A 57,671-nucleotide genomic window follows, 5' to 3' on the forward strand; every position below is an offset into this window, starting at 1 on the left:
AGCCAGAGCCACGGCAGCACGCACATGGTTGTCCATGTTTGCCTGGCCTGCTCTTTGAATTTCTATATAAAAATGATTGGGAAAAATACTGGCCCAGCGTCTGGCGTTTTGTTCTGCCAATTCAAGATTGCCATTATCGATAGCAACGCCGACATCGCCAAAATGCGCGCCAGAGATAGCGATCAGGCCACCGCCCTTGCCTGCTTCAAAAATACTCTGCAACCACTCATAGCGGATTTCTGCCCGGCCCTTGTGCTGGTTCGTCAGCCATGCTTGTGCCAGCAATTCGCATAACTGCAAATAACCCAGCTTGTTCTTGACCAGCAAGAGCAACCTCGATGGTTTGTCGCGGTCAACATCATTGCTGATCCAGACATCGCAACCAGCAATAGGCTTCATGCCCTTGCCACGTGCTGATTTGTAAAATTTCACCATGGCGAACAAGTTCGCCAGATCAGTAATGGCCATTGCTGGCTGTTTGTCTTTTACTGCTGCCTTAATGACATCATCAATACGCACCAGGCCGTCGACAATCGAATATTCGGAGTGGATGCGCAGGTGTACAAAGGCAGGCTCGTAGGGCTTGCTGACGACAACTTCGGTGGTCGCTTCAGGGGAGGTAATTAATTCTGTAGTCATACCGCTATTCTACCTGTTGCCCAAGCTGATCAGAAGCTTTGCCTTGCTGAAGTTTTCAAATATGCAATTTATATTAATTTAACTTTAATTTAATGAGCATTCGTACAAGCTAATTCATCATGCCGTCAATAAATAAGGTTTTAATTTGTCTATTATGCAAATTCCAAATAAGACCCCATGTCCAAAAATCTGATCCCTAAAAACAACAAATTCAGGGACGTAAAGAGGTCTTGTGACTCTCGTCTTTGCATTTAAGCTACATTCGCCAGCCTGTGCTGTGTTACTCTAAATCAATGCATTTTCTGGCTCTGGGGCACAACTTGTTAGCAGAAAAAAAACTCCGCATCCATAGCAACTATTCTGGCAAGCGCTTTTACAGGCGTGCTGGCTGTGCTGCCCTGCTTTTTTCCCTTCTGCATCAAGTAGCGATGGCAGGTGGCGGTGAAGAATCAATTTTTCTGGATGATGTGCCAGTAGTGCTGTCCGCGTCCCGCCTGTCGCAACCCATTAATGAAGCACCGGTTGCTGTCACCATCATAGACAGGCAAATGATCAAAGATTCTGGTGCCTGGGATTTGTCAGAAGTATTTCGCCTGGTGCCTGGCATGTATGTCGCTTACCATGCCGACCCTTATTTTTCAGCAGACAGCACGGTGGCATATCACGGCATGGTGACCACCACCACATCAGACCGCATGCAGGTATTGATCGATGGCAGGTCCGTCTATGCCAGCTTGTTTGGTGGCGTCAACTGGAGCGACCTGCCCATCGTTCTGGATGATATAGAGCGCATAGAAGTCATACGCGGGCCAGACTCTGCCAGCTACGGTGCCAACTCCTATTCTGGCGTCATCAATATCATCACCCGCCACCCGGCTGAGACCCAGGGCAAGACCATGTCCGTGGCATTTGGCAAGGGTCGCAAGGAAGGCATCTTCCGCTATGGCGGCCAGAGTGGCGCACTAAGTTACCGCCTGACTGCCAGCATCAGGGAAGACCAGGGCGAAGATGACCGTATCAAGAAGCCAACCTCGGTCTTCACCTTTTGGAACCTGAACAAATACGACAACAAGACTATCCACAACCTGAACCTGCGCGCTGACTACCAGCTCAATTCTGCCGATACGATGGAATTCCAGTTTGGCTATAACGGCGGGCCGCGTGAGGTCGGTGAATACGGTAATGTTTCTGCCATCAGCAGGCGAGCAGAAAATCATTTTGAAATGCTGCACTGGCGCCGCGCGCTGGAGGCTGGCGGCGAATTGTCGGTGCAAGCTTTCCATACGGTAGAAAGAGTGTATGCCAGGCTGAAAGATTCAGACGGCGTCAGCGACGGCGACGCTATATTGCGGCGCTACGATCTGGAAGTGCAGCACACCTTTTCACCTTTCACCAATGCGCGCCTGGTCTGGGGTGGCAGCATACGCTATGACCAGACTTATGCGCCCTATTATCTTGGAGTAGGTGACAACCAGTATTTGTATGGTGATTTTCCGTATCACCTGCGCCGTTTCTTTGGCAATCTTGAATGGCGAGCACGCCCTGACCTGGTCTTCAATGTCGGCGGCATGATAGAAAACAATACCTATACAGGCACCGATACCACACCCAGGTTTGCCGTCAACTGGCATGTGCAACCTGGCCATACCTTGCGCCTCAGCCATTCACGCGCCACGCGTTCGCCCTCTGTTTACGAGAAAACATATGACAGCTATTGGCGCAGTCCAGAGTTTTATCCGGGCCTGCCAGAGATGCAGACCGAGCGTGTGAAGTCTACAGAGCTGGGATATATAGGCAAATATGGCAAATTTGATGTTGATTTTCGCCTGTTTTATGATGACTACAGCCAGTTGATCGACGTCAGGAATAAGCGCTCTGCTGCTGGCGGCAATTTGAATGCAGGCACCGCCATCATGCGCGGTTATGAATTGCAATTAAAAGCCCAACTGACTGACAAGACACGTCTCATCTATGGACTGTCAGGTGGTGGAGTAAAAAGCGATAATGTAAATGGTGTCATCTATAGCGATTCTCTGCCTAAATACAGCCATAGCCTGATGCTCAGCCACAGAGTCAATGATCAATGGAGCGGTAGCCTGGTCGCCTATCAGGTGGCGCAAACCAAGTTCAATTCCACTGATTATAATCCGCGTGAAAACCGTGGCTATTTTATCGATGCTAACCGGCGTTTGGATGGCAAGCTCAGCTACCAGTTCAAACTGGATGGCAAAGCTGCTGAATTGTCTGTGATTGCTCAAAATCTTGCTGATGCCAGATATTTTGAATACCGTCATGATAATGAATTGCCGGGACGGGCCGTGAGGCTGAACTTCAAGCTGGATATGTGACCCATGCGATGGCAGTTCGTCAGATATTTGCGATATGCAGGCAGTTGGATCGCTTTAAGTCTCGGCCTTAGCCTGGCGCTGCCACAATCCTGTCTCGCAGTCGACAATATCACCATCTTGCTCAGTGAAGATGGCCCGGCCTATACAGAATTTTCCAGCCAGTTAAGCACTGTGCTAAGCCAGGGCAACAGCAAGAACACAGTCAAGGTTCTGATACTGTCGGCCTATAAAAGTGAAGACTTATCCCGCAACGCCAATAATCAAATACTGATTGCGGTTGGCACACCTGCCATGACAGCCATGGCGCAAAAGCCACCTGCCATGGCAGTGTTGAATGTGCTGGTACCGCGTCATACTTTCCTGAAGATCGCCAAACAATATGGACGCAACCAGGACCCGCATCATTTTTCTGCGATTTATTTTGATCAGCCATGGAACCGGCAATTGGGACTGGTTCGTGCGACCTTGCCAGGTCGTAATCGCCTCGGCCTGTTACTAAGCAAAGACAGCGCGGAAATACTCACAGGCATACAGCTTGCAGCCAAAGAACTCGACATACAAATCAATGTAGAAACCGCCACGGATGACTCAGAACTATTGCCTGCCTTGCGCCGCTTGCTGGCCAATAGCGACAGCTTGCTGGCCCTGCCTGATGCTGCCATCTACAACCGCAATAATATACCCAGCATCTTGCTGACCAGTTATCGTCAGAAAGTGCCGCTATTCGGTTTTTCAGCCGCCTATGTCAAGGCTGGCGCACTGGCTGCCGTCTATAGTTCACCGGGCCAGATTGCCCAGCATGTGGCTGAAGTCATACAGGGTTTGAGCAGTAATGCTTACCTGCCGCTGCCCCAGTACCCACGTTATTTCAGTGTGAATACCAATACCCAGGTCAGCCGTTCGCTAAGCCTGGAAATGGAAGATGAAGCCAGTCTGACACGCAAATTAAAATCATTGATGGAGCGTGCCCAATGAAGAACTGGCCACTCGCCCAGCGCATACTATTCTTAGCTCTAGCGCCGGTCTGGATTATTTCAGCCTTGCTGGTGCTGTTGGTCGTCATCGTCGGCATTACTGAAATTGACGGTGCAATAAAGGCACGCGGCACTGTCATTACCCGCCAACTGGCACCCGCCAGTGAATACGGCGCATTTTCCGGCAACCGCGAAGTCTTGCAAGCCCTGACCCAGTCCGTCATGAAAGAAGATGACGCCAAAGCCGTGGTCATCACCGATCCTGACAACCGGGTACTGGCCGTGAGTGGCAAACCCAGCAAACTGGGGCCTGAACATACACGCGCTGCGGATACAGGCAAGGTCTTGCATGGTGATCATGAGTCACTGATATTTGCAGCGCCGATTTACCAGGGTAAGGCAGAAGCCGACTCTTTCGATTTGTTTGACCGTGCGCCCAGTGACAAAACCACCAAACCCAAACTGCTGGGACGTGTCTATCTGGAACTGAGTACGCATACCAGTCGCCAATCCAAAAATGTCTTCGTAGCGCTGAGCATATTGATAGGCCTGGTAGGCACAGTCTGCGCATCAATACTGGCGCTGCGCATGAGCCGCGATTTGACGCGCCCGTTGTCGCGCTTGCTGGATGGCGTACATCGCATGGAAAAAGGCGCACTGGATACCCGTATCACGGCAGATTCTGGTGGCGAGTTGCAGGAACTTGAAGCAGGCTTTAATCAGATGGCAGAAAAACTGGAAAGCAGCCATAAATCCATGATGGAAGTGAATGCCAACCTGGAAAACCTGGTCATCGCCCGCACCCGTGAACTTGAATTGCGCAACCATGACCTCGAGCTATTGTCGAGTACCGACAGGCTCACAGGCCTGATCAACCGCCTGAAGCTGGAACAGATACTGGAAGAAGAACACCAGCGCAGCCAGCGCTATGGCACCATTTTCTCACTGGCCATCGTCGACATAGACTTGTTCAAGCAAGTCAACGACACCCACGGCCATCAGACTGGTGATCTGGTTCTGATCAATATCGCCCGCATCCTGCAAGACCATGTACGCAGCATGGACGCCGTGGGCCGCTGGGGTGGAGAAGAGTTTTTGGTCATCTTCCGCGAAACCACTATCCATGCAGCCATTGCCACAGCGGAAAAACTGCGTTGCGCCATTGCCAACCATGAATTTGAGATCGTCGGCAAAAAGACCGCCAGCTTTGGTGTCACCGCATACTATCATCCTGATAACATCAATGAAATGATGAAGCGGGCAGATAATGCCCTCTACCATGCCAAGAAGTGTGGGCGGAACCGCGTAGAATCCAGCGAAATGTAATTTTAGGACTTACGCAAAACCGCCCCAGCTGCGTTGCAGCTCCCGCATTTAGCAAATTCCGTACTAAAGTACTGTCTTCGTCGCTGACGGTGTAGCCGGGGTTTCAGGCAACATGTTGCCTGCCGGCGAAGCGATTCCCCCTTGCAAGGGGGAATTTCTAAAGCGATAGCCTTGCTGGGACAATTTTGCGTAAGCCCTAAATTTTGCTATCGTATTAACTACTTTCCAGAAATCTACCCTCTGATACTCTCTATCGCACTTGCACTTCGGCTAATGTACGAGCAAACTTCGCGCCATCCATGCTGCGCTACGGTAAAATGCTTGTCATCTCCCTATTTATAATGTGCCTTACAAGGTCTACAACAGTCATTAGCTATGAGCAAAGATATAAAAAATAACGATAATGCAACACCTGCACCCGTTTCCAACTTCCTGCGCGCCATCATCGACAATGACCAGGCTGCTGGCAAATACACCCGTGATGGCCTGCCCAATGTCATCACCCGCTTTCCGCCAGAACCGAATGGCTACCTGCACATAGGTCATGCCAAGTCGATATGCCTGAACTTTGGCCTGGCACGCGATTACGCTGGCCGTTGTCACTTGCGCTTTGATGACACCAATCCTGAGAAAGAAGACCAGGAATATGTCGATACCATTATGGACAGCGTCAAATGGCTGGGCTTTGACTGGAATAACAAAGGTGAAGAACATCTGCACTACGCCAGTGACTATTTTGACCGCCTGTATGAAATCGCCGAATACCTGATCGGTGCTGGCCTGGCCTATGTCGATAGCCAAAGCGCTGCTGACATGGCGGCTAACCGTGGTGATTTTTCCAAACCAGGTGTGAACTCCCCTTTCCGTGAACGCGCACCAGCAGAGTCGCTGGACTTGCTACGCCGCATGAAGGCAGGTGAATTCAAGGATGGCGAACACATCCTGCGCGCCAAGATAGACATGGCCTCACCTAACATGAATTTGCGTGACCCGGCCATCTACCGCATCCGCCATGCTCATCATCACCGCACTGGTGACAAATGGTGCATCTACCCTATGTATGACTACACGCATCCACTTTCTGATGCGATAGAAAACATTACCCATTCGATTTGCACACTGGAATTCCAGGATCACCGCCCTTTCTATGACTGGATCATAGAACGCGCCGCCGAAGGTGGCTTCTTCAAAAAACCAGTGCCGCAACAATATGAATTCGCCCGCCTTAACCTGACCTATGTTGTCACCAGCAAACGCAAATTGCGCCAACTGGTAGAGCAAAACATCGTCACCGGCTGGGACGACCCGCGCATGCCTACCATTGTTGGCATACGCCGCCGTGGCTATACGCCAGAATCATTGCAACTGTTCTGCGAACGCATAGGCGTAACACGTTCTGATGGCTGGATAGACTACAGCACGCTGGAAGGTTGCCTGCGCGAAGACCTCGATCCAAAAGCACCACGCGCCACCGCCGTACTGCGCCCGCTGAAACTCATCATCGACAACTTCCCCGAAGGCGAAAACATCGCCTGCACGGCACCTATCCATCCGCACCACCCTGAACTGGGCAACCGTGAATTCACGATAGGCAAAGAGCTGTGGATAGAACAGGAAGACTTCATGGAAGAGCCCGTCAAAGGCTACTTCCGCCTCTTCCCAGGCAACAAGGTACGCCTGCGTTATGGCTATGTGGTTGAATGCACAGGCTGCGACAAGGATGAAAACGGCAATGTCATCGCCGTCCATTGCAACTACTTTGCCGACAGCAAATCCGGCACAGAAGGCAGCGCCAACTACAAAGTCAAAGGCAATCTGCACTGGGTCAATGCAGCAGATGCACTGGAAGCCGAAGTCCGCCTGTACGACCGTTTATTCACGGATGCAAATCCTGATGCTGGCGGCAAAGACTTCATGGCCTTGCTGAACCCGAATGCCCTGGAAGTAGTGCGTGCCTATGTAGAGCCTGGTCTTGCAACGATCACCCCAGATACACGCTTGCAGTTTGAGCGCCACGGATATTTTGTGGCGGATCGTGTGGATTCAGTGCTTGGCAAGCCGGTGTTTAACAGGGTGACGACGCTGAAGGATTCCTGGGCCAAATAAGATGTAAAAGAAATTGGATTATCAGGTCGCCTCTGTATGAAATACGCTGGTGGCCTGCAAGTCTTCATGGTTTCATTTTATTCAAACCTGAGTATAAGGTAATGATAAAACTCACTTTCCATGCATCAATAAGATAATGGGATTTTGCGATAATCGACCAGATACGAAATCTACCGTCAAGATCAGAAAATGTTTGGAAAAATTCTAAACTTGTTCCGCAGCAAAGAGGTACCAGGACCTGCAACGCGAGCAACACCAGCAAAGCAAGAGCCACAGGTGGCAGAGCAAGTAAGTAAGGCGAATAGCCTGAAAAACCAGGCTGACAATTTACTGACATCTGGCACAATTGCTCAGGCGGAACAATGCTATAGGGAAGCTATCAGCATTCATCCCACATTTGCAGATGCCTACATCAATCTTAGTGTAGCTTTGCGGATGCAAGAACAATATGCCGAAGCGGCAAAGATGCTCAATCAAGCGCAGAAGCTGGACCCAAGCGACGCCTACATTTACTACAACAAGGGAATGCTTGCCAAAGGGCAGGCGGACTATTCATCAGCTATAGCAGAATTTCAAAAAGCCCTTGAATTAGACGGCAACATGCTCGATGCCTATTATGACCTGATCGAGACTTACATCAAGACAGAAGATAAAGTTGCTGCGCATTCGCTCGCTTCCGCTGCTGTTGAGAAATTTCCACAAGAAGTTGGCTTGCTGCTCTTGATGGCTAATTTGGAAACTGATCGCAAACAATTCGATACCGCTTTGCGCTTATATAACCTGGCGCTAGTAATGCAACCCGACCATGCAGATTCAATCTGGCATGTATCCTGGATACTGCAGGGACAGGGAAAGCTGGCAGAGGCTGAAGCCAGTTACAGAAGGTTACTGGAAGTTGCGCCAGACCGGTATGAAGCATTTTACAATCTGGGGACTGTATTCACCTCGCAATCAAGAAATGAAGAGGCAGTCACTGCCTATTTGCAAGCAGTGGCCATCAAGCCAGATGCAGGGCTCGCCCATTACAATTTGGGTAAAGCCTATTCTGACTTAGGCAAACTGGACGAAGCCGAGGCAAGTTTCCGTACAGCTTGTGCGCTGGATTTCACAAACAGGACCTGGGCTCTGGTTAGTCTGGGCAATCTTCTCAGAGATACTGGCAGGCACAGTGAAACAATAGCATGCTACAAGGCAGCCTTAGAGATCGATCCTGACTATTTTGATGCATACAGCAGCATGCTTTTTAACTTGAGCTTTGGTGACCTCGTAACGCCTGAGCAATATCAGGATGAGGTCAGAAGGTATACCTCCAGACTGCTTATCCATGCACAGGCCTATACAACATGGAAGTGCCTTCCAGCAAATCAGGAGCACAGGCGCTTGAGAGTCGGTTTTGTTTCTGGCGATTTTGGTTTGCACCCCGTAGGCTTCTTTCTGGAAAACGTCATCAGGAACATCGATTTGCGGCAGATGGAACTGTATGCTTACTCCAGTAAAGTACGCGATGATGCGCTGACTGCGCGCATCAAACCGCTTTTCAGCGGATGGAAAGTGATTGAAGATATCGATGATGCCAGTGCTGCACACATGATATATGAAGATGGCATCGATATACTCATTGATCTTGCTGGTCATACCGCGCACAACCGCTTGCCAGTATTCGCATTCAAACCTGCTCCACTACAAGTAAGCTGGCTGGGTTATTTTGCTACTACAGGTGTACCTGGCATGGACTATCTCCTGGCAGACAGGATTTCCGTGCCGGACAATCATAATGAGTATTTCAGCGAGCAAATTTGGTATTTGCCATCGACCAGACTGTGCCTCACACCACCTGCGACAAATGATTTGCTATCCTCAGTTTCTGCTCTACCCGCACTTAAAAATGCTTATATAACGTTTGGCTGCTTTCAAAATATCAGGAAACTCAATGATTTCACTTTGCAATTATGGGCAAGAATTTTTCAGCGCATGCCTGATGCCAAATTGCGATTCCAATGCTGGCAATTGGGTACTGAATCAGAGCGCAAAAAAATGCTGGATAGATTCGTCCAGCATGGCATAAGCGCAGAGCGCATCAGCATGTTTGGCCCAGGCTCAAGAGACGCCTATCTGGCAGCCCATGCTGAGGTCGATATCATACTCGACACTTTTCCCTACGGCGGTGGTACAACCACATGCGAAGCTTTCTGGATGGGCGTGCCTACGCTCAATCTGGCAGGCGATCGCATGTCTTCACTCCAGGGTGCCAGTTTGCTGACATACGCTGGTCTGGAAGACTGGATTGCCACATCTGAAGATGACTATGTCAGACGTGCTATCCTTCATGCTACTGATCTTGAAAAACTGGCACAACTGCGCGCTACCCTGCGCGAGCGCACGCTGGCTGGTCCAATATACGATGCAAAGCAATTTACCCGGCACTTTGAACAGGCATTGCTAGGCATGTGGGACAAACATGTGCATGCATCCGCTAAAGATGTGGCTCACCCGAATCCATAAAATTCTGTTGTAAGAGCAAGATCAGCAACAATCTCATTGATGGTACGGGATATTTCACAGTCAACAGTGGCAGGCAGATCGCATTTCCATCCTTGATGGATAATGCTTGCCTGCCGCCCTCAATTCACTGTGCCAGCGGAAATTCACTATTGATGATTTTATTGCCTATATCGCTGACACTGATATCTGCATTCGACAATATCACCACCCCTTTACCCGCTTTTTTATCGAAGGCCATATAGCTGCTATAGCCACCAGTTTTACCTTCTTGCGCCAGAATGGAACTACCGAATTTATTGTTGTAGCCACCCCAGACCAGCAAGAGGCGGTTACCCGGTTCAAATGGCTCCTGCAATTTGCGCATGGTGTCTTTCAATGGAACATTGGTTTGACCCATGTTAGCGGCAACAAATTTGAGCATGTCGTTAGCTGATGAACGCAAACCGCCTGCACCTTCAAATGAACTGAAGCTCCAGCCTGAAACGGCAGAAAATTGTGTTTTACCGCTGTAACCTGTCGCCATGCGCTTTTGCAAGTCAGCATTCAGCGTGACGCCTGTTGCCGTCATGCCCAGAGGCGCGGCAATACGGTTTTTCACGAGAGTTTCATAGTCTGTGCCAGCACGCTGACTAAGTACCTGAGCCAGTAAGCCACTGCCAAAGCTTGAGTATTCGTAGCGACTGCCGACATCATATTTCAATTGATAACCGGACAAAAATTCATAGGCCTTGCTGGTCGTAAAACCTGTGTAGGGATTATCACTGCCATTCTGCTTCAGGTTGGCTGGCAAGGCTGGCAAGCCAGAGCGGTGGGCAGACAAATCGGCGAGGGTAATTTTCCTGTCGTCGGAAGATGGCACGGTAACAGTATCAGGCAGGTATTTTGCCAATGGATCCTTTAATCTGATTTCGCTTTTTTCTGCCATTTCCATCAAGGTCACACCTGTAAATACGCTGGTGATGGAGCCAAGTTCAAACAGGGTGTCGGCATCGACCAGGCGGCGATCTGCCAGATTGGCATAGCCATAACTGATCACCCTGCTGCCCTTCTCGTCAACAACACCGACCACAATACCAACGCCTTTCTTTTCTGTATCAATGCGCTGTTTGAGAACGCTGAGTATCTCTGCATCGGACATGGAAGTCGCAGCATGTGCCTGAAACGCGCCTAGCGCCAGTGTAGCCATCAGCAATTTCATAGGGAGGAGACGGAGTGCTGTTTTCATTTTCAATTTACTTTCTGATTCAGGGTTAACAAAACCAGACCCTCTTCCATAGGGATCTGTGGATTTACTACGCTGCGCAAGGACCAGGCTCATCACCGTGTGGTGCAGCAGCCTGGATACACATGACGCAATATAGATAAATCAGAATTTGAAAGGAGGCAGATTGAGACGGAAGCACAAATTACGGGAATGAATGTGGATTTTTGTGGAACAGAATGCTTTGCCTCACACAATTTTCTTGTGTGTGAGGCCAGTCTTTAAAAAGGGGGATGCAGAGTGTCATGACCAGCGTCATCAGTCTAATCAGACTGATGCTGACTTGTGCTGAGCAGGTGTTATACCTGCCTGCTCAGTATTTTGTTAACTGTTCAAAGCAATGATGCTGTTGCGTGCGCCGGTTTTGCCACCAGCAATTCTCACGCCCAGGTTCTGATGCCTATTATGCCGTAACACAGCAAATACACCACGATGCCTGCATGCAAGACTGACAGTATCGATGCATACCAGTGTACATAACGGTTCGCAGATATCCTGATTTGCTGGAAAGCCAGCCACAGGCAATACAGCGATACCGCAGCATAAGCCAGGCTGCCTAACATGACATTCAACGAAGTTGCTGACACACTACCCCACTGCGCCGCTGCATTACCAAAAATTGCGCCTGAATTTTTGAACCAGATCAAGATCAGACTGGCCAGTACGGGCATGAAAAGCAAGCGGGCATTTGCTATGGGCTGGCCCTTGCCAGCTATACGGCGCAAACCCGTGATAGCGGCCATGACAAAATTCAATAAGATAAAAACCAGCCATGTGCCAAATAGTGCCAGCAATCCATAAAAATGCAGCGGCGACAAACGCTTGTACAGATCATTCTCTATCTGCACCGCTTCACCAGCCAGGGGGTCATTGACAATGGCGATCTTGGGTAAGCCAGAATCTGCATCCATCAACAACTGCTCATTGTATGCACCATCTTCACTCTCATCACCTTCGAACAATGAAGTGCGTTGTAGTTTGTTACCCACGACGCTAAACCTGGTATAACTCATGACATCTGCGATATAGCGCAGCACTTCATAGCGCGGGTTGATTTGCTGATACCAGCCATCAAGTTGCTGAAACGCTGGCGGCAAGGGCTTGTCTGGCAAGGCTTTTTTTACGGTGTCTTTTAGCAGGAACTTTTGTATGGCGGCAGACATGCGGCTCTCGGCATCGTAATTTTCTGCGCTCAGCATAATCACAAAACCTTGCTGCAAAGAAGGGGCATAAGCAAGACGCGTCAGGCCAGCACCAGAATGACCAGTATGCCCATAGAATGGCACCTGGTAGCCATCATAGCCATACGCATGACTGGCAATACCATAAGCTTGCAGGATGCCCTTGGCTGCTCCTGTGGTGGTTTTGCCTTGCTCCATGCGATCTATTGATGACGCCGACAGCAATTGCTGCCCGCCAAACTGGCCGCGCAAAATCAGCAACTGCAGGAAATTTGCCATTTCTCTGGCCGAAGAATTAATCGAGCCTGAAGGTCTTCCCAGTTCATGGCGATAAGCTTCCACCTGGCCATCTGCATATTGCTTTACGCCCAGCCGTTTGACATTCTCAGTTTCAAAATAACTGGTAGTGGGCATTTGCAATGGCGTAAAGAATGTCTCTTGCATATAGTCTTCAAATTTCTTGCCACTGATCTTTTCGACTATATAGGCAGCTACCACTGGCCCGCTATTGCAATAGGCATAGCGGCTGCCTGGCATCCAGCGCGAGACTCTTGAATGCGGATGAAACGCCAGATCATCTTTCAGGCTGATGTTATCCGGTGCCTTAAAGCCTGCTTCGACCAGATGGCCATCTTCCCAGCCAGTGGTATGTTCAAGCAAATGTACAAGCAGTACTGGCCTGCTGGTTTCCCATGGGTTCTTGAATTCAACTTCTGGGGCCAGGGCACTGAGCTTGTCATCGAGATGCAACTTGCCTTCTTCCACCAGTTTCAGCACTGCCAGTCCGACAAACATCTTTGACACCGAACCTATGCGAAACAAGGTGTTTTCATCTGCCTTGACATGTTTTTCAAGATTTGCCTCACCCAGACCTGCCAGCCAGTATGGCCCGTCCTTGCTGACCAGTGCAATGCCTACTGCCGGCGTATTGGTCTCTTTGCGAATTTTTTCTATCGTGGCCTTCAAAGCATCCAGGGTTTGTGTTGCCTGGGGCTTAAGACTATCTGCGGGGGCTTGTGCATGAACTTGCGAGGTGAGGCTGGCAAACAGAAAGAAGAAAAGGCAGGCCACAATTTTCATACTTGATCTTTCCAGCAAAGATGAACAATAAATATTACAAAAAATAGAGTATTTATCAATCAACAAATTATTACAATAGTAATTCTTCTTTTATCAACTTCATAAAGTTTGACGATACGATAACTGGCTACTTGCAAATAACTTAGCAAAGGAACGCTGAACACGCTTATGGAAAGACAAATGAGTAAGGAACACGAGCCTTGCCTTGATTGCGGTGCATGCTGCGCCAGTTTCAGGGTGTCATTTTATTGGGCAGAGGCTGATGCACATGGAATTGTGGACTCCATGGTCCAGGCATTAACACCTGTTTACTCTTGCCTGACAGGCACCAACCAGGCCAGCCCACACTGCCAGGCGCTGATGGGCGAGGTTGGTAAGGGCGTGAAATGCACTATGTATGAGCAAAGGCCATCCCCTTGCCGGGAAGTACAGGCCGGTGACGACAAATGCCGAAAAGCCCGCGCCAGACATGGATTGCCTGCCCTACCTGCCCTGCCAGTCACGCTACAGAAGGTTTCAGACAAACTGACAGCTTAAGTGTAGGATGCAGCCTGTAAAAATAATCAGGAGCAGCCTTGACGAACAATAACGCTTACAGCGCAGAAGATGACGCACCTCAGGAAGAGGACACTAAAATCCACGAGCCTCGTTTATGGCGCGACAAAGGCTGGACTGCACAAGTCATCAAAAACGATGATGATGAGGGCTGGGCCGTCGCCATGATCAAGGATGGTGAACCAGAACCTGCCCTGGTTGGCCCATGGACCATGGGGCGTGATAAAAAAAATCCCAAGCCGCTGGATGCAAATGCCTTTGGGACGCTGGTAAAAACTGCGTCTGAAGTGATACGCCGTCATGAGCAGCAATTGCATGCGACTCTGCACAAGAGCCTGATGGTGGCAACTGAAGATGCTGATTACAAAATCCTGCTCGACATCGTCCCTGACGAAGATGATCCCTATGCATGGCTGAGTGCACAAGATGCTGGCAACACCGAAATAGCCAGGGTCAGGGTAGCCCCTAACTATAAACTGAACCAGCAAAATGCCAGGGCGTGGATAGCAGATGATTTTCGACGTCCAGACTAATTTCCCGGGATAAGATCATGGCCTCACACGCAAGTTTTGTTGAATTTATACTTGACCAGTTAAATGCATGCGACGAGGTGATCGCAAAAAAAATGTTTGGCGAGTATGCCTTATACATGTCAGGGAAAATGTTTGCGCTGATATGTGATGACCAGCTATTCATCAAACCAACAGCAGCGGGACGGAAACTGCTGGAAACGATCACTGAGGCCCCGCCCTACCCGCAGGCCAAGCCATGGTATCTGATCGATAGTGAATTACTGGAAGACCGCGATGCCTTGAGTAATCTGGCACGCGCAACAGCGGCAGCCTTGCCGCTACCCAAAATAAAAGAAAAGAAAGCTGCGAAAAAGCGAAGCACTACTGAGCTGCAACATTCGTAACAGACTGTCCCAGGATGTTTATTAATGGCGTTGATGAAAAAAATCCGCTCATCAACGCCAGATATTTATTTAAAAATTGTATTGCAGACCAGCGGACAAATTACTGCTTGAGGTCCCGCCATTCGAAAACGTATGTGGATTGTATTTCTCGAATTCTGCACGAACTGCAAGATTAGGATTGATCTTGTAACTCACACCCACACCGTACAAGGCATTGTTACGCGAATATGAAGCAGTATATCCAGGCAAACCAGAAGTATCGTATGAAGTTTCCGTCTTCAGTCGTGCAATGCCCAACTTGGCAAAACCGGAAAACACCTCAGTAAATTCATGATTGTAGACACCTGCGAGGCTCAAGCCAGTCTTCTTTTGTTCACTATGTCCAAGTGCCAGGCCTGAGTTGATTGACGTTTTGCCTGAAGAGAAATAACTGCTTTCCACAGCAAAATGTTTGTCTATGTTATAGCCACCAAACACCTTGAAGCTGGTGGATTTGGAATCGCAAGTAGTGCTGTAATTACAGTAATTGGCTGTATCGTTCTGCCCAACAGAGCCGCCGAGATAAGCTTGAGCGGAAGCGAAGGAACTGGCAAGCATGCCTGCCGTCGCGCAAAGCAAAATGGGAATTTTCTTAATCAACATAATAAGCAATCCTTTGATTATGTGTCTGAACTGAATCAGGAAATCGGCCCTGGGCATAACAACTCGGTCAATTGGAAGCACATGCTTTATTGCCAAGGGGATAAGATGCAGCGTATAGAATTTATACAAAAAGGAAATTGAAAATGTACAAGTCCCGCTTGACTGACCTGTCGGGATTGCTTGAATAGACTTTTGCCATGGAAGCAAAAATTTGAAGCCGTGAATACATACTTCATATTGAAAAGATGTGTTGAGGCGAATCCTGAAACAGGTCGTCCTTACATCACCACTGAGAAAATGACTTTGTATTAGGTTTTTTATTACAACCTTGCTTCACAATGACTACATCACCGCAATGCTTTGTGAAGGTCGTAAATAGTTGAGATATGTCAATTGCTATCAGCATCAGGGGGACATGGCACGCTTGACGTCACCTATGGACGTACCATGAACCCTGGTGTAGCCAAACCAGGTGGCAGGATAGCCGGGTATCTCCATGACTCTGGTCATTTGATTGAATTCACCACTTTTTTCTACATCGATATCAACAAAATCAATCTGGCTATCTTTAAAGTCTGTGCGTAATTGCGCACAGGATGGGCACCAGTCCGTGCCATACAAGGCGACCTTGGGCTTGCCATCTGCCTGGAAGTGTTTCTTGAAATACGTCCGCTCTGCCTGGGTGAAATATTGATCGCCAAAATTCTGGCCCAGGGCGGCAATCATGTCCCATTTGGAATTGCCCATGATTTTTTCATTGCCTATCAGGGTGACAGGTAATTGCCCACTACTGTATTTTTTCCAGAGTTTGGTATTACTATCATTGTCATCTTCAAGAACGACCTGCTTTTCCTCAAAAGGAACGCCGCGTTCACGCAAGAAGCGCACACTGATCTGGCAATGTTCGCCGCATTGCGGGGCAGTAAACAAGACCACCGTGGGACTACCTGTCTTATCGAAAGAAATATCATTCTTTCCATATCCCTTTTTCCAATACCAGGCAGCGCCGACGATCAATAATAAAACCAGTAAATTACGCATGTGACACTTTCCCAAAAACTGTTAGTCAACATCATTTTTGACACCATACTTGAGCCGCGTAAATTTGTCGCCAATACTGAAGTATGGTTCACAGCCTTGAAATTTGACGATACGGCATCAGATAAGGACACAATCGAGCTTGTCACCGGAGAAAAGATGGCGTTTGACCCACTCAATCTGAAAAAGGCATCCGTTAATTTTGAAGAAAGCCTTGCCCGTGTCATTGATGAACGGGTGGCACCACTGGTGGACAGGTCTATCCATCAAGTCAGTAATGAATTATCGGAAGTCATACGTCAGGCTGGTGAACAGGTAGACAGGAATATCGCCCTGCTGTCTGATGAGATTCATAGCCAGCGCAGTATGACCAAGGATGATATCAAGGAACTTATTGATTATTCCACGGTACAGATAGGCGCTGCGATAGACCAGCGTATTCTTGCCATCAAACATGAAACTTCGACCCTTATTAATGAGAAGGTAGATTTACTGAAATGCGAACTGGAAGATGCTGCTGTTGCCAGCCGCAAATCCATGTATGCGAATGTTGCCATCTCGATTGCAGCGGCGGTGCTCATGGCGCTTGTCGGTCTGGTTTATAAAAAGATATCACTGGGAGAAGTCAATCTGTTGAATGTCTTCAGGGTCACTTTACTGTCTTGCGCGACGTTTACCTTTGTCTTGTCCATGCTGAAATTCATACAGCGCTGGCGTAGCATGAAGCGGGTTAAAAAAGGGGTCACCACGGTCGCCATCGGTTACATGGGTATCTTGCGCCCGAACGGGGCAACTGGTTTGTTCTTGCTCAGCATCTGCTTGCTGGCAGCCTGGACCTGGCTGTATCTGGGGAAAATTTAGAGCTACAGCATCAGGGCATGTTGCCATATTGCGACCCGGCAACAGGGTTTGTAAATTAGGCGTACAATTTAAAGCATATGCACTGCACAAATATCGATGAACTTTTTATGTTGACAGGCATCACAACATAAAGAGCCCATCCGGTTCGATTGCCTCGTTCTGCTTTAATTTCCCCGGCGCACGCCCTGCGCCTAGCCCTGATCCATGCAAACCAAGAAATTCAACCCTGTATTCAATTCCTATCTGATTTACATAGGTGTCGCCATTGCCTCTGGTGGCGTTGCCTTGTATACCCCCATCATCGTCTCTGAAACAGGCAAGGCTTTTTCCGGTTTTTGGGCGGCATCGATCTTGTTTGGCTTGAATCTCGGGCGCGTACTTGGTTCCTACATGGGCGTCAGGTTTTCCCGCATGGCCAATCACCCACTGGCAATTACTGGCAATATCCTGCTGGAAGGCATAGCCCTGTATTTTATGGCTTATTTACAACAGGCGTGGGCATTGGCCTTGTTTGCTTTATTGGCGGGCCTGGGTAGTGGCTTGTCCTTTCCTGGCTTGAAAAATTATTTATTGAAGCTCAAGGGTCTGGATCAGACCTCCCTGTTCAGCAAGCTGGCATTTGCGATTCGCATGGGCCTGGTTGGTGGTTACCTGACAGCCAGCTTTGTCCCGCATGATCAATTGAAGCTGGTGTTTTTAATCGTCTTCATCACTTTTATTTTGTATGGCTTATTCATGTTGATTGCCATGCGTGCCATCAGCGAAAATGAAGAGATTGATTTGGCAGAAGAGCAAAAAGCACTTTCTGATCAAACTGCGCAAACTGCCCTGACTGGCAATGAAGCGCAAGGCAAACCGGTAGAATTGCCATTGATGTTTTACCTGTCAAATTCTGTCTTCTGGTGTTTTGCCGTGCAGCCTATGATAGGTTTCAGTTTGCACATCCCCAAATTCACGCCTGAGATACCGGTCTCCACACCATTCTGGCTGGCCGCTCTGGTCATCATTTTTTTCCAGATCCCCATCTCCAAACGGGCCGTGCGTACCCTCGACCATTTCCGTTTTTTAAAGATAGGTTACGCCTGCCTGTTTCTCAGTTTTGCCATCATGGTGGTATTTACCCATAGTGCGGTCGCAGTCATCATCTCGGCTATCTTGCTGTCCTTTGGCCAGGTGTTTTATGGTCCCTCGCTGGATGTACTGGTGGCACGCTTTGCCAATAAATCTGCTGCAGATACGGGCAGGCTGATGTCGCAACAAATGTTTTATCAAAGCATGGGTACCATGGTAGGCAGCCTGGCAGGTGGCGTGCTGTTTGATATGGCCCAGAGCATGAAGATGCCAGGACTGAACTGGTTCATGCTGGCGGCAGCCAGCCTGGCAATGATGGCGCTGAGCAAGAAAAAAATCCCTGAGCTTTATTACAATGCAGGCCAGAAAGTAGCAAGTATCAGCTAGCATCAATCAGCATGATCTAGCGTCAGCTAACACCTGATTTTACCGGAAGCCAGTCCTGGCTTCCGGTTTCTTCATCAAGCAACATCAAAAGCCACTGCCAAGGCATCCGGTTCCGGATACCAACGCTTTTTCGCTCGTATCGTCATATCTGACATCAATCCCCCGCAATTTCCCCTGTGCAATTGACATAGTCGCGCCGCAACACTTTTCAAAAACACAAAGTTAAATATTGAAAATACAATTTTTATGTTGTATTTTTTATTATACTATTCAGCAAGCAAAATTAGCTCAGGGATTGCCTCATCTGTCTTCTGACAGGCAAGAGAGCTTTTGACTGCAAGTTCGTTCATCAGATTTTTTCCATGTAACACCTACACTAAGGATCTTGAAATGACTTCCTATTCACCCAGGCGTGCAGCACCCCCAGGTAATCTTGACTCAACTCCATTAGGGCTGCTTGCCGAACTGGAAGGTACCTGGTCAGGACGTGGCTTCAATCTGATTGCCGTTCCCAACAAGCAAAACAATACGGCGTTTCGCCTTATGCTGAATGCGACAGCAGAGCGCATACAATTCACCGCCATAGGTGGTGTGGTTCCCAACCGCGGTTCTGTCCAGGATGATATTGGTATTTTTGGCCTGACTTATCTGCAACAGGTCAACGATGCCACGACCATGGAAGGTCTGCACATAGAACCTGGTCTCTGGTTGAATGTACCTGCCACCAGCAATCCCAAAGCGGGTCCCAGTATCGTCAGGCAATCGACGATTCCACACGGCGACTCTTTGCTGGCACAGGGAACAGCTTTTAAAGTCGCAGGCGGGCCGCAAATTGCCGCTGTCAGCTCCAAACCTACCGGCCCTGGCATGGCACATGTGCCATTAGGGTATCTTGATCCCTATCTGCATTCCAATCTGCCACCAGGCATGAAGCAAAGCTATGTGGCCAATATGAACCAGGCTTTGACAGATGCGATACAGGGGCAAAAGATAGTCAATACCACGGTGCTGACTGTCACCTCGATACCAGTGGGTGGCATCGTCAACATCCCCTTCCTGACTGCGAATGCCAATCCAACCAGGCTGGACGCGATTTTCTGGATAGAAACGGTAGAACGTCCAGACGGTACGCAGTTCGTACAACTGCAATACACGCAAACCGTGATACTGAATTTCCTCAACATAGACTGGCCGCATATTTCAGTCGGAACAATGATACGTACCTGAATCATATCCGCTGCAGACATGAGGAAGATGGACACGACCGGCACCACACGTGACAACTGAAATTACAGTGAGAGAAGTGAGAGCAAGCAAATGGACAATGAAAATCATTTTGATGTCGTCGTCATCGGTGGTGGCCCCATGGGTCTGTCCACCGCCTATCACTTGAGTAAAAGAAAAGCCAGGACCCTGGTGCTCGAGCAATTTACTTTCATTAACCAGTTAGGCAGCTCTGCCGGCGTGTCGCGCCAGTTCCGCATTCCCTATCCCGATGAATACATGGTGAAACTGGTCAAGCAATCAATCCCATACTGGGATGAATTGCAAAGCCTGACACCCGTACCCTTGATGGATGAAGTCGGCACTCTGTGGTTTGGCGACCCTGACGTGCATTCCACCGAGGGTAATATACGGGAGGCGGAACTGGCATTAAAGGCGCAGGATGTGCCCTATGCCAAGGTAAGCGCAGCAGAACTGGAAAGCAAATATCACTTCAAGGATTTGCCATCCACGTATACAGGTTTGTTCCAACCGCAGGGGGCCAGCATAGATTTGAAAGCGACCCAGCAGACCCTGTATAACTGGAACCGCAGATCTGGCTATGTGACACTGAAAGAAGAAGCACCGGTCACAAAAATTGAGCACCGTCATGAGCAGTTTGAGATTACTACTCCCGTTGGCAATTTCACTGCAAAAAAACTGGTGCTGGTGCCTGGTCCTTATGCAGATGCGGTGTTCAAACTGCTCAAGTTCCAGGTAGCGGCCACTTACTGGAATATGGCTTCTGCCTTTTATAAAAAAACAGATCCGCGCATACAATATCCCACCTGGTTTGTATTCCAGAATCCTGTTGGCGACAATGGCAACCAGTTTTATGGTTTCCCTGAAGTGAGCTGGAATTATCCTGGCTATGTGCGGGTGGCATCTGACTTTGTTATCTCTCCACTCAATTCGCCAGAACAGCGCACGCTGATCCCCAATCCTGAAGAACTGGGCTATACCGCTGCCTGGGTAAAAAATCATATGCGCGGTCTGGACCCGGTACCGCATTACACATCTACCTGCCTGGTGGCACTGAGCAAGATCGCCAATAAAGAATTGATCGTCGACTTTGCACCGCCCTATGTACCAGGACACAAGGACATCGTCATCTATGCCACAGGCTGGGCAGGCAAGTTCGTACCTTTGCTGGGCAGAATCCTGGCAGACCTGAGCCTGGATGGGCATACCCCATTTGATATCTCGCACTTTGCAACAGGCATTAAATATTTCAGGCAGTTGAAGTAATACAGCAGCGCCATCTGCGCAGTTGAACAACACGCGATGACAAGCGCTTCATGCAGTTCAAACCCAAACTTGAGTGAGCAAGATCATGAAAACCAAAACCTATTCCATCTTCGGTGCCGGTGCTGCCGGCCTGTACACCGCCTGGCGTCTGCTCAGTGGCAAGAGCAGTGACAAGAACAAGCTGCTGGAAAAAGGCGACACACTGGAACTGTATGACTGGGGTCAATATGACTTCAGTAAAGATGACAATGGCTCACGCGCTCCAGGTGCACGTGTCTGTACCTGGCATTACCAGAATGATCCCGGCAAGTCTTATGTAGAACTGGGCGGCATGCGTTATTCTGAATGGGACACCAAGGCAAAAAATCACAATAATGGCAAGGCACCGGGACACAGGCTGGTGACCACTGTCATCCATCAATTGGGGCTGGATAAATACGTCGTGCCATTCAATGAATCAGATAATCCACTCTACTATTTACGCAGTAAAAATTTTTACCTGAATGATGTGACTTCATTCAATCCTGCCCCCTATAACGTGAATAATTTTGCTGCCAGCGTTTCACCGAATCAGGGCTTTACCACGGTAGAAAATCTGGCTGTCACGGCAACCACTGGCCCGCAAACCCGCAAGGAATGGGATCACTTTTATCAACACGGCAAAATCACTGCTGAGCTACCCGCCTCGTCCGTCTTCCAGAAAGGCGACAAGCTGAAAGACATAGGCTACTGGAACCTGATGTTTGATCAACTGGGATCTGAAGGCTATAACTATGCTGCTGATGGTAATGGCTATACCTCGAATGTCATCAACTGGAATGCTGCCGTGGCCTTCCAGGCCAATAATGAGTTCACCCCCGGCAATGAATACATGACCCTGACCACTGGTTATTCCGGCATGTTCAAGGCCTTGTTTGCCGCCATCACAGAGCTGGCCCGCAACAAAGGTGTGCATTTCAATTACCAGCCTAACCGCCGCCTGCATTCGATACTGGAAATTGACAACACCATCCATTACGGCATCGCCAACCGGGATGACCCCAACAAAAAATCCAGCAGCGGCAAAACCGATGCAGCCTGGCTGGCCATGCCGCGCTATGCACTGGAACTGGTGGCGCAGGCCACTCGCTATGAAAACCATCCTGGACTGGATGTGCTGAATCACCAGAAAGTACAGTTGTATATGGAGTCCAGCATCATGCAGCCTTCCTACAAGATAGGCATGTTCTTCAAAGAGCCATGGTGGTTGACGCAGGCAGCCTATGCGCCGCAACTCAGCGGCTATGAAGTCACCAAGGACGTGATTGCGCAACTGGCAGAGCAGGGTTTTCCGGCAAGCTATCTGGATAAGCTGGCCCAGCCTGCAGCCGCAGGCCAGCCAGAGATCATGAATACGCCCTATTCCAGCGACACCAGCTTGCTCAAGGCCGTTGAACAACGCCTGCAAGAGAGACTGAGCGTGCCACATGAAGGGCAGCTCCTGACGACTTCTGCCCGCAATACTATAGGCCCCAGTGTGACTGACAATCCTGTGCGCATGGTCGTGTATTTTGGTAACAACGCCCTCGATAAAACCACAGAACCTGTCTATGGCTTGCTGGCAGCCTATGACGATGAAGCCTTTACGACATTCTGGCAAGGTCTGGAACTGGGGCCAGAACAGCAAAGACATGTACCCCTGTCTGAAAATACCGAGCCATTGAAAGGCCCGCGCAAAGTGCCGGACCGTATGCTGAAGATGCTGCGCAAGCAACTGGCAAATATCCATTTTGGCCCGAACGCTGACTACAGTTCAGTGCCAGAACCGCTGGATGCAGCCTATATCGACTGGTCATTGCCACCTTTCAATGCTGGCTACCATGCCTGGGCAGCGCATTATGACATTGGCGATGTACAGCAAAAAATCCGTAAACCTTCGCAATTGATACCAGGTGCTGACGCCAATATCTTCATCGTCGGTGAAGCCTATTCGAATGACCAGGCCTGGGTAGAAGGTGCCTACTGTACGGCTGAATCGGTATTGAATGACTTCTTTGGCGTTGAGCCCCTGATAGACAATCGCGAGTATCCCTTCATTTGCACGGCAAAATAAACGCTTCCTCTGCCTATCCCATGAGCGGCATCTGCCTGATGTCGCTCATGTTCCTTATTAAGCTCCTTCCTCCGCAAACACTACTGACAGAAACTGACACTCGCCAGCGATAAGATGGCCAGGCCTTGAGCAACTACATCAATGCCTAATCCAACTTATAGAGGAAGACCATCATGTTTGATCCAAATTTTGCACTCTTGTATGTCAGCAGCCCGGAAGCCAGCGCAAAGTTTTACAGTGAATTACTGGGCCGTGCTCCCATAGAGGCCTCCCCTACTTTTGCCATGTTCAAGCTTGAGTCTGGCGTCATGCTGGGTTTGTGGGCCAGGCATACGGTAGAACCTGCTGCCACGTCTGTGGGTGGCAGTGAGCTGGCCTTTGCGGTTGCTGACAATACCACGGTAGACAGCATCTACGACAAATGGTCTACGCGTGGTTTGGCCATAGAGCAGACTCCATGCAAGCTGGATTTTGGTTACACCTTTGTCGCCCAGGACCCTGACGGTCATCGCCTGCGTGTTTTTGCCCCGGCCTGATCATGCGCACTCAACAGTCCCGTTACTGGATCGCTGTTGCCTCTGCCGACCACGTACAGCGTGGTCAGGCAGATGGCTACATGCAAGTCTGCCATGGCAAGGCAGCGCCCCTGCGTCGCATGCAAGCTGGCGACATCGTCGTGTACTACTCACCCAGCCAGGTCTTTGGCAGCAAGATCCGCTTGCAGACATTTACAGCCATAGGCAGACTCAAACCGCGTGACGCCTATCAGGCTGACATGGGTGGTGGATTTCATCCTTACCGGCGTGATGTGGCCTGGACTGCGTCCCGGCAAGCCAGCATCCTGCCTTTATTGCAGACACTGGAGTTTTCTGCAGGTGTGAAAAACTGGGGATATCAATTCCGCTACGGGCTATTTGCCATCAGTGAACATGATATGCGTGTCATTGCTGCAGCCATGGGAGTCGCATCCACACTGTTCGACAATGACTTTGCAGCCATAGCCATGGAAGCAAATTTACAACTCGGCCTGGACTTAAACTGATACTGTCTATGATGCGGGGCAAGTCAAGCGTTACAATGTCGCCAGATACTCCGCCCCCGACATAGAGAACCAGTTTGCCACTACACCGACAACCCACTATTAACATCCAGTCAGCGCCCCACTGGATAGCAGCCATGCTGCTATCATTACTTGTGGCTGGCTGTTTGCAAGGCTGTGAAAATCAAGGCGAAGGCAAAGCCCTGCAACTGAGTAACTGGCTCAAGGTAAGCAAGGCCGCGCAAGAAGCATCACATCCAGGCATTCCTGCTGCCGAGCAAACTCTGCAATATGCCTTGCGCAAGCCACAAAAACTCTGGCTCATCAGCTACGATAACTGGTCTATCCTGGACTACGATCTGGTGAATGTGATTGACGACAAGAACATCCTCGTCGCCAGAAGCAGCAAGTATGCCAAAACCAAGAATGGCAAGGCAGCAGAGACTACCGTAAAGCTGATGAGCGTCGACGGCGAACGTGAAGATATACTTTGCCCATCGCCAGACTTGATCAATGCACCGGCCAATAGCCATTTTATAGACTGCGTAGAGACCAGCAAAACCAATAAATTGACGATCAAGCGTACAGACTTCCAGGGAAAACTGCTGCAAACCAGCAGTATGGCAGCGAATGAATGGGATGATCTACAAACCCAAAAAAACGTGGCCTACTACGATGAACAACAACAGGCTTATGTCCTTGAAACGGGTAAAGACAATACCTACTGCCGCCTGATTGCACCTGGCAAAGAGAAGAGCCTGAGCTTTTCCTTGAATGTCCAGCTTACTCAAGGTAAATGCGATGACATGCAAACCTGGACTATCATCACGCAGAAAAAATTAAGCAAGGCACTGGTATTTGGTGAATTGGGCAACAATGTCACGCTCTGGAAAAAACTGGAAGCCGCCAATCCTGGATGGATGCCAGTCAAGCTCGCCAGCACCATCAATAAAAAAACAGAAACTTTGCCTGTCAAATAAACTTGCCTATCCAGCTGTCATGCAAGACATTTGACACATATTGTCGCTTCAGCAGTAAAGTCACCATATGCGGGGTAAAATCTCGCCAGGCATTCAAAAAAACACGTAGACCACACATGATAGTCAGAACCCTAGTCGTTATTTGCGCCATCATCTCGATTTATTTTGGCATAGACAATCTTCAAAAGCTGCATACCATGCGGATACCTGTCAGCGAATTCGAGCAGGTTGATGGCACCCTCGTCCTGCTGGTCCACGAAGTAGACAATAATCCCGGTTATGTCGTCAACGGCAGTTTCAACAAGCAGTTATTACAACTGACCTATAGCTATAACCTCAATGGTGTGGAAAGGACTACCGACACCATTTCCCCCATCTGTACCCGCTGCGAAGCCAAGCATGTATTGAGAATGACGGGCTTGAAACCGGCAGAACTGGTCGTCGGTGCGGCACTGAAGGTGTATGTATCGTCAACAGATCCCAATAAAGCCTACCTTGCCCTGCCTACATCCGGTGAACAACAGTCGCAAATGTGGACAGTATTTTTGTGGCTGTTTTTTGCACCGGCCATGTGCCTGCTGTTTTACAAGCTGGAAGGCAGTGGCAAAAAACCAGATGAAGACCCGGTTAAACCACCACAATAATTCACTGTCTGCCAGGCACTGCAAAGATTTCTCATCCGAGCAGGGCTGGCAGGTATCACCCATCGCCAAAACCGCAACACTCAATGAAGCATACGCCCCACGCCTACCAGACTATTGCGATACTAGCGATCACACAAATTTTATCCTGGGGGTCGCTCTACTACGCCATCGCCATCCTGGCACCAGAAATCCAGCGCGAGATGACATGGCGTTCAGAGCTGGTATTTGCGGCATTTTCATGGAGTTTGCTGGTGGCTGGCATGGTGTCAACCTATATAGGTATCCTGCTGGATCGCCATGGCGGCAAATTCATCATGGGCCTGGGTTCACTGACCTGCGGCACAGGCCTGCTCTTGCTTAGCCAGGCGCACAGCCTGCCCATGTATTATTTTGCCTGGAGCATACTTGGCCTGGCCATGGCCATGACTTTGTATGAAGCGGCTTTTGCCACGCTCACCCAGCAATTCAAAGAACACAGCCGTCAGGCGATTTCTACCCTGACGCTGTTTGGTGGTTTTGCCAGCACAGTATTCTGGCCGCTGACACAGCAACTGAATAGCTTGCTGGGCTGGCGTGACACATACATGGCCTACGGCCTGGCGCAGATTCTGCTATGCCTGCCCCTGCATCTGTTACTGCAAAAGAAAAATACAGAAGAAAAAGTGCAGGCCGCAACAACACAAAAGAAAAATTTCAGCCTGCATGAAGCAATACGGCATCCCACATTTTGGAAACTGGCATTTGCCTTTTCTGCCAATAGTTTTGTTTTCTCAGCGCTATCGGTCCACCTGATTCCCTTATTAAAGGAAATGGGGCATCCAGCCAAGCTGGCGGTGCTGATGGCAGCCTTGATAGGGCCCATGCAGGTGGTGGGCCGTATAGGCGAGATGACCATGGCGCGCAATGCCTTGCCGCAGACTGTGGGTAAATTCACTTTTGCAGCTTTGCCCGCTGCCTTGCTGACCTTGATTTTACTGGGAACACAAGCCTGGGCAGTTGCCTTGTTTTGCATACTCTATGGTTTGAGCAACGGCATTCTGACCATCGTGCGTGGCACCATACCGCAAACCCTGTTTGGCACAGAAAACTATGCTGCCATCTCAGGCGCTATGTCAGGCCCCGCCCTGTTTTCCAAGGCGGCAGGGCCTTTGCTGATCGCCAGCCTTATACACCAGACAAAGTCGCCCTACCCTATCCTGGGCTGCCTGTTGTTATTTTCGCTGGCCTCATTGATGTTTTATTTTGCAGCCCTGAGTGGTGGAAAAACCAGCCTCAAAAATTAAGGCTTATCAGTTTTGCTGGCTGTCCCATATTCAGTGTATTTCCTTGCATCGCCTTTCACTTGCAGTGCCGGGTACTTGAGACCATTCAAGACTATCTTTTCCATACTGGCTGCAAACAAGTCTACATCCAGTGCATCGGCCAGCATGACCAGATAATTAAGTACATCAGCCATTTCATGGCGTATGGCGACTCTGGCATCTTCATTCAATTCATCTGCCTTGCCGGTTGGCAGCCACTGGAAGATTTCCAGCAATTCTGCCGCCTCTACCGTTAGCGCACTCGCCAGGTTCTTGGGAGTATGGAATTGCGCCCAATCGCGCTCAGCAACAAATTCACGTAAACGCTGGCGGATTTCGGCGTATTGATCTACTGCTGAAGCGGTCTGTTGCTGCATGATTAGCTCTGCAAATAATAAAGAAAGCGCAGATTGTAAGCGAGCAAAACAGCGAGATTAAAAAAAATTGTAAGCTTAGATTACCAGCGTATATTGCAATGCAAAAATAATGCTTACAAATTAAGCAGCTAAGCGATAGAATGCAATTTGGTAAAAAATGCTGCATTGCGCCAAATTTTAAGAATAAGTGAATTACGTGACCCTGTTACTTAATTCTTATTGGTTTATTCCCTGGCTTACTTGTTTGCTTATTCAGTGCATTACTCATTGTCATTGCTTCAATTTCACCCACTCTGGAGAGTTTCATGTCTTTGCTTACTGAACAATTATCATCTGCTGCCCAGAATCAATTGGCGACGCAAATCGCCGTCTTCCAGGCATGGTCGCAAACAGCCTTTGGTGGTCTGGAAAAACTGATCGCCCTGAATTTCAATACTGCCAAACAATCCCTGGACAACGCCAACACTGCGACACGTGAATTGTTTGCAGTCAAACAAGCGCAAGAACTGCTGGATGTGAGCCGCAGCCATGGTCAGCCACAACTGGAAAAAATCCTGTCCTATGGCCGCGAACTGGCCAGCATTACCAGCAGCACCAGGGCAGAATTATGGCAAATCGTCAGCAAGCAAAGCCCTGCTGTTCTGACTATCCCGACCATCACGGTAGCAACAGCAACAAGCGCAGCAGCACCTGAGGCCAAAGCTGTTCCTGCAGTCGCGACCAAACCAGCCGCTAAAAAGCCGGTTGTTGCGAAACCTGTTGCAGCCAAACCTATCGCAGCCACCAAGCAATTGACCTTGCTGGCAGAAGCAGAAGCCAAACCAGCTAAAACACCTGCAAAAGCCAAGCCTGTAGCGAAAGTAGCAGAAAAGACCCCAGTCAAAACTGCTGCCAAGTCTGCGAGTAAAACGCCAGCAGTCAAAGCCGAAGCAAAACCTGCTACCATCAAGGTAGAAACTCAAAAAGCAACAAGCAGTCCTGCTGTAGTCGAAGCCAAACCAGCTACTGCAACTGCCGCACTTCCAAAAGCTCCAACAAGCGCAGTATCAACACCGGCCGCAAGCAGTACAAGTAATGCAACTACTGCGGCTACAGAAAAAGTATCAGAGAAGAAAACCGTGTCTACCAAAAAATCCGCAACAAAAGCAAGCACTACTGCCAGCCCCGCAGCAAATGAAACAACTGAAGGCACAGAGAAGAAATCTGCTGTGAAATTCCCTTTCGCAGCGACTCCCAATCTCAAGAAAGCACCTGGCTTCCCTGCCAATAATGGCAAGCCTGCTTACAAAGCTAAATCCAGCGCCGCAACAGGTGCGAAGAAACCAGTTCGTCAGTAATTGATTTATCTTAAGCCGCAGCATGCCTGGTGCATGCTGCGGCTTTTTTACGTATGGCATCATGCTTTATCTGTCAGTGCCAAACAAAAATGTATCTCTACAGCAAATACTTCTCATATTTCATGTTAATTCTGCATTGAACCAGGCACTAGCTTCATCTGATCGCTTAGAATGATTTAAACTTTTGGCGACAACACAATGAACCATTATCACTTAGCTTGCGCAGCGGGTTTATGGCTACTCAGCCACACTGCCCTGGCACAAGAACCTATCACGGTGGCCTGGCGTATCAAGCCGCCACATCAATACCTGGACAACGGTGTAGAGAAAGGCATTTTGCTGGAACGTGCCAAACAGATTTTCAATGCGGCACAAATTCCATCCCGTTTTGTCGAAGAGCCAGCCAAACGCATCTGGAGTAATTTTTCTGGTGGTACTAAAAATTACTGTTCATTTGGCTGGTACAGAGTCGCCGAGAGGGAAGCACTGGTACAGTTTTCCGAGCCTTTTCATACGGACCCGCCACATACATTACTGGTCAGCCCGGCTGCTACAAAGCTGGTGGCAGCGCACCGTACGCTGAAATCTTTAATGTCCGATACCAGCCTGACGCTGGGCATAGTCGATGCAGTCTCTTATGGCCCTGAACTCGACGCCATGTTCGTCACCACCAGGAACAAGATCGAGCGCAGTACCACCCTGCCCATGATTATGGCCCGCATGGTGGCAGCTAACCGAGCATCCTATATGCTGATAGACAGGGAAGACTGGGAATACCTGAAGGACAAGGAAGAAAGCCTGAACCAGACCACGCAAATGGATTTGCAAGGCATGCCTGCAGGCTTGAATCGTTACATCGTTTGCAGCAAGGATGTCAGCGTCGACCAAATGCGCAAGATCAACACGGCTTTGCTCAAGATTTATCCGACGAAAAAATAGTCAGGCCAGCTTTTCCCACTCATCCCTGAGCAAGGCATACATGGCGATATCCCTGTGTTTGCCATGAGTGAATATGGCACCGCGTGCAATGCCTTCTTTCTGGAAGCCGCAATTGATCGCCACTTTTTCTGAAGCGATATTATCTACATTCATGTGAATTTCCAGGCGATTGATGAGCATGGTATTGAACAGATAATTTCTGAGCAATTTCACAGCTTCAGTCATGATGCCTTTGCCATGCAAATTTTTGACGAACATGCCATAGCCAATTTCACGGGAATTAAAATAAGGCACAGTCTTGAAATGAAACACGCGCCCTATCATTTTATTGTTTTCATCAATGATCAGAAAAGTTTCGAATTGCTCTTTGGAGCGTGATTCATCTTCGAATTTTTTCTCTGCCACACCGGGCAACATCAATTCCTGGGATAAAAAATCACCCTTGCCATCAGGGTGATTCATTAACTCCAGCATGGGCAGTACATCTTCTTTTCTGACGTGGCGCAGATGAAAACAACTTCCTTTGATCATGCAAATTCTCCTGTGCTAAACAATTGTGCTACCGATACACCAGTGTTCAGGATGGACAAAGACTGTTGGCAAGAGTTCCCTTGACTGCTCTGAATTATTACAAGGAAAAACGTCTACATTTCCAGCAAACGCCTTTGCCTTTCTTTTTCTTCAAAGATGGCAGATTCAATTTCTTCCATGACAGCGCCCAGATCAACCGGACGAGTATCTTGTGCAACGATGCCTGTCAACACGGTTTCAGGTGTCAACAAGCCTGCGGTGAACAACTTCCAGATTTCCTTGCCAAACTTTGTACCATTGAGCTCAGGTGCGAACTGGCCGAAGTAGGTCGCCAGATTGTTGACATCGCGCTCCAGCATGACACCAGCCTCGGTATTACTGGCAGCATCTATCGCCTGTGGCAGATCAATAATCACCGGGCCTTCTTCATCAACGAGGATATTGAACTCAGATAAATCGCCGTGGATGACACCCGCACACAACATGAGCACAACCTGATGCAATAACTGGGCGTGGTATTGGCGCGCCAGCTCTGGCGTCAATTCCACATCATTGAGACGGGGCGCAGCATTGCCATCGGCATCTGTCACCAGGTCCATCAGCAATACACCTTCATGGCAGATATACGGCCTGGGGACTTTAACGCCAGCAGCAGCCAGGCGATACAGGGCATCGACTTCGGCGTTTTGCCAGACTTCTTCCTGCATCTTGCGGCCATAGCGCGTGCCTTTTTCCATGGCGCGGGCCTGACGGCTGTTCTTGACCTTGCGGCCTTCCTGGTATGACGCAGCATTTTTAAAGCTGCGCTGGCTGGCTTCTTTATAGACTTTGGCACAACGAATTTCTTCGCCGCAGCGCACGACATATACAGTGGCTTCCTTGCCACTCATGAGCTGGCGCATGACTTCGTCAATCAAACCTTCTTCCTGCAGGGGTTGCAGTCGTTTTGGTGTTTTCATCCGGTCAGCGTGCTCAGGCTTTGCGTGGCTTGCCGCCAGTTTTTACCAGTTTGACTGGTGCGTGACCGCGCGATTTATTGCGCATGTCGTAGATAGTCTTGGCATCCTGCTCTGCCCGCTCTTGCGTGCGCATGTCAGGAATGTCATCGTGCAGGGTAAAGAAGTCAGCGGCCTGGGCGCGCATCACGTGCTTGATGGCTTCATCATCGCTGAGGTCAAATCTCTCTGTCATTAAAGTCGTGACTTCATCCAGATATTCTTCATAGGTCATCATGCTGGTTTTTCCTGTCTGTCATGAAGTGCGTTTGGAAATTGCGGCTGTGGATGCATTGCATCCATGGCAATCTTTGTAACGAATATGGTGTATAAAATGAGCGTACTCTATAGGGCAGCTTGCACCTGAAAGATTACGCCGAAAGACCAGTATTGTACACGTGCTACCCGCTGACAACGGTGTCGCGCCTGTTCTCGGCTACAATGCCGCCTTCCCCGAAAAATTCCAGCCTGGATATTATTGTATGAGTATCATCATTCATGAGGCCTTGCGCGCCTATATAGACCCCCTGACCGAGCATGAATTCACTGCTCTGGAACGCAGTATCCTGACTGAAGGCTGTCGTGACGCCCTGGTATGCTGGGGTGAAATCCTGATTGATGGGCACAACCGCTATGCGATTTGCCAGCGCCATAACCTGCCATACAATATTGTTCAAAACGACAACTTCAGCAATATCGAAGACGTGCAATTGTGGATGATAGACAATCATCTGGGTCGCCGCAGCGTGACCGACTTCCAGCGCGGCATGCTGGCCCTGCGTAAAAAGGAAATCGTGCTGGCCCGCATGAAGGCGCAGGAAGAACAGGCACCATCAGACAATGCAGAAAGCGAAGTCGCCGTCCCTGTCGTCAAGCCCACGCAAAGTCGCCAGGAAATCGCCCGCCTGGCAGGTATCAGCAGCAATGCCGTGGTACAGATAGAGAAAATCCAGAAAGCCGCAGCACCTGAACTGGTGCAGGCCGTGCGCGATGGCACTATCTCCATCAGTGCAGCAGCAGCAATTGCTTCCCTGCCCAATGAAGATCAGGTAGCCGCCGTTGCTGGTGGCCGCAAAGAATTACAACAGGCCGCCCGCCAGGTCAGGGAAAAAGTGCGCGAGCAAAAAGCGCCAGCCAAGCCTGTTGCCTCTGCTTCCAGTGAAACCACCGCACCAGCAGTGATGGAAGGCAGACAAGACAGCACCAGCAGCAGCGTTGATGAAATCAGCAGCCTGCGTCAGCAAGTTATGCATCTGCAGACTGAGAACAGTGAATTGCTGAGCCAGATTGCGGCGCTTAAGGCCCAACTGGCGGGTTAAATACATAAAGGTGGCGGATATGAAAAAAACCCGGCAAAGCCTGTCCAGCCTGTTTCTGAAACAGGTGCCGGCGGCTGAACGCGCGCATATCCGCCGTCTCGAAGAAATACAAAAAGTACATGAGGGCCACCCCTTTCATTTCGATGATGGCAATCTGCGCATCATGTACCTGAACCCTAAATGCATGCAAAGCGCGATGAAGCTGGATGCACCGGATGAGCTGGTGTGCGCCTACTCGCGCGCAGTCATGGGCTTGCTCATGTTTCACCCGCAGCCCCGCCATATCCTGCTGATAGGCCTGGGCGGTGGCTCACTGGTTAAATACTGCTACCGCCATTTGCCAGATTGCCGCATCACGGTGCTGGAGATCAATGCCGACGTGATCGCCATGCGTGATCTCTTCATGCTGCCACCGGATGATGAACGCCTGCAAGTCATTCATTGCGACGCAGTGACCCATTTGCAGGACAATTGTTATGATGCTGACGTGCTGTTGCTGGACGCCTATGACGAAAATGGCCTGGTAGCGGAATTGAATACGGCAGAGTTTTATGCAATCTGTCATGCCAATCTGGTGGAGAACGGCATCATGGTTGCCAATGTCTGGGGCAAAACCAGTGCACTGGCTGGCATGTTGAGCCGCTTGCGTCAGCAGTTTGCGCGCCAGGTCAGCTGGACGCGCTCGCCAGACAGCTATAACCTGATTGTGTATGCCATCAAGGGCGCATTGAATCAGGCCAATGAGCATGCGATAAAGGCTTTGTCAGACCAGCATCCATCCTTGCAATTTTCTGCATTGCAGGACAAGCTGCTCAGTCTGCCCTTGTCTGCCAATTACACTGATACAGAAGTAGAACTGGCTGCACTCAAACTAAGTCTGTCAACTATCATGGTGCCAGACGCGAATGTGCCGCAAAACTATGCGGACTGGAAAAAGCAGATAGATCAATAAAGAGTAGAGCAATGTAAGGTAAACGCGCAAGCGACGACCAATGAATATACCCCCACTGAGGATAGTTCATGAAAGCCTTGATCTTGCCTGGCATTTTTGCCTGTCTAGCCAGTAGTCTGCAAGCCGCCGAAATCTGCAGCAAATCCAGCCCTGCCCACACGGTCGCCCTGCTTGAGTTGTATACCTCCGAGGGTTGCGACAGTTGCCCGCCTGCCGATAAAACCATCAGTCGCCTGTATCAAAGCACGGGGCTGAACAGTGAACAGGTAATTCTCCTTTCTCTGCATGTCGATTACTGGGATCACCTGGGCTGGAAAGATGTCTTTGGCAAAAAGACTTTCACCGAAAGACAAAGACATCTGGCCGACCTGGCAGGCTCACGTACTGTATATACGCCAGAGATTTTTATCGCTGGCAAAGAAATTCGCAACTGGCGCAATGGCATGGCGGATGATATCCGTCGCATCAATCAAAAGCCAGCCATGGCATCGCTACATCTTGGTATAGAAAAGCTGGCAGATAACAAGCTGTATTTCAATCTGCAAGGCAATAGCAGGCAAGATGCCAGGCTGCATTTTGCCTTGATCGAACAAGGCCTGGTCAGCAAAATACAGGCGGGCGAAAACCGCGGTGCCAGCTTACAACATGATTTTGTCGCCAGAGAATGGGGAGATGCCTATCAACTCGCTGCTGGCAAGCCAGCCAGCTTTGCCAGCCAATTAACTTTACCTGTCAATGCAAAGCGCAAGAATTTATCCTTGCTGGCATTTGCCCAGGATAAGCAGGGCAATATCCTGCAAGCCCTGAGTTTGCCAATATGTGATTCGCTGCAGTAATAACACTGCTCGCGCCGGATTTTGGCTGGCTGACGACAAAATTGTGGGGGCTGGTCTTATTTTTAAAGCAAGCAAGGTGCAAATGGCTTAGACTTTCTGCACATTCCTGCTTGTAACCGGAGCTATCCCGTGAATATTGTCATCGCCTTGCTGCACCACATCGCTGCCTTTACTCTTGTAGCTAGCTTACTGGCAGAGCTGGTGCTGATACGCCAGCCCCTCACCCTGTCATCGGCAAAAAGCCTGCGTTTCATCGACAGCATATATGGCTTGAGCGCCATGCTCATCATTGTACTGGGTGTATTGCGTGTCATGTACTTTGAAAAAGGCCAGGATTATTATCTGCATAGCCACGCCTTCATGCTCAAGATGACTGCGTTCATCATCGTTGGCTTGCTATCCATTTACCCGACCATGGTATTCCTGCGCTGGGGCAAGGCGCTCAAACTGAACCAGTTACCGGCCCTGCCTGAGAGCCAGGCCAGGAGCATACAGACGATATTGAAGCTGGAACTGGCTGGCATATTGTTCATATTGGCTGGTGCGGTCCTCATGGCCAAGGGTTACAGTATGTAAAATGCTTTTGTTTTTGACTCATGTGGCATACAAGAAAAGTTGTATAAATGACTGATTTCTGGCAATCTTTCTACATCATATAGTGCTGCCACCATGTTTGGCGGCACGGTTTTCCGGGACATTGCCATGTACGATGAAAATGACTTCACTGCGGTATCCAAGTTCTTGAAACTGGGCATTAAAATCTCGTTCAGGAACCCCATGGGACAAAATCCCTCTTTTCAATCGACGTTCCCCACGCCCAAGGGTGCCACGGTCACACTCGATGAAAAAAGCCTTTACGATGTAGAACGCAAACTACGCGCACTGATAGGCAGCGACGTGCCAGTCAAGACCAAACTGGCACCTTTCACCTATCTGGGGACGAATTTCCGTGGCCTGCTGTACTGCACCAAGGGTTCCAACGAATACATAGTGCAAGAGACCCACGATCTCTTTGGCACAGAATCAAAACGCATAGTGCGCACTGCCGAACACTTCATTCAGCTCCTGAGTTAAACCCATCATCGCATGACAGCGCTGTTTATGCAGGGCTGTCATACAATCCTGCGTTCAATTTCCTCGTCACACCCGCTTTTCGTCAATCACCGACGAAAACCGCCATTCGCCGAAATGAAGGCGACAAGCGTCTGCACTTTCAGTATCTTGATCTCACAGAACAAAAACACAGAAGTTTTTGATAAATGAAAGGATACGATATGTCTGATAACTCAAATGCTCAGCGTCACAGCAAAGGTAATTTGTTTTTTGGCCTTGCCCTGATCGTCGCAGGCAGTGTCTTTTTGATGGACCGTATGGAAATGATTTACGCGGTCGACTACTGGTTCCTGTTACCAGCCATGATAGCTTTAGGTGGCGTGGTTGACATTATCAGCACCAGTAAGCCTGAGCATATTGCCAAGGGCTGTTTCAACCTGATATTTGCATTTTGGCTGTATGCCTCCATAGAGCACCTGTGGGGCTGGAACTTCCGCACCAGCTGGCCCTTGTTGCTGATTGCTTTTGGCGTCCAGCATCTCGTCGGTGGATTGCTGGCCAGCAGAGAAACACAAAAATAATTTCGCTACTCATCACTTCCGGATCATTATCATGAAAAACGACAATCCCCAGGGCCGAATAGTAATCGGTGCCCTGCTCCTGATTTTTGGTGCTTTGGCGCTGCTGGACAACCTGAACCTGTTCAGGGCACGTGAGATTTTTCACTTCTGGCCTATGGTCTTCATTGCTATTGGCGCCCTGAAAATCTCTAAGAGTGATACCACAACTGGTTACATTATAGGCTGCGGCTTTATCAGCCTTGGCGGTTTGCTACTCTTGCATCACATGGGTATTATCTACTTCCGCATGCGTGACTGGTGGCCGGTTTTCCTCATCGTTGCTGGCTTGATCGTGATCTTCAAAGGCAAGGTCGGCAATCCGGAAAAATTGATTTCCAAGGATGGCGACCAGGACTCAGTCTGCAATATCGTCGCCGTCATGAGTGGCAACAAACTGCAAAACAGTGCGCAGGATTTTCGCGGTGGTGAAATCAATTGCGTCATGGGTGGTGTAGAACTGGATTTACGCAGCGCATCAATACAATCAGAGGCCGTCCTGAATGTATTTGCCATGTGGGGTGGTATCGTCCTGAAAGTACCAAATGACTGGACCGTGATATCACACGGATCACCGATACTTGGCGGCTTTGATGACAAAACCGTGCCCCCGATACTGAATGCAAAAAAACTGTATATCAAGGGCTACGCCATCATGGGTGGCGTGGAAATAAAAAACTGAAACAAAACTGAGCAACAACTGAACAACAACTGAGGACAATCGCTGCATGCATCCCATTTTGTCAGATCGCCGTCGCTTCATGGTCTATATCATTGCCTGGATTTTCACAGGCGTACTGATAGCCAGGCTACTGGTCACGGCTGATCTGGCAAACTGGTCATTTGCCTTGCTGTTTTCGCTGCCAGTGGCTTTATTCGGCAGCTTTCTGACTTCCTCAGCTTATTTTGTTTGTCGCTCGCTCCCCTTCAATCGCCGCAGTTTCAGCATAGCCACCCTGGTATTTGCCAGTGCTGCCATGGTTTCCGGTATCAGTTGGCTAGGGCTTTGCTATGGCTGGAACAAGGTGCTGGTACTGGCTGCTGACGAAGTCGAGGTACTGCATTTGAGCCCGCATTTGCTGGTGCTTTTTTTCATCACTGGCTTCGCGGTTTATTTGCTGGCGCTGCTGGCCTTTGATGTCTATATCGCCTTCGACAATATAAGGGAAGCTGAACGGCGCGAAGCGGCATCACGCCTGTTAGCCAGGGATGCAGAACTACAAGTGTTACGTTCGCAAATAGATCCGCATTTTTTATTCAATAGCCTTAATTCCATCAGCGCCCTGACAGCCATTGATGCAGTCGCTGCGCGAACCATGACCATAGCACTTGCTGATTTTTTCCGGCAAACCCTGGCAATAGCAGAGAAAGAGAAAATCAGCCTGAAGGAAGAATTGCTGCTTTGTGAAAATTTCCTGGCGGTGGAAAAAATCCGTTTTGGTAAAAAACTGGGCGTGGAATTTGAGGTCGCTGCAGATGCAGAACAAGCGCAAATCCCGCCCATGATCTTGCAACCCTTGCTGGAAAATGCCATCAAACATGGCATACGCAATTTACCCAAGGGGGGCGTCATCAAGGTCACCATATTTCAGCGTGACCGCTGGCTGCATATCGCGGTAGAAAATCCTGTCAGTGCTGATCCTGGCAATAGCACGGGCAATGGCCTGGGCCTTAGCAATCTGCGTCAGCGCTTTTTTGCCTTGTATGGCGATCAGGCGCGTGTCAGCTGGCAGCGTACAGACGATAATTTTACTTTGGAAATGGCTCTGCCTTTTGAGCAAACCTATCATGAATAAACGCCTACAAGTCCTGATTGTCGATGATGAAGAACTCGCCCGCAGACTGTCACTGGAATACTTGCGTGCTCACCCTGATCTGGAAGTCATCGGTGAATGTGAGACTGGTCTGGAAGCAGTCGATGCCATAGGCAGGCTTAACCCTGACCTGATCTTGCTGGATATACAAATGCCGCAATTAACAGGCCTGGAAGTATTGGAAATGACCGGCAGGCGCAGTGGTGTCATTTTCAGCACCGCCTATGATCAATATGCGCTGAAAGCCTTTGATCTGCATGCAATCGATTATCTATTGAAACCTTTTTCCCAGCAGCGCTTCGATGAAGCACTGAGCAAGGCACGCAAGCTGCTGGCACAGGACGCCGCTCCCGCTACGCAGGCACTGGAATCATTGTTGACGCAGCAAAGCGAGAAACTGCAACGCCTGCTGATACGTGACCGCGGCCAGGTGCATGTGGTACCGCTGGAAAGCATAGATTATGTAGAGGCCCAGGATGACTATATCCTCATTCATGCAGCAGGCAAATCGTATATGAAAACCCAGAGCCTGGCGGAACTGGAGACGCAACTGGAATCTCAAAAAGGTAGCAGCAAGTTCGTGCGCGTACACCGCTCTTTCCTGATACAGATCAGTGCATTGCAGGCGCTGGAAAAAACCAGCAAGGATAGCCAAGTCGCCATACTCAAGAGTGGCGTACAAATACCGGTCAGCCGGGCTGGCTATGAGCGCATCAAACCTTTACTCAGTTGACGCAGGAACGCCTCTCTCACTAGGAGTGATGCCCTAATTGATCGCCTTCAGTACCAGGGCCAGTTCAGTCCTGGTTTCCTGCATCAGTTCGTCAATATTATCAGGATCAATATTGAGCAGTTTAAAGCTGGCCGGTACGGTATTCCAGTCCAGGTCTGCGATGCTTTCATTGACAAAATGTGCATCCAGAAAATCAGCCACGGCCACAACATCAATGAGGCCCACTCTGTGGGTAGGTCCGGGCTGGTGTTCGCGGTGGTTCAGCACTGCGTTGTGGATATCTTCAGAAATTTCCCAGTCTTCCAATATCGCGCTGCCTATGCTGGCATGCCAATGATCTATCAAGTCCCACAATACCTGTTGTGTACTGAACAACTCCTGATAATGATTGGCCCGGTTCAAAATATAGAATTTACCGATATCGTGCAGCAATCCTGCCAGCATGGCCTTGTCGGCACTCAGGCGCGTATATTTTCTGGCGATGACCATGGCCAGCGCAGCTACACGCAAGCTACGTCGCCACAGGCCATCCATCTGCGCAGACAGGCTGCCATTGTATTTATTCTCTGCCAGTTGCTTCATACCCACTGAAATGGCGATATTGCGTATGGCTGAAAACCCCAGCAAATTGGTCGCGGCACGCAAATCGGTAATTTTTTTGCCCTGAACATTAAAGCTGGCAGAATTACTCAGGTGCAGTACCTTGGCAGACAAGACAGGCTCGGTACCTATGATGCGGGTCACCATGTCGATAGAAATATCGGCCTGGCCCAGTGCCTTCCTTATCTTCATGGTCGCCCCCAAAGAAGTAGGGAAGACCAGCTTTTTGGCAGACAATTCCGCGGTAAAAGCTTCGAGGAAAGCAAATTCGGTAGTTTTTTGGTCTGTCATGATAGCAATGAGAATGCTGACGATTTTTTATTGTACCTTGGCAAACTGTTTTTTGCAGGTCTGGCAACGACTGCTTACATGATTTATCAATTGCCCGAGTCCACTATTGAACTAGTTTCAATAGCAATCAATACCCCTGTCCCCCTTAAGCGGCCAAAGCTACCTTTTAATCCCGCAAACATGCATTTCGTCGCACAGCGGCAGCGAGCGGAAAATCAAAGGGGTATTCTGTCTCCATCGCAGCAAGTAGCGAACTTAAACAACATAGAAAATAAGGGAAACCATCATGAAATCTGCTCAAATCGACCAAATACTGGTACTGCTGCGCCAGGGCGCGCATGAATTTTATTATTTCTGCCGCAAAGCTTTCATCGCCATGATGGAATTACCGCTGCCACACTTGCTGGTGGTCTGCCTGGCCATCGCCATTGCCCTCATGATATTGCCATTGGCGCTGAGTATCTTTATCGCTTTCATGATCTTCAAACTCATCGTCATCTTGCTGGCAATCAATGTGAAAAAGAACCAGAAGCATGCAAGACAGTTACATGAAGAATCATAAAAAGTCCGACGCAAAATCTCACATACACTCTCAGGCAACGAAGCCTGAGAGTAAACTCAGCGGCAAGGCCTTGCTACAGCGATGTAGCCGCCCTGGCCGCCTGTTCATACAAGCCAGACAAGACACGTAAAAAGCGCGCCAGCTCGCTTAATTCAAAGCTTTCAGTGCCATCGCCTGTCAGTGCAGATACCAGTACCTGTTCACGGATTTCCGAATAACGCTGGCATACGTCGCGGCCCGCTTCATTGGTCGAATAAAGGATTTCCTTGCCGCGTTTTTCTGTCTGCACCAGCTTCAATGCCTGCAATTTTTTCAAGGAATAATTGACGATATGGGTGTCTTCAATATTCAAAATGAAGGCGATATCTGCCAGCTTCTTTTCCCTCGCGCGGTGATTAATATGATGCAACACCAGCACGTCGGTGATGGTCATGTCCTTCATGCCCACCGCGGCCATGCACCTGACTGCCCAGCGGTTAAAGGCATTGCTGGCAATAATCATTCCGAACTCAAACTCACTCAATTCTGAACTCCTGCCCTCAGCCAGATGGGAAGAGGAGACGATGGGTACTCTGGGTGTAGCACTGGATGCCGCAGGGCTTAATCCAGTTTTTTTGGCAGGTTTTGTCGTGGACATATTGACTCTTTATAATTTAAATTGATTGAAAGACCAACAAAGTGCTTTATTTAATTTTATCTTCTTTGTGAAAAAAATCGGCCTTTTTGCATTAATTTATCAATAAAAAATCGACGTTCTGATCATTACGCACCTGATCCGGTATCAGTTACACATATCATCAGTCAGTAAATCCGTCACAAACATCTTGCCCGGCGCATGCGAAATGCAAAAAGGCAGCTTGCTGAGCTCAGCCACATATTGCGGCGTCACACCGCAAGCCCAGAAAACCGGTAACTCATCCTCAGCAATATCCACCGCATCACCATAGTCCGGCAAAGCCAGGTCGCGTATGCCCAGCGCCGCCGGGTTGCCTATGTGCACAGGTGCACCATGCACACGCGGATAACGTGCCGACACCTCTACAGCCCTGGCAATATCCCGGCTTTTGACTGGACGCATGCTCACCACCATATTGCCGCTGAAACGTCCTGCTGGTACACAGGGTATGGAAGTGCGGTACATTGCCACATTTTTCTTTTGCTGGATATGACGCAAGGGTATGCCCGCTTCCACCAGGGCAGTTTCAAAAGAAAAACTGCAACCCAGCAAAAAACTGACCAGGCCGTCTGGCCCGCAGGTATCCCAGATGTGTCTTATGTCGCTGACTTCCTTTTTCAACTGGCCATGTTCGTAAATGCGATAAGCACCCAGGTCAGTGCGGATATCTGAGCCTGGTGCGCACTGCGCTTCAAACAAGCCAGCCTCCAGCACTTCCACCAGAGGGCAAGGCTTGGGGTTACGCTGACAAAACAGCAAAAAATCAAAGGCATATTCCCTGGGCACGATCATCAGATTGGCCTGGACATGACCGCTGGCCAGCCCGGAGGTAGGCCCGCTGAACTCCCCCGTGCGGCAAAGGCCACGCAATTTTTTTGCGCTGATTCTTGGATAGCTTTTTACATTGTTGTCGCCAGCCTGCATATCAGACTCCCAGATAGGCTTTTTTGACATCTTCATTATTCAGCAAGTCTTGCCCCGTGCCTTGCATGACAATGCGGCCTGTCTGTATCACATAACCATGATGGGCAATCGCCAGCGCCTTGTGCAGGTTTTGCTCGACCAGCAATATCGACATACCCTGCTGATTGATCAGTTGTATGGTGTCAAGCACCTTGGTGACAAACTTGGGAGCAATACCCCAGGAAGGCTCATCCAGCAAGAGCATCTTGGGCTTGGCCATCAAGCCCCGCCCTATCGCCAGCATTTGCTGCTCGCCACCACTCATGGTGCCTGCGAGCTGATAACGCCTTTCCTTGAGGATGGGGAATAAGCTGTACATGGTATCGATGGATTCAGCCACTTCGTTTTCATCTTTGCGAGTGTAGGCACCCAGTTGCAGATTTCTTTCCACCGTCAGGCGGGCAAAGATGCGTCGCCCTTCCGGCACCAGCGAAAGCCCCAGGCCAACTCGTTTGCAGGCCGGGGTTTTATCCAGTGGCTTGCCATCGAATACGATCTGGCCTGCATCTGCCGCATTCAAGCCGGCGATTGCCCGCAAGGTAGTGGATTTGCCATTGCCATTACCGCCGACCAGGGCAACGATTTTGCCCTTCTCTACATCGATATCGACTTTTGACAAGGCCAGCACACCGTCATAACTGACTCTCAAATTTCTTACTTGCAGCATCATTCATCTCCCAGATAAGCAGCGATCACTTTGGGATCTCTGGATACTTGTTCAGGACTGCCTTCGGCGATCTTCTTGCCGTAATCGAGCACGACGATGGCATCAGCAATGGGCATGATGCCTTCGAGCACATGCTCAACGATAAGGCAGGAAATACCTTCTTCACGGATTTTCAGGACCACATCGACAGTCTCCCTGACTTCTGTCGGGTTCAGGCCAGCCATGACTTCATCCATCAATAGCAGACGCGGCTTGACTGCCAGTGCGCGTGCTACCGCAAGACGACGTTGCTCGCTGATGGTCATGCTGCCTGCTGGCTTGTCCCTGAATTGGCCGAGGTTGACAAAGCTCAGCAGCCTGGCAGCACTCTGTCTCGCATCGCCGACATTCTTGTTGATCAAAAAAGCACCGACCATGACGTTTTCCAGCGCTGTCATGCTGGTGAAAGTACGTGCAACCTGAAAGGTACGGCCTATGCCGGCACGCGCACATTGCTCGGGGCTCATGCCGGATACCTTGATGTCATTCATCCAGATTTCACCAGTAGTCGGTGGCGCATAACCAGCGATGCAATTGAACATGGTGGTCTTGCCTGCACCGTTCGGGCCTATCAGGCCGACGATCTTGCCTGCGCCCACTTCAAATGAGACATCCTGGTTGGCGGTGATGCCGCCAAAGCGTTTGCTGACGCTCTCTACTCGCAACAAGCTCATGCTGCCTCCCTTTTTGCCTCTTGTACGTCTTGTTCTTTTTGTGCCTTGACAGCTTTTCTGCGCGCAAAGAATTGCTTGATCCAGCCCATCACACCTGTCGGGTAATACACCGCGATCACCACAATCAATGCCGCATAGATGACCAGGTCAGTACCGCGGCCAGAGCCACCAAACAGGGCGCGCGTACCTTCTTCTATGAAAGTCAAAACACCTGCGCCTATGACCGGCCCCAGCAATGTACCTACCCCACCGAGTATGGAAACCAGTGCCATCTTGATCGACAGGCCGGTATGCAGGACTGAACCCGGGTCTATATACAGTTCCTTCTGCGCATACAGACTGCCACCGATGGCCGTAAAAAAGCTACTGACCGCAAAGGCAATTTGCTTGTAACGGCTGAGGTTGATACCCAGGCTGCGCGCTGCATCTGGCTCATCCTTGATGGCGCGGAAGTAATAACCCAGATAGCTGTGTTCTATCCAGTAATTCACCGCCAGCGTCAGCAGCAAAAGACCGAGGGCAATGTAGTAATACGGTGCCTTGTCGGTAAATATCATGCTGCCCCATCCTTGCTGGTCCATGGGCAGGGTCAGGCCAACAGCAGCACCAGCATATTCCCAGTTGGTGAAAATAATCTGGATGATTTCAGCCACCGCAATGGTTGCCATGCCAAAGTAATGGCCGTTGAGGCGAAAGCATGACCAGCCTATGATGAGGCTGATTGCTGCTGACAATATGCCACCGCATAACATGGCCACCCAGGCGTTGAAACCCCATTGTGTCAGCAACAATGTCGAGGTATATGCGCCGAGACCGTAAAAGGCGACATGCCCCAGCGAAACCTGGCCTGCATAGCCACCGACGATATTCCAGGCTACGCCCAGTTGTGCTGCCATCAAAATCAATATCGCCAGATTTTGATGCGAAGGGTCTTTGACCACCACAGGCACCAGCAATGCAGCAAGCACGCACAGGGCCAGCAGTATGTATTTGACCGAAGAATTGCCATGTGAATCTGGCGCCAGCAACTCATGCGCCGAGATCACGGTTTTGTCTTGTATGTTCATTTTGTACCTTCTCTTCTACGCTATTGCTTACCCATCAGTCCTTGCGGACGGAACATCAACACCGCCAGGAACAAGCCAAGCACCAGGGCCAATTTATATTGCGGCCCTATCAGGAAACCGCCCATGACTTCGATGACACCGACGATGATTCCAGCGAACAAAGCACCAATCACGCTACCGAAACCACCTAGGTTCACGACAACGAAAGCAATCAGGATGAAGTTCGCCCCCACTTCAGGGAAGATGGGAAAAAAGGTAGACAACAGTGCACCCGCCACACCGGCGCAGGCAGCACCTATGCCCCAGGCCATGGCAAACATTTTTTGTGAGTCTATGCCCATCAGCTGTGCCGCCTCTTTGTCAGCAGCAGTGGCCTCAAGTGCAGCACCAGCTCGAGTCTTGGTGAGGAAGAGGTAGATGCCCATGGTCACCAGAATCGCACCAACACCTGCAGTCACCTGTGGCATACCCACCTGTATACCGAATACCTGTACCGCACCGGAGACAATGGAATGATCAACCGTCCTGAAATCTGGCTTCCAGAAAAATTGTGCCAGGCCACGGAACAACATCATCAAACCGAAAGTGGTAAAAATCTGCGACAGCATAGGTGCATTGGTGATTTTCTTGATGATGAGCTTGTACAACAGCGTGCCCAGCGCAAACAAGAACAGTGCCGTTAATGGCAGGGTAAACATGGGGTCCAATGCAAACAGCGAGTACATCCAGAAACTGGAATACATGCCGAACATCAGAAATTCACCATGAGAAAAATTGACGATATCCATGACACCAAAGATCAGCGTCAAACCTATCGCCACCAGCGCATAGATCAAACCGATCAAGATCCCGGATGCCAGAGTTTGAATAATAATTTCAAGGGACATTTTCTCCTCGCACTTCCTATATGTATATCCGGCGTCAGGTTTCGCCAGATATTTTTTTCTGAGTTTCTAACTTGCCCGATCAAAAACGGGCAAGCGTGCTTCATGTTTTGTTGATTTTTTAGAACGTGTTTACGATCTGTAGCGAGCGAGCGTCAGCGGGGTCAGGGTGATAAAAACGCAGCGCAAAAAGCGGAATGTACTTAAGTACATGAGCATTTTGAGCAGCACATGAGCCCCGATCACGCTTGCGCAGTAAGATCGTAGACACGTTCTTATTTGCGTTGATCCCACTTAGGCATAGGCCACACCACATCTTTAGTCGCCAGATCAAAAGGCCATACTGTGTTGTACTTGCCATCAATGATCTGCACCAAGATGCCGGAACCCAAAACGTTCTGGCCATGCTCATCAAACTTAATGCCTTTCCACGGCATGATGAGTTTATTGGCGGGGATATTTGTTTCTACCAGGGCTTTACGAATTGCTTCTGGCTCGGTAGAAGCGGCACGGTTGATGGCATCAACCAGGGTCATCAAGCCAGTAAAAGTGCGGGAAGAGTTGCCAGTAAAGTCAGCCTTGTATTTGCTGTTATACAAATCATTGACTTGCTTGATCAGCGGGTTATTTTTTGCCAGATCAGGTGACCAAACTTCGCGGGTGATGACGTAGTCAGCATCCTTGCCCAGGGTGCGGCGGAATTCCGTGTCAGTAAATCCTGCATTGTTCGCCAGGATCATCTCAGGTGAAAAGCCCAGTTCCTTATAGGTTTTCATGGACATGATGGCGTCACCCAGATAAGAAGACTGCATGACGACTTGCGGGTTGGCTGACTTCAATTGCTGTACTTCAGAAGTCAGCTGTGTGCTCTTGGCTGGATAGACGATGGTCTTCACCAGGTTATAGCCTTTTTCTGCTGCCAGCTTGGTTTCCAGCTTGGTGGTTTCATTACCCCATAAAGTGTTTTCATTGAAGGTGGCCAGTTGCTTGACCTTGATGCCTTTTTTGGCTTCGAGTTCTTTGAAAAAATCAAAGAAGTTATGGACAAACAAATCATCATGCGCCGTCGTGCGGAAGAACCATTTAAAGCCACGCTGCGTCAAAGTTGAAGATGATGATTCAGGGTTCACATAGGGGATCTTGTATTTTTCTGCGACCTGGCTGGAAGTCGCTGTCACATTGCTGAAGTAGGCACCGACGATGGCAACCACTTTTTCCTGAGTAATCAGTCGCTCGGTTTCTGTCGCGCCAATTTGCGGATTACCCTGATGATCAGCAAATACCAGCTTGATTTTTGCCCCCTTCAGATTAGGCAAACCACCGCCAGCAGAAAATGGCAGATTAGGTACAGTTTTAGCTCCGTTGTTGACGATGTCAGCAGCCAATTCCAGCGCATTTTTCATTTCACTGCCTGATGAAGCAGCAGCACCAGACAATGGATAGATAACGCCTATCTTGATTTCTTGCTGCGCATAGGCAGAGTAGCAAAAACTCAGACCCAGGCTGACAAGCAAGCCAGCACGGACAATTTTTTTGATGGTATTTGTAAACATTATTAAACGCTCCAATTTAATTAAATGTCAGCCCTCTGTAATTACTTTGATGAGAGCCGTTTCCTGACTACCTGTTTTCTGACTTCTTAACTTCGTGATTTTCTACTTCTGCCCTTGCCAGCCAAGGATTTACTTCATCGACCTTTCAGTCGTGTATTTCAATAAAATCGCTACCTCTTCATTACTTGCGGTTTTCAGCCATTCCCTGACAAATTGTTCGCCCAGCCTGTCGAGGTTATTTCTTAATAGCGCATCTACCCTGTCAACCTTGATCTTGTTATTGCGTAGCTGGTTTTCAAAACCGGCATCACTATCGCGACTCATAGCCCAGCCACGTTTCTCTGCTGCCTGGGCTGCGTCCATCATTTTCTTTTGCGCTTCTGCATCCAGCCTGGAAAACACTTTCTGGCTAATGAAGACGATATTTTTTGGTATCCATGCATGAGCCTGGTAGTAGTACGTCATCTTGCTCCAGGCTTTGGTTTCCACCCCGGTCCAGCTTGAGGTAATCATCACATCAAGCTTGTCGCTGGCAATGGCTTTTTCCAGGTCTATCACTTGCACTGGTACTGCAGTCGCCATCGACAATTCAGCGATACGTTCACTGGCGGGGTTATAGCTGCGCATACGCATGCCCTTGAAATCTGCCAATGAACTCAGCGGCTTTTTCGAATACAAATTCTGTGGTGGCCAGGGTACGGAATACAGCAATTTCAAACCACGCTTGGCCAGCGCCTTCTCTACTTCTGCTCTAGATGCCTGCCAAAGCTGATGCGCATCTTCATAACCCCTGACAGTGAATGGCAAAGAATCCAGGCCAAACACTGGTATCTCTTTAGCGAGGCTGGACATGATGACTTCACCAGCCTCGGCTTTTTCATTGACCACGCCAGAAAATATCTCTGCCGGCTTTAATAAGCTACCAGCAGCAAACACTTTCATCTTTACCTGACCATTGGTGGCACTAGTGGCACTTGCCACTTCATTTGCGAACTGTTGCAAATTCATGGTCTGAAAATTATCTGCGGCGTAGGCTGTGGCAATGCGTATATCCACAGTCTCTGCATATACATTCACTGTAAATGCCATCGCCGATGTGCTAGCCAGCATGCAAAAACCAACAAATCGTCTACGAGAATACGCAGATAAATGAGTAGATAAGCGGGAGAAACTCAGCTTGCCTTGAATTGATTCCAACATTATTTACCCTTTCAATAGATCACATCGTAAACGTTTTATCGATAAAACGTCAATAAAATATCTTACATTTAATCTGATTAACTACTACAATATCATCAAAGGAAAAATCCACAAGATGTTTATAAAATTTTTTTCCTCATAGTGAACATGCAGCATAAAACTGCACCACGCTGTAGCGGCGATGCACAGGAATAGTGAACTTTTTTGCTTTTTTAATATTGGATATCCATTGCATCTGAACATCCGGGGCGTAAGCTGCAAACAAATTACTGTCTGATTTTTGACACAAAATTTGCAGCCCGGGATAAAAATGGCTCCAGACCAGGACAAGACTTTGCCGTGTGACGGCAACATCTCTTTAAGAAAGGTGGTTGCAAAATGAATCAACAGAAACAGGCACACAATGACTTCGTTGAAGATCAACGCTGGCAATTCTGGATAGACAGAGGTGGTACGTTTACTGACATCGTGGCACGCCGCCCGGATGGCAAATTACTGACCCATAAACTGCTGTCAGAGAATCCTGAGCAATATAAAGATGCTGCCGTAGCAGGCATACAAGGTGTACTTGGTTTGACAGCAGATCAAAATATCTCGCCTGAGCTGGTATCTGCCGTCAAGATGGGTACCACTGTTGCCACCAATGCCCTTCTGGAACGCAAGGGTGACCCGACTGCGCTCATCATCACCAAAGGTTTTCGTGATGCTCTGCGCATTGCGTATCAAAACCGCCCTCGCCTGTTTGACCGCCACATTGTCTTGCCAGAACTCTTGTATGAAAAAGTCGTGGAAGTAGATGAACGCATTGATGCGCATGGCAATATCTTGCAAGCCCTGGATGAAGAAGCGGTCAAGAAGGAACTGGCCGCCTTATATACAGATGGTTACCGCGCACTGGCCATCGTGCTTATGCACGGTTATCGACACACCCAGCATGAAGACATCATAGGCAAACTCGCTGCTAAAGCAGGATTCACGCAAATCTCCATTTCCAATCAGGTCAGCCCCATGATGAAGCTGATCTCGCGTGGCGATACCACAGTAGTGGATGCCTATTTGTCCCCTATCCTGCGCCGCTATGTCGACCAGGTTGCCAGCAAGATGGATGGCGTGCGCCTGTTCTTCATGCAGAGTAATGGCGGCTTGACCGATGCGCACCGCTTCCAGGGCAAGGACTCCATATTGTCAGGCCCGGCTGGCGGTATAGTGGGCATGGTACGCACTGCCCAGACAGCGGGTTTTGACAAGATCATCGGTTTTGACATGGGCGGCACATCGACAGACGTGTCCCATTACGCAGGTGAGTTCGAGCGCGAATTTGAAACCCAGGTTGCCGGTGTCAGGATGCGCGCGCCGATGATGAGCATACATACTGTTGCTGCTGGCGGTGGCTCCATCCTGCATTTTGACGGCACCCGTTATCGCGTAGGCCCTGACAGTGCAGGTGCCAACCCCGGCCCCACCAGTTACCGACGCGGTGGGCAATTGGCCGTGACTGATTGTAATGTCATGCTGGGTAAAATCCAGCCCAGCTATTTCCCTAAAGTGTTTGGACCCAAAGCAGACATGTCGCTGGACAGGGACGCTGTCGTCGAGAAATTCACCGCCATGGCAGCAGAGATAGAAAAAGCCACAGGCATACGCAAATCACCGGAAGAAGTGGCTGAAGGCTTTATTGAAATTGCCGTCGGCAATATGGCCAATGCGATCAAATTTATCTCGGTGCAGCGCGGCCATGATGTGACTGACTATACCCTGACCACCTTTGGCGGTGCGGGCGGCCAGCATGCCTGTCTGGTGGCAGATGCCTTGGGCATGACCAGGGTGTTTGCTCATCCATTCTCAGGTGTCTTGTCTGCCTATGGTATGGGCCTGGCAGACCAGACTGCCATGCGTGAACTGGCGATGGAATTACCTCTGGCACCAGAATCAATACCTGCACTGGAAAAAGAACTGGCACGCTTGTCCGATGCAGCCAGCAATGATTTGTTGAGCCAGGGTGTAGCGCCAGAACATCTCAGCGTCAAACAACGCGTGCACTTGCGTTACGAAGGTACGGACTCTGTCATCGTGGTGGCCATGCAGGATATTGCCAGCATGATTCATCAGTTTGAATCTGCCTATAAAAAACGCTACTCCTTCCTGATGTCCAATAAGCAGCTTGTCATAGAAGCGATTTCTGTCGAAGCCATAGGTAATTCCGGCGAAGGCAATGAAAGCATGGACTATCTACCACCAAGAGAAAATGGCCAGTCTTTGCAGCCCGTGGAAATCGTCCAGTTGTTCTCTGGTGGACAATGGCATGACACAGGCTTGTATGACCGTGACGATATGCGCCCCGGTGACAAGATCAAGGGTCCTGCCATCATTGCAGAAAAAAATGCGACCAATATCATAGAACCAGGCTGGGGTGCAGAAGTGACTACGCTGGATCACTTGGTATTCACCCGCCTGGAAGCACGCCCCAAGCGCCAGGCCATAGGCACCAAGGCTGACCCGGTCATGCTGGAAGTATTCAACAACCTGTTCATGAGCATCGCCGAACAAATGGGCCTGCGCCTGCAAAATACGGCCTTCTCGGTCAATATCAAGGAGCGCCTGGATTTCTCTTGTGCGCTGTTTGATGCAGAAGGTAACCTGATTGCGAATGCACCGCATATCCCTGTGCATCTGGGTTCCATGGGGGATAGTATCAAGACCATCATCCGCGCCAATGCGGGCAGTATGCAGCCGGGCGATGTGTATATGCTCAATGACCCCTACAACGGCGGCACCCACCTGCCTGACGTCACAGTCATCACGCCTGCCTTCAATGCAGAAGGCACCGAAGTCTTGTTCTATGTAGGTTCGCGCGGCCATCATGCTGACATAGGCGGTATCACGCCGGGCTCCATGCCTGCGGATAGCACGGTAGTGGAAGAAGAAGGCGTACTGATCAATAACTTCAAACTGGTCAGTGCTGGCAAGTTACTGGAAAAAGAAACCATAGCCCTGCTCTCTTCAGGCAAATACCCTTGCCGCAATATCCATCAAAACCTGGCTGACTTCCAGGCCCAAATCGCCGCCAATCAGAAAGGCGTCGATGAATTGCTGAAGATGGTGCAGCACTATGGCCTGGATGTCGTACAAGCCTATATGGGCCATGTACAGGATAATGCCGAAGAAGCAGTAAGACGTGTCATCACCGCCCTGCAAGACAGCCACTATGAATACAAGCTCGACAATGGTGCCATCATCAAGGTTGCGATTAGGGTTGATCATGCATCACGTTCTGCCGAAGTCGATTTCACCGGCACCTCACCGCAATTGAATAATAATTTCAATGCACCGAGTGCGATTTGCATGGCTGCCGTGCTGTATGTATTCAGGACCCTGATTGACGACGACATCCCCCTCAATGCCGGTTGTTTGAAACCGCTGAAAGTCATCATCCCTGAAGGCTCGATGTTGAATCCGCGCTACCCGGCGGCTGTAGTATCTGGCAATGTGGAAACCTCAAGTTGTATCACCAATGCACTGTATGGTGCGCTGGGCGTGGTGGCATCTTCACCTGGCACCATGAATAACTTCACCTTTGGCAATGATGATTATCAATACTATGAAACCATCTCTGGTGGCTCTGGTGCAGGTGAAGGTTTCAATGGTACTGACGTGGTGCAAACACATATGACAAATTCACGCCTGACTGATCCCGAGATACTGGAATGGCGTTATCCCGTCAGGCTGGAGAGCTATGAAATCAAGCCAGATTCAGGCGGTGCAGGCCGCTGGCATGGTGGTAATGGCGGCGTGCGCAAGATACGCTTCCTGGAAAACATGACGGCTTCGATACTCTCGAATAACCGCGTGTACGCACCCTTTGGTGCGGCAGGTGGTGACGCTGGTGCCTGCGGTAAAAACTATGTCATCAGGAATGATGGCAGTACTGAAGAGCTGGGTTTTGTGGCCAGCACCGATATGCAGGCAGGCGATATCTTTGTCATTGAAACGCCGGGTGGTGGTGGTTACGGGAAAGCATAAACAGCTTTATCTTCAAACTCGAAGCTTGCGGTAAAGGTAGCGAAAAAGGCAAAGAAAAAGGTAACTAAAGGCTGGTGATGAGATATCACCAGCCTTTTTTCATTCCACGCCTGCCAGCAGAAAACACGCAAACCCATAAGCGCAAATATTTCCTCTATCCAATTTCAACTTTTAAACAACGCATCATTAATTTTTTATCGAAGTTTTATTAATAATTTATATGTAAAATCATTATTTTTCATCGATAATAAATTTCCGACCGCGATCACAGGAAAACCGGTCGGTACTCGCCTCTGCAGATCACACTGCTTTTTCCAGCACATCAGGCAAGGCGTTTTTTCTGCACATCATTTCCTTATCTATTTTTGAGACTATCAAATGAAAAAGACTTTCCTTGCCTTGAGCATGATTAGTGCCATTGGCTTTATGAGCACTGTCGCCGGTTCTGCGGCGGCACAATCTTCTGTCACTATCTACGGTATTGCTGATACTGGTATCGCCATAGAAAAAGGCGGCAGCGCTGGCTCTGTCAGCAAGCTGACCAGCGGGATAGGCTCAGGTTCGCGCCTGGGCTTCAAGGGTACAGAAGATCTGGGTGGTGGCCTGTCTGCCTTCTTCCTGCTGGAAAGTGGCATCAATATTGATGCAGGTTCTTCAGGCCAGGGTGGCTTGATGTTTGGACGCCAGGCCTATGTCGGCATTAAGGGCGACTTTGGTACTTTGACTGCAGGTCGCCAGTACACGCCTGAATACCTGACACTGGCCTTCGCTGATCCTTTTGGCACAGGCTTCGCTGGTGATGCGGCCAATATCATGCCCAACTCTGGCACTGGTGCCAGCCGCATGGACAATACCTTGAAGTACGTCACGCCTTCTTTTGATGGTTTTACAGGTGAGCTGGCATATGGCTTTGGTGAAACTGCTGGTGATACTTCTGCTGGCCGTCAGATTGGTGCTGCGATTGGCTACACGTCCGGCCCGTTCGCAGTACGCCTGGGTTACCACAACCGTAACAATGACACTGCAACATTAAAAAATACTGAGGATGGCAAAACCACTTTGCTGGCTGCCACCTATGATTTTGGCGTAGCCAAAGCCCATCTGGCTTATGGCATCAACAAGGGCCTGAACAGCTCACCGCTGCGCAATACTGCCAACCCTTACGGTAGCCTGGCCGCACCAACCGCATCGACAGATTCCACGGATTTTTTACTGGGCGTGACCCTGCCTTTTGGCAGCAACAAGATATTGGCTTCCTACATCCGCAAAGACGACAAGACAGCAAAGAACCAGGATGCCAGCCAGCTGGCGGTGGCTTATGTGTATTCCTTATCCAAACGCACTGACCTGTATGCGGCATATGCCAGGATAGATAACAAAAATGGCGCTGGCTACACAGTAGGCAGCGCCATTGAGGCGGGTTCTGGTGACAGTGCACTGCACCTGGGTATACGTCACAGCTTTTAAGAAAAGCCCGGGGCGCTTTTTATGCCGGAATGATTCAGGATTATTCCGGCACTGTATTTAAATTACCGATGCAGATTAATCGCCTCACGCGTTTCCAGGGCCACACGGCGGATAGCATCTGCCGTGCTTTCGCCCGCTACTGGCGTGGCATATAAAATGGCGCGGGAAGAATTAATCATCATGCCTGTACCTGCCGCAGTTTTACCAGCCTGCACGGTAGCGGCGATATCACCACCCTGCGCACCTATGCCGGGCACCAGCAAAGGCATATCACCTGTCACAGCACGCACCTGTGCCAGCTCTTTAGGGAAGGTTGCACCCACCACCAGCGCGCACTGGCCATTGGTATTCCATTTATCAGCCACCAGTTGCGCCACATGCTGGTACAAGGGCTTGCCGCCGACATCAAGAAATTGCAGGTCAGAGCCACCCGCATTGGAAGTACGACAGAGCACGATGGCACCGCGGTCTTTCCATTCCAGATAAGGCGCGACTGAATCAAAACCCATGTAAGGATTGACAGTCACTGCATCAGCGTCATAACGCTCAAAAGCTTCGCGCGCATATTGCTCTGCTGTCGCACCGATATCGCCACGCTTGGCATCAAGTATCACCGGGAGATGCGGATAAGCAGACTTGATATAGCGACAGATTTCTTCCAGCTGGTCTTCAGCACGCAGGGCAGCAAAATAAGCAATTTGCGGCTTGAAGGAGCAAGCCAGGTCTGCAGTGGCATCCACCACGGTTTTACAGAATGCATAAATGGCATCAGGCTTGCCCGCAAGTTCAGCCGGGAAGCGGCTGACATCCGGGTCAAGGCCCACGCACAACAGGGAATTATTGGCTGTCCAGACAGCGGAAAGTTTTTCTATGAAAGTCACGTTTTACCTCTTACAGTGGGGCGTGGCAGTGCACGCGCAATGGGCGACATTATACCCTGCGTCAATAGCGGCGTTAGTCTCCAGGTCAGCAAGTTCAGCACAGCAGATGCAAAAACTGTTTATCATGCCTGCATATCCCCCTACACAAATTTGCCAGAGTGCCAAAATGAAAACACCCGCAGAAACGCCCATCAATATGCTGGCACTGGAAAATCAATTCTGCTTTGCGCTTTATTCATCATCCCTGGCGCTGACCAAGGCTTACAAGCCCATGCTCGATGCTCTAGGCCTGACTTACCCGCAATACCTGGTCATGCTGGTCTTGTGGGAACAAGATAATGTGCTCGTCAAAGACATAGGCCATGCCCTCTTCCTGGATTCTGGCACCCTGACGCCTTTGTTGAAACGCCTGGAAGCCAATGGGCTGCTGGAGCGCCATCGCGACGAAAGCGATGAACGCCAGGTCAGGATCACGCTGACCCCGGCAGGCAAGGATTTACGCAATGCGGCCCTGGATATCCCGCAAAAAATCCTCTGTGCCAGCGGGCAAAGCAAGGAAACCCTGATGCAATTGCGCAGCCAGCTCAGTGATTTGCGGAATGAACTATTAGATACTTAAACCATTAAATCCTTGATTTATTGAATCCTTGAGTTAATAAAGCCTTAACATTTTCTTCCGTTTGAACTAATCTGGCTTGCTGATGCTATCGCGATGATAGAAAAAGACAATCACGATTTAGATTGCACACAATTAAATTGTTCGCTATAGTTCATCCATCGACTCAGCAGTCGAACTTAATAAACCTAGTAAGTAGCTCAGTAACCTAGTAAGTAGCTCAGTAACTCAGTAAATGAATAAGTCAATCAACCAGTAATTTAAATCAGGAGTTCATCATGCAAGTACTTTACACAGCAAATGCAACAGCAACTGGCGGTCGTGATGGCCGTGCCGTTTCCAGCGACAATCAACTTTCTGTCAAACTGACGACACCAAAAGAACTCGGTGGCGCGGGCGGCGAAGGCACTAATCCTGAGCAATTGTTTGCTGCCGGTTACTCTGCCTGTTTTATCGGCGCAATGAAATTTGTTGCCGCTGCTGGCAAAATCGCCCTGCCTGCCGACGTATCCATCAATGGCCTGGTAGGCATAGGCCCAAATGGTAAAGGCGGCTTTGGTCTGGCAGTGACACTGAACGTCAGCCTGCCTGGCATGGATCGCGCAGAAGCAGAAGCATTGGTACACAAGGCACATGAAGTTTGCCCTTATTCCAATGCAACACGTGGCAATATCGAAGTGACTTTGAATATCTTGTAATGTCTGGGCTGTTAAGCCCAAGAGAAACAAGCAGCAAGGCTTGCAGAATGATTTTCTGCAAGCCTTTTTAATTTTTCACTTCCCCAGTCCAGTTAAAAACGATTTTTATGTAAAGCGTACTTGACATGAATATTTTTTGATATATGATGACAAGCATACTTTACATGTCTTGAGATAAGCCCCCTGGCCTTCAGGAGAACTCTGTCCTGCATGAACTTGCCCAGCACCCGGGCATTTTTTATATCTTGATATGTAAAGTAAACTTTACCTATTCAATTTTCCCGTCAGGAGAAATCATGCGTGAGAAACAAGCCAAGGCCCTTTATTTTCGCGAACTGTTTGCCACACTGGGCGTGTATTGCCTGTTTGTACTGACCAGCAGTATCTATGCAGACTCAGTTCCTGCCGGGCCACTGCGCAGCCTGCTGATCGCCAGCCCCATACTGCCCGCCTTGCTGATGGTGTGGACTATTGTCCGCCAATTCCAGCGCATGGATGAATATATACGTATCTGGTCGCTCGAGAATCTGGGAATGGCAGCAGCTTTCACAGCCGCCTTTTCCCTCAGCTATGGCTTCATGGAAATCACAGGTTTTCCCAAACTCAGCATGTTTGCGACCTGGTCTCTGATCATGGGCTCCTGGGGGGGCATCAGCTGTCTGCGCAGCTGGAAAGAAAAGTCGCAATGAAAAACATCGTCAGAGAATTGCGCGCACAGCGCGAATGGAGCCAGGCCCAGTTGGCCGACCTGCTGGAAGTATCTCGCCAGACCGTGAATGCGATAGAAACTGGCCGCTACGACCCCAGCCTGCCATTGGCTTTCAGTATTGCCAAATTGTTCCAGCTACCGATAGAGAAGATATTCGAGTCGGAATAAAACACTGCTTAAGTTGAAAAGCGTGAAAAGTTTCCTGAAACAGTTCCGAATGAATATAGGCAGCACACAAAATAAACCCCTTGCTCAAGAGTTTGCGCAAGGGGTTTATTTTGACAGGCTAAAGCATTAATGCTGATGTGCAGCTTCTGCCTTTTCTTTGACTTCCAGCACTGGTGCAGGTGCTTTAAAACCTTTGGCAGTCTGGCCGTCTGCCGGGATTTCCACCCAGTCCAGCCTGCCCTTTTCACATAGCTGCGTCACTTTGAAATACACCTTCCCCGCCTTTTCTGGCAACTTCACCTGTATGGCAAACTCATCATAATAGGCATCAGGCAAAGGGCCGCCAGTCCAGCTTACTTCACGTACATCCTGGGTAATGGTTTTACCATGAGAGTTATACGGCACTTTCAAGGGCTGTATGCTTGTGTCGATTGCCCAGCCAGCTTTAGGCATGGGCTTGGCACCACTGACGTTGTCAGGGATGCTGACCTTCACTGCGGTGGTCGCACTACCCTCACAGCCATGACCAATTTTAAACGTCAGCTTATGGTAGGCACCTGCATTGGCACTTGGCTGCTCCAGTGTGACATGAGCATGCGCACCTGTTGCCAGCATATTACCCACGACGAAGAGGCTGATGAATACTCGTTTGTTCATACACTACTCCTTGATGCATTTTGCTGTTTTACTGGTACAGGTTGGAACTCAAATACAGGCGCAGCAGGATGCGCCTCTTGAGCAGTCAGACGATGCACATAAAATGCATAGGCATGCCATACCGCCAGCGCGCAAATTGCCGCAATATTAAAGCACTGCATCAGCTTCGTGAAACTGGCAAACCTGGTTCCCCTGGCTTTATTCATAGTGCCTCCATCAATGCTGCGTTGCCTGGTTCAAGGGTTTCGCGATAGCCTTGACTTCTATGGTTTCGCGCTTCTTGTCCTTGCCTTCGACAACCAGGGTAACCGGCACTACATCG

The 57,671-nt window shown here is 49.5% G+C and carries 58 protein-coding genes (2 of these 58 cut by a window edge); 36 read left to right on the forward strand and 22 right to left on the reverse strand.

The features are described 5' to 3' along the window. Positions 1–639: the beginning of a DNA polymerase III subunit alpha gene (gene dnaE / locus DFR42_RS21850; protein WP_110257175.1), read on the reverse strand. 2,880 nt of this gene lie to the left of the window's left edge; 639 of the gene's 3,519 nt are visible here — the first part of the coding sequence; the start codon lies at positions 637–639; its stop codon lies beyond the left edge, outside the window. A 320-nt stretch (positions 640–959) separates the two neighbouring features. Between dnaE and DFR42_RS21855 the strand changes: the two genes are divergently transcribed. From DFR42_RS21855 to DFR42_RS21875, 5 genes are all read left to right on the forward strand, one after another. Next, positions 960–2,987: a TonB-dependent receptor plug domain-containing protein gene (locus DFR42_RS21855; RefSeq protein ID WP_170133629.1), complete on the forward strand. Its 2,028-nt coding sequence runs from the start codon at positions 960–962 to the stop codon at positions 2,985–2,987. 3 nt (positions 2,988–2,990) lie between these two features. Further along, the gene (locus DFR42_RS21860) at positions 2,991–3,962 is read left to right on the forward strand and encodes an ABC transporter substrate-binding protein (RefSeq protein ID WP_110257177.1); all 972 of its coding nucleotides are present in this window, start codon (positions 2,991–2,993) and stop codon (positions 3,960–3,962) included. Then, positions 3,959–5,287, forward strand: a complete 1,329-nt coding sequence (locus tag DFR42_RS21865) for a GGDEF domain-containing protein (protein WP_110257178.1) — start codon at positions 3,959–3,961, stop codon at positions 5,285–5,287. Before DFR42_RS21860 ends, DFR42_RS21865 begins: the two co-directional genes overlap by 4 nt. Positions 5,288–5,662: 375 nt before the next feature. Continuing rightward, complete coding sequence (locus DFR42_RS21870) at positions 5,663–7,393, forward strand: glutamine--tRNA ligase/YqeY domain fusion protein (protein ID WP_110257179.1); 1,731 nt, start codon at positions 5,663–5,665, stop codon at positions 7,391–7,393. Positions 7,394–7,669: 276 nt separating this feature from the next. Continuing rightward, entirely contained in the window at positions 7,670–9,895 is a 2,226-nt protein-coding gene (locus DFR42_RS21875) for a tetratricopeptide repeat protein (RefSeq protein WP_170133630.1), read from the forward strand. A 124-nt stretch (positions 9,896–10,019) separates the two neighbouring features. Here the strand turns inward: DFR42_RS21875 and DFR42_RS21880 are convergent, their stop codons facing one another. Together DFR42_RS21880 and DFR42_RS21885 are read right to left on the reverse strand one after the other, a co-directional pair. Next, positions 10,020–11,120, reverse strand: a complete 1,101-nt coding sequence (locus DFR42_RS21880) for a serine hydrolase domain-containing protein (protein ID WP_170133631.1) — start codon at positions 11,118–11,120, stop codon at positions 10,020–10,022. Positions 11,121–11,536: 416 nt separating this feature from the next. Next, positions 11,537–13,417, reverse strand: a complete 1,881-nt coding sequence (locus tag DFR42_RS21885) for a serine hydrolase domain-containing protein (RefSeq protein ID WP_110257182.1) — start codon at positions 13,415–13,417, stop codon at positions 11,537–11,539. Positions 13,418–13,597: 180 nt separating this feature from the next. Here DFR42_RS21885 and DFR42_RS21890 point away from each other — a divergent pair, with 180 nt between their 5' ends. From DFR42_RS21890 to DFR42_RS21900, 3 genes are read left to right on the forward strand one after another with little or no spacing between them, the layout of a single operon-like run. Then, the gene (locus DFR42_RS21890; protein ID WP_211324391.1) at positions 13,598–13,954 is read left to right on the forward strand and encodes a YkgJ family cysteine cluster protein; all 357 of its coding nucleotides are present in this window, start codon (positions 13,598–13,600) and stop codon (positions 13,952–13,954) included. A gap of 38 nt (positions 13,955–13,992) precedes the next feature. Continuing rightward, positions 13,993–14,505 carry a hypothetical protein gene (locus tag DFR42_RS21895; protein WP_245937045.1) on the forward strand — a complete coding sequence of 171 codons (513 nt, stop codon included), beginning with the start codon at positions 13,993–13,995 and terminating at the stop codon, positions 14,503–14,505. 17 nt (positions 14,506–14,522) lie between these two features. Continuing rightward, entirely contained in the window at positions 14,523–14,888 is a 366-nt protein-coding gene (locus DFR42_RS21900) for a TfoX/Sxy family protein (RefSeq protein WP_110257184.1), read from the forward strand. A gap of 69 nt (positions 14,889–14,957) precedes the next feature. On the opposite strand, the gene DFR42_RS21905 is transcribed toward DFR42_RS21900, so the two are convergent. Then, positions 14,958–15,530 carry an outer membrane beta-barrel protein gene (locus DFR42_RS21905; protein ID WP_170133632.1) on the reverse strand — a complete coding sequence of 191 codons (573 nt, stop codon included), beginning with the start codon at positions 15,528–15,530 and terminating at the stop codon, positions 14,958–14,960. A 405-nt stretch (positions 15,531–15,935) separates the two neighbouring features. After that, a complete protein-coding gene (locus tag DFR42_RS21910) occupies positions 15,936–16,571 on the reverse strand; it encodes a glutaredoxin family protein (protein WP_110257186.1) in 636 nt (211 codons plus the stop codon). On the opposite strand from DFR42_RS21910, the gene DFR42_RS21915 reads away from it, so the two are divergent. The 10 genes from DFR42_RS21915 (at position 16,572) to DFR42_RS21960 (ending at position 27,436) form a co-directional block, all read left to right on the forward strand. Next, positions 16,572–17,429 (forward strand): hypothetical protein, encoded by an 858-nt coding sequence (locus tag DFR42_RS21915; protein WP_110257187.1) that lies wholly within the window; start codon positions 16,572–16,574, stop codon positions 17,427–17,429. It begins immediately after the preceding gene. A gap of 204 nt (positions 17,430–17,633) precedes the next feature. Further along, a complete protein-coding gene (locus DFR42_RS21920; RefSeq protein ID WP_110257188.1) occupies positions 17,634–18,887 on the forward strand; it encodes an MFS transporter in 1,254 nt (417 codons plus the stop codon). A 390-nt stretch (positions 18,888–19,277) separates the two neighbouring features. Next, on the forward strand, positions 19,278–20,114 hold the full coding sequence (locus tag DFR42_RS21925) for a heme-binding protein (protein WP_110257189.1): 837 nt from the start codon (positions 19,278–19,280) through the stop codon (positions 20,112–20,114). 90 nt (positions 20,115–20,204) lie between these two features. After that, on the forward strand, positions 20,205–21,398 hold the full coding sequence (locus DFR42_RS21930; RefSeq protein WP_110257190.1) for an FAD-dependent oxidoreductase: 1,194 nt from the start codon (positions 20,205–20,207) through the stop codon (positions 21,396–21,398). A gap of 85 nt (positions 21,399–21,483) precedes the next feature. Then, positions 21,484–23,490: a flavin monoamine oxidase family protein gene (locus DFR42_RS21935; protein ID WP_110257191.1), complete on the forward strand. Its 2,007-nt coding sequence runs from the start codon at positions 21,484–21,486 to the stop codon at positions 23,488–23,490. Positions 23,491–23,663: 173 nt separating this feature from the next. After that, positions 23,664–24,026: a VOC family protein gene (locus DFR42_RS21940; RefSeq protein ID WP_110257192.1), complete on the forward strand. Its 363-nt coding sequence runs from the start codon at positions 23,664–23,666 to the stop codon at positions 24,024–24,026. 2 nt (positions 24,027–24,028) lie between these two features. Next, positions 24,029–24,532 carry an EVE domain-containing protein gene (locus tag DFR42_RS21945; protein WP_110257193.1) on the forward strand — a complete coding sequence of 168 codons (504 nt, stop codon included), beginning with the start codon at positions 24,029–24,031 and terminating at the stop codon, positions 24,530–24,532. Positions 24,533–24,666: 134 nt separating this feature from the next. Next, positions 24,667–25,509 carry a hypothetical protein gene (locus tag DFR42_RS21950; RefSeq protein ID WP_110257194.1) on the forward strand — a complete coding sequence of 281 codons (843 nt, stop codon included), beginning with the start codon at positions 24,667–24,669 and terminating at the stop codon, positions 25,507–25,509. 116 nt (positions 25,510–25,625) lie between these two features. Further along, on the forward strand, positions 25,626–26,153 hold the full coding sequence (locus DFR42_RS21955) for a hypothetical protein (RefSeq protein ID WP_110257195.1): 528 nt from the start codon (positions 25,626–25,628) through the stop codon (positions 26,151–26,153). Between the two features lie 83 nt (positions 26,154–26,236). Further along, on the forward strand, positions 26,237–27,436 hold the full coding sequence (locus tag DFR42_RS21960; protein WP_110257196.1) for an MFS transporter: 1,200 nt from the start codon (positions 26,237–26,239) through the stop codon (positions 27,434–27,436). Here the strand turns inward: DFR42_RS21960 and DFR42_RS21965 are convergent. Then, the gene (locus DFR42_RS21965; RefSeq protein WP_110257197.1) at positions 27,433–27,831 is read right to left on the reverse strand and encodes a nucleotide pyrophosphohydrolase; all 399 of its coding nucleotides are present in this window, start codon (positions 27,829–27,831) and stop codon (positions 27,433–27,435) included. The two genes, DFR42_RS21960 and DFR42_RS21965, sit on opposite strands and share 4 nt — an antisense overlap. A gap of 305 nt (positions 27,832–28,136) precedes the next feature. On the opposite strand from DFR42_RS21965, the gene DFR42_RS21970 reads away from it, so the two are divergent. After that, positions 28,137–29,168, forward strand: a complete 1,032-nt coding sequence (locus DFR42_RS21970) for a TIGR01841 family phasin (protein ID WP_110257198.1) — start codon at positions 28,137–28,139, stop codon at positions 29,166–29,168. 198 nt (positions 29,169–29,366) lie between these two features. Beyond that, the gene (locus DFR42_RS21975) at positions 29,367–30,107 is read left to right on the forward strand and encodes a transporter substrate-binding domain-containing protein (protein WP_110257199.1); all 741 of its coding nucleotides are present in this window, start codon (positions 29,367–29,369) and stop codon (positions 30,105–30,107) included. Here DFR42_RS21975 and DFR42_RS21980 read toward each other — a convergent pair whose 3' ends face one another. From DFR42_RS21980 to DFR42_RS21990, 3 genes are all read right to left on the reverse strand, one after another. After that, the gene (locus tag DFR42_RS21980) at positions 30,108–30,638 is read right to left on the reverse strand and encodes a GNAT family N-acetyltransferase (RefSeq protein WP_110257200.1); all 531 of its coding nucleotides are present in this window, start codon (positions 30,636–30,638) and stop codon (positions 30,108–30,110) included. It lies immediately after the preceding gene. A gap of 113 nt (positions 30,639–30,751) precedes the next feature. Beyond that, a complete protein-coding gene (locus tag DFR42_RS21985; RefSeq protein WP_110257201.1) occupies positions 30,752–31,597 on the reverse strand; it encodes a PA4780 family RIO1-like protein kinase in 846 nt (281 codons plus the stop codon). 13 nt (positions 31,598–31,610) lie between these two features. Continuing rightward, positions 31,611–31,868 (reverse strand): hypothetical protein, encoded by a 258-nt coding sequence (locus DFR42_RS21990; protein WP_110257296.1) that lies wholly within the window; start codon positions 31,866–31,868, stop codon positions 31,611–31,613. Between the two features lie 247 nt (positions 31,869–32,115). Here DFR42_RS21990 and DFR42_RS21995 point away from each other — a divergent pair, with 247 nt between their 5' ends. The 9 genes from DFR42_RS21995 (at position 32,116) to DFR42_RS22035 (ending at position 38,957) form a co-directional block, all read left to right on the forward strand. Beyond that, positions 32,116–32,952, forward strand: a complete 837-nt coding sequence (locus tag DFR42_RS21995; protein WP_110257202.1) for a ParB N-terminal domain-containing protein — start codon at positions 32,116–32,118, stop codon at positions 32,950–32,952. Between the two features lie 19 nt (positions 32,953–32,971). Further along, positions 32,972–33,904, forward strand: coding sequence for a fused MFS/spermidine synthase (locus DFR42_RS22000; RefSeq protein WP_110257203.1), 933 nt, complete (start codon positions 32,972–32,974; stop codon positions 33,902–33,904). A gap of 68 nt (positions 33,905–33,972) precedes the next feature. Further along, on the forward strand, positions 33,973–34,740 hold the full coding sequence (locus DFR42_RS22005; RefSeq protein ID WP_110257204.1) for a DUF1223 domain-containing protein: 768 nt from the start codon (positions 33,973–33,975) through the stop codon (positions 34,738–34,740). Between the two features lie 129 nt (positions 34,741–34,869). After that, positions 34,870–35,316, forward strand: a complete 447-nt coding sequence (locus DFR42_RS22010; protein ID WP_170133633.1) for a DUF2214 family protein — start codon at positions 34,870–34,872, stop codon at positions 35,314–35,316. Positions 35,317–35,442: 126 nt separating this feature from the next. After that, positions 35,443–35,814 carry a hypothetical protein gene (locus DFR42_RS22015; protein ID WP_146218944.1) on the forward strand — a complete coding sequence of 124 codons (372 nt, stop codon included), beginning with the start codon at positions 35,443–35,445 and terminating at the stop codon, positions 35,812–35,814. Between the two features lie 200 nt (positions 35,815–36,014). Further along, positions 36,015–36,374 carry a LiaI-LiaF-like domain-containing protein gene (locus tag DFR42_RS22020; protein ID WP_110257207.1) on the forward strand — a complete coding sequence of 120 codons (360 nt, stop codon included), beginning with the start codon at positions 36,015–36,017 and terminating at the stop codon, positions 36,372–36,374. 31 nt (positions 36,375–36,405) lie between these two features. Next, positions 36,406–37,092, forward strand: coding sequence for a LiaI-LiaF-like domain-containing protein (locus DFR42_RS22025; protein WP_110257208.1), 687 nt, complete (start codon positions 36,406–36,408; stop codon positions 37,090–37,092). A 46-nt stretch (positions 37,093–37,138) separates the two neighbouring features. Next, positions 37,139–38,206: a sensor histidine kinase gene (locus DFR42_RS22030; protein ID WP_110257209.1), complete on the forward strand. Its 1,068-nt coding sequence runs from the start codon at positions 37,139–37,141 to the stop codon at positions 38,204–38,206. Then, a complete protein-coding gene (locus DFR42_RS22035) occupies positions 38,199–38,957 on the forward strand; it encodes a LytR/AlgR family response regulator transcription factor (protein WP_110257210.1) in 759 nt (252 codons plus the stop codon). Before DFR42_RS22030 ends, DFR42_RS22035 begins: the two co-directional genes overlap by 8 nt. A 33-nt stretch (positions 38,958–38,990) precedes the next feature. Here DFR42_RS22035 and DFR42_RS22040 read toward each other — a convergent pair whose 3' ends face one another. After that, on the reverse strand, positions 38,991–39,848 hold the full coding sequence (locus DFR42_RS22040) for an HDOD domain-containing protein (RefSeq protein WP_110257211.1): 858 nt from the start codon (positions 39,846–39,848) through the stop codon (positions 38,991–38,993). A 286-nt stretch (positions 39,849–40,134) separates the two neighbouring features. On the opposite strand from DFR42_RS22040, the gene DFR42_RS22045 reads away from it, so the two are divergent. Further along, positions 40,135–40,410, forward strand: a complete 276-nt coding sequence (locus tag DFR42_RS22045; protein ID WP_110257212.1) for a hypothetical protein — start codon at positions 40,135–40,137, stop codon at positions 40,408–40,410. A 73-nt stretch (positions 40,411–40,483) separates the two neighbouring features. Here the strand turns inward: DFR42_RS22045 and DFR42_RS22050 are convergent, their stop codons facing one another. The 8 genes from DFR42_RS22050 to DFR42_RS22085 all read right to left on the reverse strand — a co-directional run bounded on the left by DFR42_RS22050 (position 40,484) and on the right by DFR42_RS22085 (position 48,133). Next, entirely contained in the window at positions 40,484–41,047 is a 564-nt protein-coding gene (locus DFR42_RS22050; RefSeq protein ID WP_110257213.1) for a winged helix DNA-binding protein, read from the reverse strand. Between the two features lie 144 nt (positions 41,048–41,191). Further along, entirely contained in the window at positions 41,192–42,040 is an 849-nt protein-coding gene (locus DFR42_RS22055) for a putative hydro-lyase (RefSeq protein ID WP_425450899.1), read from the reverse strand. Further along, the gene (locus DFR42_RS22060) at positions 42,012–42,716 is read right to left on the reverse strand and encodes an ABC transporter ATP-binding protein (RefSeq protein ID WP_110257215.1); all 705 of its coding nucleotides are present in this window, start codon (positions 42,714–42,716) and stop codon (positions 42,012–42,014) included. Before DFR42_RS22060 ends, DFR42_RS22055 begins: the two co-directional genes overlap by 29 nt. After that, the gene (locus tag DFR42_RS22065; protein WP_110257216.1) at positions 42,716–43,429 is read right to left on the reverse strand and encodes an ABC transporter ATP-binding protein; all 714 of its coding nucleotides are present in this window, start codon (positions 43,427–43,429) and stop codon (positions 42,716–42,718) included. Before DFR42_RS22065 ends, DFR42_RS22060 begins: the two co-directional genes overlap by 1 nt. After that, a complete protein-coding gene (locus tag DFR42_RS22070; RefSeq protein WP_110257217.1) occupies positions 43,426–44,496 on the reverse strand; it encodes a branched-chain amino acid ABC transporter permease in 1,071 nt (356 codons plus the stop codon). The genes DFR42_RS22065 and DFR42_RS22070 overlap by 4 nt, the downstream gene beginning before the upstream one ends. 20 nt (positions 44,497–44,516) lie before the next feature. Continuing rightward, entirely contained in the window at positions 44,517–45,383 is an 867-nt protein-coding gene (locus tag DFR42_RS22075; protein WP_110257218.1) for a branched-chain amino acid ABC transporter permease, read from the reverse strand. 272 nt (positions 45,384–45,655) lie between these two features. Next, positions 45,656–46,933 carry an ABC transporter substrate-binding protein gene (locus tag DFR42_RS22080; protein ID WP_110257219.1) on the reverse strand — a complete coding sequence of 426 codons (1,278 nt, stop codon included), beginning with the start codon at positions 46,931–46,933 and terminating at the stop codon, positions 45,656–45,658. Between the two features lie 129 nt (positions 46,934–47,062). Further along, complete coding sequence (locus DFR42_RS22085; RefSeq protein WP_110257220.1) at positions 47,063–48,133, reverse strand: TRAP transporter substrate-binding protein; 1,071 nt, start codon at positions 48,131–48,133, stop codon at positions 47,063–47,065. A gap of 378 nt (positions 48,134–48,511) precedes the next feature. Between DFR42_RS22085 and DFR42_RS22090 the strand changes: the two genes are divergently transcribed. Beyond that, a complete protein-coding gene (locus tag DFR42_RS22090; protein WP_110257221.1) occupies positions 48,512–52,153 on the forward strand; it encodes a hydantoinase B/oxoprolinase family protein in 3,642 nt (1,213 codons plus the stop codon). Positions 52,154–52,531: 378 nt separating this feature from the next. After that, positions 52,532–53,620: a porin gene (locus DFR42_RS22095; RefSeq protein ID WP_110257222.1), complete on the forward strand. Its 1,089-nt coding sequence runs from the start codon at positions 52,532–52,534 to the stop codon at positions 53,618–53,620. Positions 53,621–53,682: 62 nt separating this feature from the next. Here DFR42_RS22095 and pyrF read toward each other — a convergent pair whose 3' ends face one another. Next, positions 53,683–54,501, reverse strand: coding sequence for an orotidine-5'-phosphate decarboxylase (gene pyrF, locus DFR42_RS22100; RefSeq protein ID WP_110257223.1), 819 nt, complete (start codon positions 54,499–54,501; stop codon positions 53,683–53,685). Between the two features lie 166 nt (positions 54,502–54,667). Between pyrF and DFR42_RS22105 the strand changes: the two genes are divergently transcribed. From DFR42_RS22105 to DFR42_RS22120, 4 genes are all read left to right on the forward strand, one after another. Next, entirely contained in the window at positions 54,668–55,120 is a 453-nt protein-coding gene (locus tag DFR42_RS22105; protein ID WP_110257297.1) for a MarR family winged helix-turn-helix transcriptional regulator, read from the forward strand. 275 nt (positions 55,121–55,395) lie between these two features. After that, positions 55,396–55,815 (forward strand): organic hydroperoxide resistance protein, encoded by a 420-nt coding sequence (locus DFR42_RS22110; RefSeq protein WP_110257224.1) that lies wholly within the window; start codon positions 55,396–55,398, stop codon positions 55,813–55,815. 296 nt (positions 55,816–56,111) lie between these two features. Then, complete coding sequence (locus DFR42_RS22115; RefSeq protein WP_110257225.1) at positions 56,112–56,504, forward strand: hypothetical protein; 393 nt, start codon at positions 56,112–56,114, stop codon at positions 56,502–56,504. Continuing rightward, positions 56,501–56,692, forward strand: coding sequence for a helix-turn-helix transcriptional regulator (locus DFR42_RS22120; RefSeq protein WP_110257226.1), 192 nt, complete (start codon positions 56,501–56,503; stop codon positions 56,690–56,692). Before DFR42_RS22115 ends, DFR42_RS22120 begins: the two co-directional genes overlap by 4 nt. Before the next feature lie 126 nt (positions 56,693–56,818). Here DFR42_RS22120 and DFR42_RS22125 read toward each other — a convergent pair whose 3' ends face one another. The 3 genes in view from DFR42_RS22125 to DFR42_RS22135 are tightly spaced (at most 10 nt apart) and all read right to left on the reverse strand, a layout consistent with a single transcriptional unit that may run on beyond the window. Then, positions 56,819–57,349, reverse strand: coding sequence for a YcnI family copper-binding membrane protein (locus DFR42_RS22125; protein ID WP_110257227.1), 531 nt, complete (start codon positions 57,347–57,349; stop codon positions 56,819–56,821). Further along, positions 57,346–57,555: a hypothetical protein gene (locus DFR42_RS29555; RefSeq protein ID WP_110257228.1), complete on the reverse strand. Its 210-nt coding sequence runs from the start codon at positions 57,553–57,555 to the stop codon at positions 57,346–57,348. The genes DFR42_RS22125 and DFR42_RS29555 overlap by 4 nt, the downstream gene beginning before the upstream one ends. Before the next feature lie 10 nt (positions 57,556–57,565). Next, a protein-coding gene (locus DFR42_RS22135; RefSeq protein WP_110257229.1) for a copper chaperone PCu(A)C crosses the window boundary here: on the reverse strand, positions 57,566–57,671 show its 3' end. It continues 344 nt past the right edge of the window; 106 of the gene's 450 nt are visible here — the last part of the coding sequence; its start codon lies beyond the right edge, outside the window; the stop codon is at positions 57,566–57,568.

It is taken from the genome of Undibacterium pigrum, from assembly GCF_003201815.1.
Classification (GTDB): Bacteria; Pseudomonadota; Gammaproteobacteria; order Burkholderiales; family Burkholderiaceae_D; genus Undibacterium; species Undibacterium pigrum.

Coding starts and splice junctions, on each gene's coding strand:
- DFR42_RS21860 (WP_110257177.1), top strand. CDS start 2,991: ATGCGATGGCAGTTCGTCAGATATTTGCGATATGCAGGCAGTTGGATC.
- DFR42_RS21865 (WP_110257178.1), top strand. CDS start 3,959: ATGAAGAACTGGCCACTCGCCCAGCGCATACTATTCTTAGCTCTAGCG.
- DFR42_RS21870 (WP_110257179.1), top strand. CDS start 5,663: ATGAGCAAAGATATAAAAAATAACGATAATGCAACACCTGCACCCGTT.
- DFR42_RS21880 (WP_170133631.1), bottom strand. CDS start 11,120: ATGAAAACAGCACTCCGTCTCCTCCCTATGAAATTGCTGATGGCTACA.
- DFR42_RS21885 (WP_110257182.1), bottom strand. CDS start 13,417: ATGAAAATTGTGGCCTGCCTTTTCTTCTTTCTGTTTGCCAGCCTCACC.
- DFR42_RS21890 (WP_211324391.1), top strand. CDS start 13,598: ATGAGTAAGGAACACGAGCCTTGCCTTGATTGCGGTGCATGCTGCGCC.
- DFR42_RS21900 (WP_110257184.1), top strand. CDS start 14,523: ATGGCCTCACACGCAAGTTTTGTTGAATTTATACTTGACCAGTTAAAT.
- DFR42_RS21905 (WP_170133632.1), bottom strand. CDS start 15,530: ATGTTGATTAAGAAAATTCCCATTTTGCTTTGCGCGACGGCAGGCATG.
- DFR42_RS21910 (WP_110257186.1), bottom strand. CDS start 16,571: ATGCGTAATTTACTGGTTTTATTATTGATCGTCGGCGCTGCCTGGTAT.
- DFR42_RS21920 (WP_110257188.1), top strand. CDS start 17,634: ATGCAAACCAAGAAATTCAACCCTGTATTCAATTCCTATCTGATTTAC.
- DFR42_RS21925 (WP_110257189.1), top strand. CDS start 19,278: ATGACTTCCTATTCACCCAGGCGTGCAGCACCCCCAGGTAATCTTGAC.
- DFR42_RS21930 (WP_110257190.1), top strand. CDS start 20,205: ATGGACAATGAAAATCATTTTGATGTCGTCGTCATCGGTGGTGGCCCC.
- DFR42_RS21935 (WP_110257191.1), top strand. CDS start 21,484: ATGAAAACCAAAACCTATTCCATCTTCGGTGCCGGTGCTGCCGGCCTG.
- DFR42_RS21940 (WP_110257192.1), top strand. CDS start 23,664: ATGTTTGATCCAAATTTTGCACTCTTGTATGTCAGCAGCCCGGAAGCC.
- DFR42_RS21945 (WP_110257193.1), top strand. CDS start 24,029: ATGCGCACTCAACAGTCCCGTTACTGGATCGCTGTTGCCTCTGCCGAC.
- DFR42_RS21950 (WP_110257194.1), top strand. CDS start 24,667: ATGCTGCTATCATTACTTGTGGCTGGCTGTTTGCAAGGCTGTGAAAAT.
- DFR42_RS21955 (WP_110257195.1), top strand. CDS start 25,626: ATGATAGTCAGAACCCTAGTCGTTATTTGCGCCATCATCTCGATTTAT.
- DFR42_RS21960 (WP_110257196.1), top strand. CDS start 26,237: ATGAAGCATACGCCCCACGCCTACCAGACTATTGCGATACTAGCGATC.
- DFR42_RS21965 (WP_110257197.1), bottom strand. CDS start 27,831: ATGCAGCAACAGACCGCTTCAGCAGTAGATCAATACGCCGAAATCCGC.
- DFR42_RS21970 (WP_110257198.1), top strand. CDS start 28,137: ATGTCTTTGCTTACTGAACAATTATCATCTGCTGCCCAGAATCAATTG.
- DFR42_RS21975 (WP_110257199.1), top strand. CDS start 29,367: ATGAACCATTATCACTTAGCTTGCGCAGCGGGTTTATGGCTACTCAGC.
- DFR42_RS21980 (WP_110257200.1), bottom strand. CDS start 30,638: ATGATCAAAGGAAGTTGTTTTCATCTGCGCCACGTCAGAAAAGAAGAT.
- DFR42_RS21985 (WP_110257201.1), bottom strand. CDS start 31,597: ATGAAAACACCAAAACGACTGCAACCCCTGCAGGAAGAAGGTTTGATT.
- DFR42_RS21990 (WP_110257296.1), bottom strand. CDS start 31,868: ATGACCTATGAAGAATATCTGGATGAAGTCACGACTTTAATGACAGAG.
- DFR42_RS21995 (WP_110257202.1), top strand. CDS start 32,116: ATGAGTATCATCATTCATGAGGCCTTGCGCGCCTATATAGACCCCCTG.
- DFR42_RS22000 (WP_110257203.1), top strand. CDS start 32,972: ATGAAAAAAACCCGGCAAAGCCTGTCCAGCCTGTTTCTGAAACAGGTG.
- DFR42_RS22005 (WP_110257204.1), top strand. CDS start 33,973: ATGAAAGCCTTGATCTTGCCTGGCATTTTTGCCTGTCTAGCCAGTAGT.
- DFR42_RS22015 (WP_146218944.1), top strand. CDS start 35,443: ATGTACGATGAAAATGACTTCACTGCGGTATCCAAGTTCTTGAAACTG.
- DFR42_RS22020 (WP_110257207.1), top strand. CDS start 36,015: ATGTCTGATAACTCAAATGCTCAGCGTCACAGCAAAGGTAATTTGTTT.
- DFR42_RS22025 (WP_110257208.1), top strand. CDS start 36,406: ATGAAAAACGACAATCCCCAGGGCCGAATAGTAATCGGTGCCCTGCTC.
- DFR42_RS22030 (WP_110257209.1), top strand. CDS start 37,139: ATGCATCCCATTTTGTCAGATCGCCGTCGCTTCATGGTCTATATCATT.
- DFR42_RS22035 (WP_110257210.1), top strand. CDS start 38,199: ATGAATAAACGCCTACAAGTCCTGATTGTCGATGATGAAGAACTCGCC.
- DFR42_RS22040 (WP_110257211.1), bottom strand. CDS start 39,848: ATGACAGACCAAAAAACTACCGAATTTGCTTTCCTCGAAGCTTTTACC.
- DFR42_RS22045 (WP_110257212.1), top strand. CDS start 40,135: ATGAAATCTGCTCAAATCGACCAAATACTGGTACTGCTGCGCCAGGGC.
- DFR42_RS22050 (WP_110257213.1), bottom strand. CDS start 41,047: ATGTCCACGACAAAACCTGCCAAAAAAACTGGATTAAGCCCTGCGGCA.
- DFR42_RS22055 (WP_425450899.1), bottom strand. CDS start 42,040: ATGTCAAAAAAGCCTATCTGGGAGTCTGATATGCAGGCTGGCGACAAC.
- DFR42_RS22060 (WP_110257215.1), bottom strand. CDS start 42,716: ATGCTGCAAGTAAGAAATTTGAGAGTCAGTTATGACGGTGTGCTGGCC.
- DFR42_RS22065 (WP_110257216.1), bottom strand. CDS start 43,429: ATGAGCTTGTTGCGAGTAGAGAGCGTCAGCAAACGCTTTGGCGGCATC.
- DFR42_RS22070 (WP_110257217.1), bottom strand. CDS start 44,496: ATGAACATACAAGACAAAACCGTGATCTCGGCGCATGAGTTGCTGGCG.
- DFR42_RS22075 (WP_110257218.1), bottom strand. CDS start 45,383: ATGTCCCTTGAAATTATTATTCAAACTCTGGCATCCGGGATCTTGATC.
- DFR42_RS22080 (WP_110257219.1), bottom strand. CDS start 46,933: ATGTTTACAAATACCATCAAAAAAATTGTCCGTGCTGGCTTGCTTGTC.
- DFR42_RS22085 (WP_110257220.1), bottom strand. CDS start 48,133: ATGTTGGAATCAATTCAAGGCAAGCTGAGTTTCTCCCGCTTATCTACT.
- DFR42_RS22090 (WP_110257221.1), top strand. CDS start 48,512: ATGAATCAACAGAAACAGGCACACAATGACTTCGTTGAAGATCAACGC.
- DFR42_RS22095 (WP_110257222.1), top strand. CDS start 52,532: ATGAAAAAGACTTTCCTTGCCTTGAGCATGATTAGTGCCATTGGCTTT.
- DFR42_RS22105 (WP_110257297.1), top strand. CDS start 54,668: ATGAAAACACCCGCAGAAACGCCCATCAATATGCTGGCACTGGAAAAT.
- DFR42_RS22110 (WP_110257224.1), top strand. CDS start 55,396: ATGCAAGTACTTTACACAGCAAATGCAACAGCAACTGGCGGTCGTGAT.
- DFR42_RS22115 (WP_110257225.1), top strand. CDS start 56,112: ATGCGTGAGAAACAAGCCAAGGCCCTTTATTTTCGCGAACTGTTTGCC.
- DFR42_RS22120 (WP_110257226.1), top strand. CDS start 56,501: ATGAAAAACATCGTCAGAGAATTGCGCGCACAGCGCGAATGGAGCCAG.
- DFR42_RS22125 (WP_110257227.1), bottom strand. CDS start 57,349: ATGAACAAACGAGTATTCATCAGCCTCTTCGTCGTGGGTAATATGCTG.
- DFR42_RS29555 (WP_110257228.1), bottom strand. CDS start 57,555: ATGAATAAAGCCAGGGGAACCAGGTTTGCCAGTTTCACGAAGCTGATG.